38 protein-coding genes, 1 tRNA gene, 1 rRNA gene, 1 other RNA gene and 1 pseudogene (1 of these 42 cut by a window edge) are annotated in these 44,898 nt (G+C 33.8%); 16 read left to right on the top strand and 26 right to left on the bottom strand.

Annotated features, from left to right (window positions below; all coding sequences use genetic code 11):
- From I567_RS05890 to I567_RS05850, 9 genes and pseudogenes are all read right to left on the bottom strand, one after another.
- Positions 1-796, bottom strand: a 16S ribosomal RNA gene (locus I567_RS05890); the annotation flags it as partial.
- A 538-nt stretch (positions 797-1,334) separates the two neighbouring features.
- A complete protein-coding gene (locus I567_RS05885) occupies positions 1,335-2,846 on the bottom strand; it encodes a sensor histidine kinase (RefSeq protein WP_016251334.1) in 1,512 nt (503 codons plus the stop codon).
- Positions 2,843-3,528: pseudogene (locus I567_RS05880) on the bottom strand (response regulator transcription factor). The gene I567_RS05885 and the pseudogene I567_RS05880 overlap by 4 nt, the downstream one beginning before the upstream one ends.
- A 113-nt stretch (positions 3,529-3,641) precedes the next feature.
- On the bottom strand, positions 3,642-5,054 hold the full coding sequence (gndA, locus tag I567_RS05875) for an NADP-dependent phosphogluconate dehydrogenase (protein WP_016251331.1): 1,413 nt from the start codon (positions 5,052-5,054) through the stop codon (positions 3,642-3,644).
- A 167-nt stretch (positions 5,055-5,221) separates the two neighbouring features.
- Complete coding sequence (rpmF, locus tag I567_RS05870) at positions 5,222-5,395, bottom strand: 50S ribosomal protein L32 (protein ID WP_016251330.1); 174 nt, start codon at positions 5,393-5,395, stop codon at positions 5,222-5,224.
- A 51-nt stretch (positions 5,396-5,446) separates the two neighbouring features.
- Entirely contained in the window at positions 5,447-6,007 is a 561-nt protein-coding gene (locus I567_RS05865; protein ID WP_016251329.1) for a YceD family protein, read from the bottom strand.
- Between the two features lie 179 nt (positions 6,008-6,186).
- The gene (pyk, locus tag I567_RS05860) at positions 6,187-7,953 is read right to left on the bottom strand and encodes a pyruvate kinase (RefSeq protein ID WP_016251328.1); all 1,767 of its coding nucleotides are present in this window, start codon (positions 7,951-7,953) and stop codon (positions 6,187-6,189) included.
- A gap of 72 nt (positions 7,954-8,025) precedes the next feature.
- Positions 8,026-8,988, bottom strand: a complete 963-nt coding sequence (gene pfkA / locus I567_RS05855; RefSeq protein WP_016251327.1) for a 6-phosphofructokinase — start codon at positions 8,986-8,988, stop codon at positions 8,026-8,028.
- Between the two features lie 156 nt (positions 8,989-9,144).
- Positions 9,145-12,453, bottom strand: a complete 3,309-nt coding sequence (locus tag I567_RS05850; RefSeq protein WP_016251326.1) for a DNA polymerase III subunit alpha — start codon at positions 12,451-12,453, stop codon at positions 9,145-9,147.
- Positions 12,454-12,586: 133 nt separating this feature from the next.
- On the opposite strand from I567_RS05850, the gene I567_RS05845 reads away from it, so the two are divergent.
- Positions 12,587-12,769, top strand: coding sequence for a YjzD family protein (locus tag I567_RS05845; protein WP_016251325.1), 183 nt, complete (start codon positions 12,587-12,589; stop codon positions 12,767-12,769).
- 41 nt (positions 12,770-12,810) lie between these two features.
- On the opposite strand, the gene I567_RS05840 is transcribed toward I567_RS05845, so the two are convergent.
- Positions 12,811-14,013: a multidrug efflux MFS transporter gene (locus tag I567_RS05840; protein ID WP_016251324.1), complete on the bottom strand. Its 1,203-nt coding sequence runs from the start codon at positions 14,011-14,013 to the stop codon at positions 12,811-12,813.
- 153 nt (positions 14,014-14,166) lie between these two features.
- Positions 14,167-15,603, bottom strand: a complete 1,437-nt coding sequence (locus I567_RS05835; RefSeq protein WP_016251323.1) for an NCS2 family permease — start codon at positions 15,601-15,603, stop codon at positions 14,167-14,169.
- A 242-nt stretch (positions 15,604-15,845) separates the two neighbouring features.
- On the opposite strand from I567_RS05835, the gene I567_RS05830 reads away from it, so the two are divergent.
- Both I567_RS05830 and I567_RS05825 read left to right on the top strand, forming a co-directional pair.
- A tRNA-Ser gene (locus I567_RS05830) sits at positions 15,846-15,932 on the top strand.
- Between the two features lie 171 nt (positions 15,933-16,103).
- Positions 16,104-16,763, top strand: a complete 660-nt coding sequence (locus I567_RS05825; protein ID WP_016251322.1) for a deoxynucleoside kinase — start codon at positions 16,104-16,106, stop codon at positions 16,761-16,763.
- Positions 16,764-16,804: 41 nt separating this feature from the next.
- Here I567_RS05825 and I567_RS05820 read toward each other — a convergent pair whose 3' ends face one another.
- Positions 16,805-17,605, bottom strand: a complete 801-nt coding sequence (locus I567_RS05820; RefSeq protein ID WP_016251321.1) for a Cof-type HAD-IIB family hydrolase — start codon at positions 17,603-17,605, stop codon at positions 16,805-16,807.
- 99 nt (positions 17,606-17,704) lie between these two features.
- A complete protein-coding gene (locus I567_RS05815; RefSeq protein ID WP_016251320.1) occupies positions 17,705-18,274 on the bottom strand; it encodes a TetR/AcrR family transcriptional regulator in 570 nt (189 codons plus the stop codon).
- A gap of 228 nt (positions 18,275-18,502) precedes the next feature.
- On the opposite strand from I567_RS05815, the gene I567_RS05810 reads away from it, so the two are divergent.
- The 4 genes from I567_RS05810 (at position 18,503) to I567_RS12755 (ending at position 20,715) form a co-directional block, all read left to right on the top strand.
- Entirely contained in the window at positions 18,503-19,279 is a 777-nt protein-coding gene (locus I567_RS05810; protein WP_016251319.1) for a threonine/serine exporter family protein, read from the top strand.
- Positions 19,276-19,734, top strand: a complete 459-nt coding sequence (locus I567_RS05805) for a threonine/serine exporter family protein (RefSeq protein WP_016251318.1) — start codon at positions 19,276-19,278, stop codon at positions 19,732-19,734. Before I567_RS05810 ends, I567_RS05805 begins: the two co-directional genes overlap by 4 nt.
- Before the next feature lie 79 nt (positions 19,735-19,813).
- Positions 19,814-20,410 carry a TVP38/TMEM64 family protein gene (locus I567_RS05800; protein WP_016251317.1) on the top strand — a complete coding sequence of 199 codons (597 nt, stop codon included), beginning with the start codon at positions 19,814-19,816 and terminating at the stop codon, positions 20,408-20,410.
- Positions 20,411-20,565: 155 nt separating this feature from the next.
- The gene (locus tag I567_RS12755; RefSeq protein ID WP_016251316.1) at positions 20,566-20,715 is read left to right on the top strand and encodes a hypothetical protein; all 150 of its coding nucleotides are present in this window, start codon (positions 20,566-20,568) and stop codon (positions 20,713-20,715) included.
- A 145-nt stretch (positions 20,716-20,860) separates the two neighbouring features.
- On the opposite strand, the gene I567_RS05795 is transcribed toward I567_RS12755, so the two are convergent.
- On the bottom strand, positions 20,861-22,207 hold the full coding sequence (locus tag I567_RS05795; protein ID WP_016251315.1) for a glucose-6-phosphate isomerase: 1,347 nt from the start codon (positions 22,205-22,207) through the stop codon (positions 20,861-20,863).
- Between the two features lie 212 nt (positions 22,208-22,419).
- Positions 22,420-23,769, bottom strand: a complete 1,350-nt coding sequence (gene gdhA / locus I567_RS05790) for an NADP-specific glutamate dehydrogenase (protein WP_016251314.1) — start codon at positions 23,767-23,769, stop codon at positions 22,420-22,422.
- A gap of 251 nt (positions 23,770-24,020) precedes the next feature.
- Between gdhA and I567_RS05785 the strand changes: the two genes are divergently transcribed.
- Positions 24,021-25,283 carry a BaiN/RdsA family NAD(P)/FAD-dependent oxidoreductase gene (locus I567_RS05785; protein WP_016251313.1) on the top strand — a complete coding sequence of 421 codons (1,263 nt, stop codon included), beginning with the start codon at positions 24,021-24,023 and terminating at the stop codon, positions 25,281-25,283.
- Positions 25,284-25,322: 39 nt separating this feature from the next.
- Here I567_RS05785 and ybaK read toward each other — a convergent pair whose 3' ends face one another.
- From ybaK to I567_RS05770, 3 genes are read right to left on the bottom strand one after another with little or no spacing between them, the layout of a single operon-like run.
- On the bottom strand, positions 25,323-25,814 hold the full coding sequence (gene ybaK / locus I567_RS05780) for a Cys-tRNA(Pro) deacylase (protein ID WP_016251312.1): 492 nt from the start codon (positions 25,812-25,814) through the stop codon (positions 25,323-25,325).
- Positions 25,807-26,565, bottom strand: a complete 759-nt coding sequence (gene aroD / locus I567_RS05775) for a type I 3-dehydroquinate dehydratase (protein WP_016251311.1) — start codon at positions 26,563-26,565, stop codon at positions 25,807-25,809. The genes ybaK and aroD overlap by 8 nt, the downstream gene beginning before the upstream one ends.
- An 18-nt stretch (positions 26,566-26,583) precedes the next feature.
- Positions 26,584-27,750 carry a class I SAM-dependent rRNA methyltransferase gene (locus I567_RS05770; protein ID WP_016251310.1) on the bottom strand — a complete coding sequence of 389 codons (1,167 nt, stop codon included), beginning with the start codon at positions 27,748-27,750 and terminating at the stop codon, positions 26,584-26,586.
- A 213-nt stretch (positions 27,751-27,963) separates the two neighbouring features.
- Here I567_RS05770 and I567_RS05765 point away from each other — a divergent pair, with 213 nt between their 5' ends.
- From I567_RS05765 to I567_RS05755, 3 genes are all read left to right on the top strand, one after another.
- Positions 27,964-30,099: an LTA synthase family protein gene (locus I567_RS05765; protein WP_018345212.1), complete on the top strand. Its 2,136-nt coding sequence runs from the start codon at positions 27,964-27,966 to the stop codon at positions 30,097-30,099.
- A 132-nt stretch (positions 30,100-30,231) separates the two neighbouring features.
- A complete protein-coding gene (locus I567_RS05760) occupies positions 30,232-30,951 on the top strand; it encodes a hypothetical protein (protein WP_016251308.1) in 720 nt (239 codons plus the stop codon).
- Positions 30,941-31,345 carry a hypothetical protein gene (locus tag I567_RS05755; protein WP_016251307.1) on the top strand — a complete coding sequence of 135 codons (405 nt, stop codon included), beginning with the start codon at positions 30,941-30,943 and terminating at the stop codon, positions 31,343-31,345. The genes I567_RS05760 and I567_RS05755 overlap by 11 nt, the downstream gene beginning before the upstream one ends.
- Positions 31,346-31,383: 38 nt before the next feature.
- Here the strand turns inward: I567_RS05755 and I567_RS05750 are convergent, their stop codons facing one another.
- Both I567_RS05750 and I567_RS05745 read right to left on the bottom strand, forming a co-directional pair.
- Entirely contained in the window at positions 31,384-32,829 is a 1,446-nt protein-coding gene (locus tag I567_RS05750; RefSeq protein WP_016251306.1) for a sensor histidine kinase, read from the bottom strand.
- On the bottom strand, positions 32,826-33,545 hold the full coding sequence (locus tag I567_RS05745; protein WP_016251305.1) for a response regulator transcription factor: 720 nt from the start codon (positions 33,543-33,545) through the stop codon (positions 32,826-32,828). Before I567_RS05745 ends, I567_RS05750 begins: the two co-directional genes overlap by 4 nt.
- A gap of 221 nt (positions 33,546-33,766) precedes the next feature.
- Here I567_RS05745 and ssrA point away from each other — a divergent pair.
- Positions 33,767-34,130, top strand: a transfer-messenger RNA (tmRNA) gene (gene ssrA / locus I567_RS12400).
- Between the two features lie 97 nt (positions 34,131-34,227).
- On the opposite strand, the gene I567_RS05740 is transcribed toward ssrA, so the two are convergent.
- Both I567_RS05740 and I567_RS05735 read right to left on the bottom strand, forming a co-directional pair.
- Entirely contained in the window at positions 34,228-35,400 is a 1,173-nt protein-coding gene (locus I567_RS05740) for a site-specific integrase (protein ID WP_016251304.1), read from the bottom strand.
- A 12-nt stretch (positions 35,401-35,412) separates the two neighbouring features.
- Positions 35,413-35,781, bottom strand: coding sequence for a PH domain-containing protein (locus tag I567_RS05735; RefSeq protein WP_010785560.1), 369 nt, complete (start codon positions 35,779-35,781; stop codon positions 35,413-35,415).
- A gap of 757 nt (positions 35,782-36,538) precedes the next feature.
- Here I567_RS05735 and I567_RS05730 point away from each other — a divergent pair.
- From I567_RS05730 to I567_RS05715, 4 genes are all read left to right on the top strand, one after another.
- Complete coding sequence (locus tag I567_RS05730; protein WP_010785559.1) at positions 36,539-37,372, top strand: hypothetical protein; 834 nt, start codon at positions 36,539-36,541, stop codon at positions 37,370-37,372.
- A gap of 105 nt (positions 37,373-37,477) precedes the next feature.
- On the top strand, positions 37,478-37,882 hold the full coding sequence (locus tag I567_RS05725; protein WP_016251303.1) for a hypothetical protein: 405 nt from the start codon (positions 37,478-37,480) through the stop codon (positions 37,880-37,882).
- 88 nt (positions 37,883-37,970) lie between these two features.
- Complete coding sequence (locus tag I567_RS05720; protein WP_010785557.1) at positions 37,971-38,753, top strand: hypothetical protein; 783 nt, start codon at positions 37,971-37,973, stop codon at positions 38,751-38,753.
- Positions 38,754-38,770: 17 nt separating this feature from the next.
- The gene (locus tag I567_RS05715) at positions 38,771-39,676 is read left to right on the top strand and encodes a hypothetical protein (protein ID WP_010785556.1); all 906 of its coding nucleotides are present in this window, start codon (positions 38,771-38,773) and stop codon (positions 39,674-39,676) included.
- A 107-nt stretch (positions 39,677-39,783) separates the two neighbouring features.
- Here the strand turns inward: I567_RS05715 and I567_RS05710 are convergent, their stop codons facing one another.
- The 4 genes from I567_RS05710 to I567_RS12630 form a co-directional block, all read right to left on the bottom strand.
- Entirely contained in the window at positions 39,784-42,408 is a 2,625-nt protein-coding gene (locus tag I567_RS05710; RefSeq protein WP_016251302.1) for a DEAD/DEAH box helicase family protein, read from the bottom strand.
- Positions 42,409-42,410: 2 nt separating this feature from the next.
- Positions 42,411-44,288 carry a site-specific DNA-methyltransferase gene (locus tag I567_RS05705; RefSeq protein WP_016251301.1) on the bottom strand — a complete coding sequence of 626 codons (1,878 nt, stop codon included), beginning with the start codon at positions 44,286-44,288 and terminating at the stop codon, positions 42,411-42,413.
- 116 nt (positions 44,289-44,404) lie between these two features.
- Positions 44,405-44,731 carry a class A sortase gene (locus I567_RS05700; protein WP_016251300.1) on the bottom strand — a complete coding sequence of 109 codons (327 nt, stop codon included), beginning with the start codon at positions 44,729-44,731 and terminating at the stop codon, positions 44,405-44,407.
- Positions 44,732-44,741: 10 nt separating this feature from the next.
- Positions 44,742-44,898 carry the 3' portion of a hypothetical protein gene (locus I567_RS12630; RefSeq protein WP_018345211.1) on the bottom strand. 2 nt of this gene lie beyond the right edge of the window, so only the last 157 of its 159 coding nucleotides appear in the window; only part of the start codon is in view: it crosses the right edge, with 1 base visible at position 44,898; its stop codon occupies positions 44,742-44,744.

Below are 44,898 nucleotides of genomic sequence, written 5' to 3'. Positions count from 1 at the left end.
GCTCCCCACGCTTTCGAGCCTCAGCGTCAGTTACAGACCAGAAAGCCGCCTTCGCCACTGGTGTTCCTCCATATATCTACGCATTTCACCGCTACACATGGAATTCCGCTTTCCTCTTCTGCACTCAAGTCTCCCAGTTTCCAATGACCCTCCCCGGTTAAGCCGGGGGCTTTCACATCAGACTTAAAAGACCGCCTGCGCTCGCTTTACGCCCAATAAATCCGGACAACGCTTGCCACCTACGTATTACCGCGGCTGCTGGCACGTAGTTAGCCGTGGCTTTCTGGTTAGATACCGTCAAGGGATGAACTTTCCACTCTCATCCTTGTTCTTCTCTAACAACAGAGTTTTACGATCCGAAAACCTTCTTCACTCACGCGGCGTTGCTCGGTCAGACTTGCGTCCATTGCCGAAGATTCCCTACTGCTGCCTCCCGTAGGAGTCTGGGCCGTGTCTCAGTCCCAGTGTGGCCGATCACCCTCTCAGGTCGGCTATGCATCGCAGCCTTGGTAGGCCGTTACCCCACCAACTAGCTAATGCACCGCGGGTCCATCCATCAGTGACGCAAAAGCGCCTTTCATCCATCTACCATGCGGTAGATGGAATTATGCGGTATTAGCACCTGTTTCCAAGTGTTATTCCCCGCTGATGGGCAGGTTACCCACGTGTTACTCACCCGTTCGCCACTCATTTTCTTCCGGTGTAGCAAGCTACGGTGAAAGAAAATGCGTTCGACTTGCATGTATTAGGCACGCCGCCAGCGTTCGTCCTGAGCCAGGATCAAACTCTCATAAAAAGTATTGATAAGTCATAAATGACTTTAAGCTCAAAATTGATTTTGCTAGCTATTGCTTGCATGTATTTTTCTTTAGTTCACAACAAACCAAAGACCCTACACATTGGTTGTTTGCATTTATTTGTTCAGTTTTCAAAGGTCTACTTTGTCGTATTGACAACTTCTAAAGTTTATCATATTAAACTTTGTTTGTCAAATGTTTTTTTAAAACTTTTTTCAAATCCTTGATTAAAGATGTTTTCTTAAATCAAGGACTTTGTTATAGTATCATATAACTTTTTAGATGTCAATTACTTTTTTTATTATTTTTTAAGTCCTCATTTATCTCAAGGACAAGTAATAATATACCAAGTCTTTCTACAAAATGCAAGCATAAATTTTATATTTTTTTGATTATTTTTTGTCTCGAACATAAAGAGTATTTATTGTAATATAATTCGGAATTCATTTTAAAAGCACAAATATCATCGGCGATTTTTAGATTAATTATTCGTAAAAATGAAGCAGCCGCAAATAGCAACTGCTTCATTATAAAATCTTAATATGAATTTTGTTCACTTTTAATAATTGGAACATAAACTCTGAAAATCGTTCCTTGCCCTAGACTACTTTCAACGGTGATTCGTCCTTTATAGCTTTCTAACAACTGATAGGCAATTGAAAGACCTAAGCCATTCCCACCTTTTGTCCTTGCCCGTGCCTTATCCACACGATAGAAACGATTAAATACTTTTTGCAGATCTTCAACTGGAATCCCTTCACCAAAGTCTTGGATTGCAATTTCAAGTTCTTTCATGTTACTTGAAATACTTACGTGGATTTCTTTACGATCTAAAGAGTATTTTACCGCATTGTCTAGAATGATAATTAAGATTTGTTCGAAATGATTACGATAAATTTGTAGTGTTCGTTCTCTTGGTAAGTCATCATCCATCACGAACATAAAATCAGGGTATAACAATTTAAAGTTGTTAAATACTTGATTAACCACCTCTTTAGCCTGACAAGTTTCATTACCATAGTAGATGTCTACTTGTTTCGCGCGTGATAAATCAAGCATTTCTTGAACCAAATCTTTCATACGCTTAATTTCCTGCATACTTGCAGATAATGATTCTTCCAAAATTTCTGGATCATCTTTTCCCCAACGATTCAGCATGCTCAAATGACCTTCAATAATGGCTACAGGTGTTCTTAATTCATGTGAAACATCTTCCACAAATTGTTCTTGTTGCTCAATATAAGTACGCATACGATCAATCATTTCATTAAAGATTTCCGACAAATCAGATAATTCATCTCGTGTTTCAATGACCGGTGCATGAATATCAGATTGTGGGTCTTTGCGGATTGTTTCCATTGTATCGCGCAACATCTTTAACGGTTTCAAATAATATGAAGATAGCAAAAAGGCTAAAATCAGACTAAGTAAGAGTGAAATCAATTCAACTGCGATTAAAATCATTAATAGACTGCGCTTCATCTCATACATTGAACTCAATTCATAGAAAGTTTGCACATAGCCAATTTTTTCTCTCGTTTGCTTTGATATCACAGGTTGCACGCTCAACAAACCAGCTTGTTGATTAATCGTTGTGAGCTTATTTTCAATGGTCTCCACCGACTGTAGAGAAAGGCTTTCTTCTTTTGTTTTAAAAACCAGATGATAATCCGGATTATATACATAAAGGCGGAAATTATTTTGACCTAATTCAGCAATAAATGGATCGATACTCATCATATTGCCTTTTAATGTCGAAGTACGGTCATATAATCTAGCTTGACTTTCTGAACTATCTGTTAATTTGCGATACACATTAATCAAAGTCAGCGATTGATCGTTATCGGCCAATTTCGATACGATTTGATAAGTGGTTTCTTCACTTTGTTTGCGCTCTTTTTCTACCAAAAGACTAACAGCTGATTTATACGTTGTTACTGCAAAAACCGTAAAAATGACAAAGATGAAGAAAGAGCTTGCTAAGGCCCACTTAATGGTTAAAGAAGGCCCCTTTAGCTCCTTGTTTTTCTTCTTAATCATTTTCATCATGAACGCATCACATATCCAGTACCACGAACAGTTTGAATGTAACTATCTTCACCAGGTACATCAATTTTATTGCGTAGATAACGGATATATACATCCACTACATTAGTTTCGACTTCAGTTTCATATCCCCAAACTTTATTAAGCAATACATCTCGTGCTAATACCGCATTCACACTTTCCATTAGTGTGAGCAATAATTCATATTCGCGTTTAGTCAATCAATAATTTCATTACCACGACGAACGACACGATTTTCTTTTTCAATGGTTAAGTCACGATAAGTTAATGTCGTTTGTTTAGCCGCATTTTTATCCCCTTCAATGTCAATGCGACGTAATAAAGCACGGAGACGAGCAAGTAGTTCTTCAATAGCAAAAGGTTTAACAATATAATCATCTGCACCGTGATCAAGTCCGGATACACGATCAATCACTGAATCTCTAGCAGTCATCATAATAATTGGCGTATTTTTACTTTGACGAATGCGACGACAAACTTCTAAGCCATTTAATTCAGGTAACATTAAATCAAGTAAAATAGCATCCCAATCCTTATTTAAGGCAGCATCTAAACCAGTTCTACCATTATAATGAACTTCTGTACTATAACCTTCATGTTTTAATTCTAATTCAACAAAGCGAGCAAGATTTTTTTCATCTTCAATAATTAATACGTTACTCATCTATACATATATCTCCTTTAATCTTTTTAATCATGCTAGCCCAATTCTATCACGGATACGAAAGAAAAAAAAGGGGCAGACTCAAAAGAATTCTATGAGCCTGCCTAATCTAATTATTCATACCAATTGTAATGGAAGATACCTTCGCGATCTGTACGTTTGTAAGTATGTGCACCAAAATAATCACGTTGGGCTTGGATAATATTTGCTGGTAATTTTTCTGCACGATAAGAGTCAAAGTAGGCAATCGCTGATGAGAAGGTTGGTACTGGAACACCTGCTTGAACAGCTAATGCCACTACATCACGAACAGATTGTTGATATTTAACTGTAATATCAAAGAAGTAATCATCTAATAATAAGTTTTCAAGATCATCATTCTTTTCATACGCATCGGTAATCTTTTGTAAGAATTGCGCACGAATGATACAACCTGCACGCCAGATTTTTGCGATTTCGCCAAATGGTAATTGCCAATCATATTCTTTAGAAGCTTGGCGCAATTGAGCAAATCCTTGTGCATAACTCATGATTTTGCTAAAGTATAACGCTTGACGAATTTTTTCAACGAATTCAGCTTTATCCCCTTGGAACTCAAATTGTGTTTTAGGGAATTTTTGACTTGCATTGACGCGTTCTTCTTTATAAGTAGAAATAAAACGAGCAAATACAGATTCCGTAATTAATGGAAGTGGTACACCTAAGTCTAATGCACTTTGACTTGTCCATTTACCGGTACCTTTATTACCAGCTGCATCTAAAATGACATCAACAATGGGTTTACCTGTACCTAAATCATCTTTACGTGTTAAAATGTCAGCTGTAATTTCCATTAAGAAGCTATCTAGCTCACCTTTATTCCATGTAGCAAATGTTTCAGCTAATTCTTCATTGGATAAACCTAAAACATTTTTCAATAGGTCATAACTTTCAGCGATTAATTGCATATCACCGTATTCAATTCCGTTATGCACCATTTTAACATAATGACCAGCACCATTTGGACCAATGTATGTCACACAAGGTGCACCATCTTCAGCTTTAGCAGAAATTTGTTCTAAGACTGGTGCGATTAAATCATAGGCTTCTTTTTGACCACCAGGCATGATAGATGGACCTTTCAGCGCGCCTTCTTCACCACCAGAAACCCCTGTACCGATAAAGTTAATACCAGAGTTAGCTAATTCTTCATTACGACGCATTGTATCTTTGAAGAAGGTATTCCCACCATCTACTAAAATATCCCCTTTATCTAAGTGAGGCAACAATGCTTGAATGGTAGCATCTGTTCCTTTTCCTGCTTGAACCATCATAATGATTCGGCGAGGTTTTTCCAATGATTGTACAAATTCTTCAATGGTATATGTTGCTTTAAAGTTTTTTTCAGGATGTTCATTTACAACGGCCTCTGTTTTTGATCCTGTACGATTGTATAGCGCAACGGAGTAACCGCGACTTTCAATATTTAAGGCTAAGTTTTTACCCATTACAGCCATACCAACAACACCAATTTGCTGTTTCGTCATGTTCATTCCTCCTAATTTTACCTGGATATTTTCACAGGCTTTTCAATAGACTCTTTCATTATAGCCTAAAATGCTTATGATTAAAAGTAAAATCCTTTTGAGTAAAAAAATAAACCCTAGGCCCCATGGTTAGCCTAAGGGTTTAACTGCTTACTTGATTTTAAGCATTATTTAGCTGCCACATCTTTACCATCGTAGTAGCCACAGTTTGCACATACATGATGGCTTTTCTTTAATTCACCACAGTTTAGGCATTCGTTTAAGCCGTTGATTGATAATTTGTAGTGAGTACGGCGTTTTGCTTTTTTAGCTTTAGAAGTTCTTCTAGCTGGTACTGCCATTTGCTACACCTCCTTATTTCAAATTGCAGAAATTCTGCATTTATTCCAATCTTACTTATCTTCATCCTCTGAGTCGAGTAATGCCGATAATTTTGCAAGACGAGGATCAATTTGACTTTCACTCTCTGCTTGTTTCTGACTAAGATATTCATCTTCTGAAATCACTTGCCAATCATTGCCAGATGGTAAGTCCTCACTTTGTCTTTCCTCTTCAGACAATACTTGAAGCGGAATCGCAAGCAAAAGATTATCGATGATTGATGCTTCTAAATCCAAAGTTTGAGTATCTAAAATTAAAACTTCTTCATCAGGGATACTATCATCTCTCATTTTAAATTGCTCAGGTGTCATAAATAGTTCATCCACATCAACTGATAATGGAACAGCCACAGGTTCAAGAGACCGACTTGAAGGTAAAGTCATTACAGTAGTTAAATGATAGTGGGTAAAATACTCATTTGCCTTTACTTCTAAAAAGCCACTTACTTGAACAGGTGCTAGATCAATAACTTGTGAGTCACGTGCTAAGACAGCCTCTTTTAAATCAAGTGTTTCATTTAATTCAATGGTTTGTTCTTGATACTTTCTTAATTCTAATAAAGAATATTTCATCTTATCTCACCCCTAAGCAACAAAAGCTATTATACAGTTGGTTTTTAGCTTTGTCAATGAATTTTTCTTGACACCTTAAATTTATCTGTAATTTCTAATAAAAAGATTATTTAAAAAAAGGTGGATAAACCATCTTTCGACAATCTACCCACCCATGTTTATCTAAAGAATCGTTTCAATTAGATAGTAGTTGTTTCTCCACGGTATACAATACCACGACGAGAATCTACAGTTACAACTTCGCCATCTTTCACAGCAGAAGTTGCTCCTTTAGCACCAACGATTACTGGTAGATCTTTAGCAATACCTACAACAGCAGCGTGTGAAGTCAAACCACCATCTTCAACCACTAAGGCACTTGCTTTTTCGATAGCTGGCATAAATTCTTTATCAGTAGTAGGCACTACTAATACCATGCCATCTTTTGCGTTGGCAATTGCTTCTTCAGCAGTTTTAGCAACTACTGCATTGGCAACTACAGAACGGCTACCAACACCTTGGCCTTCAACTAATTTAGAACCAATTAATTGAATCTTCATTACGTTAGTTGTTCCGCGTTCACCAACTGGTACACCAGCAGTAATTAAGATTAAGTCTCCTTCTTTAGCAAAACCTAATTCTACAGCCTTCTTAGTAGCTAATTCAAACATTTCATCAGTTGTAGTTGGTTTTTCAGTAACTGTTGGATAGACACCCCAGTTTAACATTAAACCACGTTTTGTACGTTCGTCAAAAGTAACTGCTAAGATATCTGCATCTGGACGATATTTAGAAATCATTTTAGCAGTATGTCCTGATTCAGTAGCTGCAACGATTGTTTTCACACCTAAGTTTTTAGCTGCAGTTGCTACTGCCATACCGATTGTTTCAGTAACATCTGTCTTATCAAAGTTGTCAATTTTGTATGTGCCAATTTTAGCTAATTGTTTTTCAGCTTCCATGTCGATACGAGCCATAGTTGAAACAGCTTCAACTGGATATTGACCATTAGCAGATTCACCAGATAACATTGTAGCATCTGTACCATCAAATACAGCGTTAGCAACATCAGAAGCTTCCGCACGAGTTGGACGTGGGTTGTGTTGCATTGATTCTAACATTTGAGTTGCTGTAATTACGGCTTTACCAGCAGCATTACATTTCTTAATGATTGTTTTTTGAACCATTGGTACCATTTCAGCTGGAATTTCCACACCCATGTCACCACGAGCAACCATGATACCGTCAGATACTTTCAAGATTTCATCGATATTGTCGATACCTTCTTGAGATTCAATTTTTGAGAAGATTTGAACGTGAGTCATGTTCTTTTCTTCTAAGATTTCACGAATTTCTAAAACGTCTTGTGCTTTACGAACAAAACTTGCAGCAATAAAGTTAATATCATTATCAAGACCAAAACGGATATCAGCTGCGTCTTTTTCAGTAATACCAGGTAAGCTGATAGATACACCAGGAGCGTTAACACCTTTACGAGAACCTAAAATACCTGCGTTTTGTACTTCAGTAACTAATTCACGATTTGCTTCATCTTTTTCTAAAATCTTCATGTCGATTAAGCCATCATCAAATAATACATGACCACCTACATGAACATCGTCATATAATCCAGGATAAGTAACAGCAATCTTTTCTTTTGATCCTACATGTTCGCTATCCATTGAAATACGTACGATATCACCGATATTGAATTCGATTTTACCTGATTCAGTCCCTTGAACTGTTGTACGGATTTCAGCACCTTTAGTATCTAATAAAATAGCTACATCTTTGCCAGTTAATTTAATCGCTTCACGCACCATGTTCATACGAGATAATTGTTCTTCGTGATCACCATGTGAGAAGTTAAAGCGGAATGCGTTAGCCCCTGCTTCGATTAATTTTGCGATTGTTTCGACACTATTGCTTGCTGGTCCTAATGTACTAACAATTTTTGTTTTTTTCATTACTACTTTGCTCCTATTCGTTTATTTTAAAAATAAGTAAAATACTTATTATTTACTAGATTGACTTTTCAATTAAACTGATAGTTCACGGTTTAATTGATATAATGATAAATCTGGTTTATGTTTATAATTTTCTAACATATCAATGATGTCACGAGCAACGATTTGTTCGTTTTCGATACCGATACATAAACCACCTTTGTTTTCTTTTAGTAAATCTACGGCATAGCCACCAAATTTACTTGCCAAAACACGGTCACGAGCACTTGGAGAACCCCCACGTACAATATGTCCTAAGATAGATACGCGTGTATGGAAATCGCCATATTCAGCTAATTTGGCAGCGAATTCGTTACCACCCATCACACCTTCAGCTAATACGATTAAGCAGTGTTTTTTACCACGGTCACGACCTTGTTGAATACGTTCAGCAACTTCTTTCATATCAAAATCATGTTCAGGAATGATAATATCGTCAGCACCACCAGCAACACCAGCCCATAAAGCGATGTCACCCGCACCACGACCCATTACTTCGATAACGAAAGTACGCACGTGTGAAGTCGCTGTATCACGAATACGGTCTAAAGCATCTAATACAGTATTGATTGCTGTATCAAAACCAATTGTGTAATCAGTACCTGGAATATCATTATCAATTGTTCCTGGAATACCAACAGCTGGATAACCATGTTTTGTTAAAGCCATCGCACCATGATAAGAACCATCTCCACCGATGACAACTAAACCTTCAATACCGAATTTTTTCAATTGTTCGATACCTTTTAGTTGTCCTTCTTGAGTAGCAAATTCAGGATAACGAGCAGAATATAAGAAAGTACCACCACGTTGGATTTTATCACCAACATCAGCTAAATCTAAACGACGGATATCCCCTGCAACTAATCCTGCGAAACCATAGTTGATTCCATATACTTCCATTCCTTCATAGATGGCCTTACGAGTGACAGCACGAATCGCTGCGTTCATACCTGGCGCATCTCCACCACTGGTTAAAATTCCAATGCGTTTCATATAATTTCACCTCATTAAAATATTTTGACACATTAAAATAAATGTTCCCTGCTAATCTTAGCCACGAACAATATTTTACCATTAATTTATGAAAATGTCTTGTAGTATCTTGAAAAAATTAGAAAAATGTAAAGATAAATTGAAAATATGTGCATTTTATTTCATAACAACGTTTTCTTCACCTAATAATTGTCTAAGTTCAGCATACAAGTCGGCAGATTCTTTAATCCAAAATTTTTCATCTATCATTCGCTTCTGATGATTAAGCGCATCAAAAATAACAACTGGAACAGTTCCGTGATGTTTTTCTAACACGCTTTGTAACTGATACATCAAACTTTCATTTTCAAAACCATTTTCAAAACGAAGGTAGCAAGTCTTCTGTTGTAACTGATTTTGGATTTGTTCATTAAAATACATTTGTTCAGCTAAAAATTGAATTTGTCCACTATAATTACTGATTTGGCTTTTTCCTTTAATTAGTACACACTGATTAACTTGCAGATTTTGGCGAATTTGTCGGAAAAGTGTCGGAAAAATGGTCACTTCTATTTCTTGTGTCCCGTCATTTCCTGTAATAAAGGCCATTTTTTCCTGCTTTTTCGTAGTTATCTCTTTAATATTCGTCAGATAAAGCAAGATATTGGCACGCTGATTGGCTACCAAGTGCGCAACTTCTCGTACTTTTTCTTGTTGGAAGTAAGACTGATAGCGATCTAGCGGATGTCCAGATAGATACATCCCTAGATATTGATTTTCTAATGCTAATTTTTCTTCAAGGGCATATTCAGCAACTTGCTCATCTACGCTTAAAGTCATTGTTTCTAATAAGTCTAGACTCCCTGCGCTGATGACAAAATTTTGAATCTTACTGGACAATTGTTGCATCAGAAGTTTGCGATTTCCACCTAATTGATCAAAACAACCAACTGCAATCAAAGGTACTAAAAATTCTTCTTTGAGCCAATGACTATTCTGATGATAAACACGCATTAAAAAGTCATCAAAGTCTTTAAACGCTCCATTTTCGTAGCGTTCTTTAACCATCTGGCGCAAGAAATCTTTACGAGTACCCTTGATATTCGCTAAACCAATTCTGATGGTATGTAACTGAACCATCGATGTTTCTAATTGACTTTGATTAATATCTGGTCCAAGCAATTGTACCTGATATTTTTTTAGTTGATGGGCGTATTCTTTTAATTTTGTTACATCATTTTGAGCAGATTTCATTAATGCCGTAAAGAAGGCTGCTGGATAATGAACCTTTAAATAAGCCATTTGATAAGCTACTTTTGAATAAGCAAAGGCATGGGACCTATTAAACCCATAATCTCCAAAGCTTTCAATATAATCGTAAATCTGATTGGCACTTGCTTGTTGTACGCCATTACTAACAGCACCTTGAACGAAAATTTGGCGATATTTATCCATTTCTTGTTTATCCTTCTTACTTATCGCTCGACGTAAAATATCGGCTTGAGCAAGAGTAAAGCCAGCTATTTCTGAAGCAATTTGCATGACTTGCTCTTGATAGACAATGATGCCATAAGTGTTGGATAGAATTTTTTTCATCCGCGGATCGACATAGGTAACCTTTTGTTTTTTGAATCGTCTAGCCACAAATTCATCAATATGTTGCATTGGGCCTGGTCGGAACAGTGCATTTACCGCTGCTAAATCTTCTAAATTCTGCGGTACCACTCTTTTTAATACTTGGCGGATACCAGAAGATTCAAATTGAAATACCCCTGTAGTATCTGCTTTTTGAAAGATTTTCATCGTTTCTGCTTCATCAGTAGGGATTTCAGCTTGACTACGTATCGCATTTGGAAAATGACGCATCGCTTTTAACGCATCATCAATAATCGATAAATTTTTTAAACCCAAAAAGTCAAATTTCAACAATCCAGTAGCTTGCACATCATTCATCGTATATTGACTTAAAAGTAATTCATCTGAACCTAGTTGCAGCGGAATGAAACTTCTCAAATCTATATCACTAATAATGACCCCTGCTGCATGGGTTGAAACATGACGGGGCAATCCTTCTAAAATAGAAGCAACATGATAGATTAGTTGATTTTTCTTAGAGCGCTCAATTAGCTGGCGAAGGTCTTTGGATTGCTGATAGGCTTGTGCTAAAGTAATTTTTAAAGTATTAGGAACAGCTTTAGACCAATGACTGCTTTCACTTTGCGACAATCCAAATACTCTTGAGACATCTCTTAAGACCATTTTTGCTGCCATCGTACCAAATGTCGCAATCTGCACCACCTGATAATGACCGTATTTTTGGTGTACATAACGCAAGACTTCTTGACGGCGATTATCTGGAATATCTAAATCTATATCGGGCATTGTTTGACGATCAGGATTCAAGAAACGTTCAAAAAGCAATTGATACTTGATTGGGTCGACATCCGTAATGCGAAGTAAATAGGCAACTAAACTTCCCGCCGCCGAACCACGCCCAGCTCCCGTAACGATTTTTTGATCATGGGCATATTTCATTACATCATAGACAATTAAAAAGTAATCATCAAAGCCCATATTATGAATGACAGATAATTCATAGGCTAACCTTTCTTGGTACGTAGGATTAGTCTCTAAATGAAATGCTTGTAATTGCTGCTCACAGAGTGCTTTTAATACTTCATCAGCTTTTTGACCAGCCGCCAATGGAAACTGTGGTAAAAGGGCCTGATGCAAAGGAATCTCTAATTGTACCTGCTTGCATAATTGATTTAAATATTCAAGCGCACTAGGTACACTTTCTTGATAATAGCGCTGATAAGATTCTTCAGATAAGAGTGGATAGGCCTGGGTATGTTGTGGTGATTGGATTTCTTCTGATGTCAATACTTCACCACGCTGTACTTTTTGTAAGACCTTCAAGGCAAATGCTTCCTCGCTATGCAAGATATTTACTTTAGAGAGTGCTAATGGCATTAAATCAAATGTTTCTAAAAAGTCTTGATCCACTTTTTCATAAATCTGTATGCCATAATAGACTTTAGGAAGAGATGCTTTGATTTCATTTATCAAATCCAGTCGATAAGTATTTTCCATCTCAGGATTAGCCAATGGATGTTCAAAATTAACAACCCAGGCTAACTGCTGTACATGTTCGATTTCAGCTAAATGAACGACTTCTTCACATTTTCTTTTTGTAGAAATTTCCATTAAAGACTGAAATCCCTGATAATTTAAAGCAATGGCAATTAAAGGCAGATTTCGTTTCATACGTTGTGAGTAGTATGAAAATTTTAAGCCAATAATTGGTTGGATGTTTGCTTTTAAACAAGACTGATAAAATGTCAAAGCCCCACTTAACGTATCTTCATCAATCAACCCTAGTCTTTGATAACCCATCTTTTGGGCTAAATCAATATATTCGTTAACCTTAACAGTGCTATTCATCAAGGTATAGGCACTATTGGTATAGATTGGCACATAACTCATACGCTTGCTCCTTTCATTGATTCTTCATTTTTATTGTACTGAAGATTATCGCAACTGACAACAATCAAAGACTTTACAATCGCTGAAAATATGTTAAACTAAGAGACGATTAAACAGGAAAGAAGGAATTTCTGTGAAATATATTGTTACCATGTTTTGGGCAATGATTTTAGGTCAAGTTGTTGGCTATTTAGGTAGTGCATTAACTGGCGGTCAATATGATTTTACTGTTACCGCACAACTATCCTTTTTAGTAGGCATCATTGTAATCGTTGTTGCAAATGTCTGCGTTCCGAAAAAAGCGAAACATAATTAAAAAAACGTGATTGCTTACATTTAGCAATCACGTTTTTTACTTTATTCTGGTATATAATAGACAATCGGCTTACGAAAATTAAAGAGTGATAAGCACAAATTACAAAAGATGCAAATCGAAGTCACAATAAACACGCTACGATACCCAAATCCATGCGCAACAGTAGAACCAATCATCGGTCCAACAACTTGTCCAAAGTTAGAAAACATTTGATTATAGCTGTAAATCCGACTGACTCCTTCAGGTGGCGTAATCTTACTAATCAAAGTATTGACTGATGGCATTAAAGCACCGGTAGAAAAGCCGAGTAAAAACCGTAACCCCCCTAACTGTAAAGTGCTGTGAACAAATGTCATCGGTAAAATACACGCTAAGGAGAATATTAAGCCACCTAATAGAATCTTATGGTTACCAATCTTATCGTCAAGTTTTCCTAAAGCTGGCGAAGAAATCATCGCAGACACCCCTGAAATAGAGACAATCAAACCACTTACAAATAATACATTGCCTTGATTGCCATTTAATTGACGAATAAATAAAGTTAATATCGGACTAATTGAAGTGATTCCTACCTGAATAATTAGTGAGGTAACGAATAGACCAAATAACAATTGTACATTATGCATTTTCGCTAACAGCTCTTTTAACGAAAGCATTTCTTGTTTGTGAACAGGTTTGAAATCTTCTTTGACCATCGTAACCGTCAAAATTAACGTAATTAAGAGCACGGTTCCGGTAATTAGAAATACATTGCGAATCCCAAATATTTCCGCTAAAATCCCTCCTAATGAAGGACCAATCATCGTTCCGGCAATCGCACCAGTCGCCAATGTGCCAAGCGCCCAACCACTTTTCTCACGAGGAGCTTGTGAGGCGATTAAAGCCGTAGCATTAGGAATATATCCTGAAAGTACGCCTGTTAAAAAACGCATAAATAATAACCAATAAACATCAGGTACGAAAGCCAGTGCCCCCATCGAAAAAGTCATGCCTGCTGCTGCTCGAATCATCATTAATCGTCGGCCTTTACGATCAGCTAAATTTCCCCAAATTGGTGCAACAAGTGCTGCTGCCAAGGCGGTCACTGAAATCGCTAATCCCGCATATAGTTCAACTTGGCTTTTAGGTGTATGTAATTGCTCAATATAGATTGGAATAAAAGGCATCACTAAACTAAAACTAGCCCCAGTAAAGAAGCACCCAATCCATGATATATATAAATTTCGTTTCCAATCAATTTTCAAACTAATACCTTCCTTCTTTTTTCACCAAATAATACTATAGCGCAATCTTGTTCAGATTGACAACAGATTTACTGAAAATATTTATTCTCATAACAAAGTAAAAAAGGGCGACTACAAAGAATCGTCCTTTTTATATTCATTTGATAAAGATAACTAGATAATTGCAAGAATCACAAAGTTTAGAATGAACAATGCATTTACAGCCCAAATGACTGGTGAAACTTGGCTTGCTTTGCCTTTTAAGACTTTCGTTAAGGCATACATGATAAAACCTGCTGCGATACCATAAGAGATGCTGTAACACAAGCCCATAAAGATAGAAGCAAAGAAAGTTGGAATTGCTTCTTCTAATTCTGTCCAATTAATATCTTTAAAGGAAGCCATCATCATTACTCCAACTAAAATTAAGGCTGGTGCAGTGGCTTGACTAGGTACAATTGAAATTAATGGTGAGAAGAAACTACTAATTGCAAAAAGAATCGCTACAACAACAGAAGTTAAACCGGTACGTCCACCAGCACCAATTCCGGCAGCCGATTCAACATAAGTAGTCGTATTAGAAGTACCGAATATCGCACCTACACTTGTCGCAATCGCATCAGCAAATAACGCACGATCTAGGCGCGTATTTAATCCACGACCATTGTCTAATGAATCTTCATCTGCTTTAGAGAAGATACCCGTACGACGACCAGTACCGATAAATGTACCAATTGTATCAAAAGTATCAGATAAACTGAAAGCTAAAATTGTCATAATCACTTGCGGAATTTTATGAGATTCACTAAATAAAGATTGCATCCCTTCTGGACCAAAGGCAGCCCCAAAAGTTGTACCTAATTGTTTGAATGAGTTAGCCAATGAATTCGTGTGCCAATCAATCGCACCTAAATCAACAACACCCATTAAAATACCAATAATTGTAGTACCTAAAATCCCAATGATAATTGCGCCACGCACATTTAAGACCACTAAAATCGTCATTAAAAATAGACCTATTAAAGCTAAAAGTACAGGTGCATTATTGAAGTTTGCTAATGCAGGAACGATGCCACCATTCATTGAAACACTGGCCACTTTACCTTTTTCAACGATCGCATTAGTAATTGTTGCACCATCAGCACTAAAGCTTAATAAATTCGCATTTTTAATCCCAACATAAGCGACAAAAATACCAATCCCACCACTGATAGCGTGTTGCATACTTTCAGGAATTGCATGAATAATCATTTTGCGAATACGCGTCACAGTAATAAAGATATTGATTAAACCACAGATAAACACCATCGCTAAAGCTTGTTGCCATGAATACCCCAAGCCAAATACTACAGTAAAGGTAAAGAAAGCATTCAAGCCCATACCTGGCGCTTGAGCATAAGGAACATTTGCAAATAATCCCATGACTAAAGTACCGATGACTGAAGCAATAATTGTTGCTAAAAAGACCGCTTGAAACGGCATGCCGGATTGAGATAAAATATTTGGATTAACGAATAAAATATAGCTCATTGCAAAAAATGTTGTTAATCCGGCTAAAACTTCTGTAGAGACAGTTGTTTTATTTTCCTTCAATTTGAAAAATTTTTCCATTTTAATAAGTCCACTCCTCAGATATTCTGATATATTCCGAAAAAATCGATTTTAAATGTACGTTTTTTTCAGACTACACAAGGTAGTATAGTCGAGTAATTTTCGGATTTCAACAGAAAAAGAATAAAAAGCTTTAAAAAACTTTCGAATGTTCGTGTTTTACAACATTCACCTCTCAGCAACTAGAAATTATCTATTTCCTTATTGACTTTTTTATAAAAAACAGTCAAAATATAATTTACGGAGAGTTGGCAGAGTGGTAATGCACTGGACTCGAAATCCAGCGAGCCGAATTTTTCGGTGCACGGGTTCAAATCCCGTACTCTCCTTTTCGCAACTGCAGCTTTGTAGTTGCTTTTTTTTGTTTACTTTTCTTTTAATCAGGACAGATTTCTGACTTGTTTTACCCAACATCTTGTGATATGATTTTTCATGTTGTCAATATATTGTAGTTTAGTAGAAGAATGATAATTGCTGAACTTTAAGGAGTTTTGTTATAAATGAAAGGAGCTAACCAAGCTGTGATAGTACTTGCAGGTATGATTGGTGCCGGAAAAACCAAATACACCGAAATGATTGCGAATGAATTAGGCAGTTTACCTTTTTATGAAAGTGTCGATGATAATCGCATTTTAGAAATGTTTTATAAAGATCCGAAGCGTTGGGCTTTTGCATTACAAATCCACTTTTTAAATACCCGCTTTAAGAGCATTAAAGAAGCTTTGAAACATCAACACAATGTTTTAGACCGTTCGATTTATGAAGATGCTTTATTTACCCAAATCAATTTTGAAAATGGCAATATGTCTGAAGCTGAAATGGATACTTATCTTTCTCTTTTAGATAATATGATGGAAGAGTTAGACGGTATGCCTAAAAAAGCACCAGACTTATTAGTATATTTACAAGGACCACTTGATATTCATTTACAGCGTATCAAAAAACGTGGTCGCGAATATGAACAAGTAGATGAAAATGAAGAAAATGATGAGTTATTAGCCTACTATAAACATCTACATTCACGTTATGATGATTGGTATAACGCTTATGATAAGAGCAAAAAAATTGCGATTCCAATTACCAAATATGATATTGAAATCCCCGAGCATAAAGAAGCTGTAATGGCAATTATCAAAAATGCTTTAAATGAAATGAATTAACAAAAGAGCACAGAATCCTCCAAAATTCTGTGCTTCTTTTGTTATAAACTTAAATACTTTTCTAAGTAGCGTGCTAGACCATCTTCGTCATTCGTATATTCAGTCATATCGTTCGCGACTTTTTTCGCTTGCTCAGAACCATTCTTCATGACCACACCACTACCTGCGAATTCGAGCATTTCCACATCATTGTATTCATCGCCAAATGCCATAATATTTTTTGGCTTAAATCCTAAATCATCCGCAATTAGCGCAAGACCAGTTGCTTTGTGTACTCCCTTAGGGGTCATTTCCAGCATATTATGTGGTCCACCCCACGTTTTAGTCGCAACATCAGGATAAGAACGATTTAATACCTCAGCGACACTTTCTAAGGTTTCTGGGCGCGTTTTAATTAATAAAGAAGTAGGATTTTCTTTTAAGTTCTCTAGTAAATTATCATTCGTTACCTTGGTTGAACCGAAAAAGGTAGGATCAACACCGTCTAACTGGCTAACAAAAAAATGACGACGATCTTCTGCGGCTACAAATTCAATCCCTAGTGCTTCTTTTTTAGCCTTTAAGTCAAAAGCAATAGCACGATCGATAAAATATTCGGTTTCTTTTTCCCAATATTTAAAAGGTTTATGGGTCAATGAACCGTTGAAATTAACCATTGCAGAATCCAGTTTTAGTTGACGGTAAAATTGTTCACTCATTCTAAAGGGGCGACCTGTTGCAATCACTACTGTATGTCCTTTTTGCTGGGCCTTAATTAAGGTCTCTTGGGTTTTTGGAGTAATCAGTGATTGCGCATTTAATGTCGTGCCATCTAAATCTATCGCGATTAATTTCTTTTCCATATATTTCTCCTTCCTTGAAATCTTTCTCTATAGTCTAACATATTTCTGGAAGAAGAAACAAGTAAAACCTCAATAGTTGCTACTACTGAGGTTTTATCTTTATTGACGAATTAAATCTAATTTTTGACCCTTAGCGATATCATCAATCATTTTCTTACACATATTTACGAAATCATCGTGTGTTAAATGAATAATTCCGGCGTTTTGTAAGGAAATAATCCCACTTACTGCAATCAATGTCTCTAGGTGATAATTTCTAAATTCTTCATCACTCAAATGTTTGAAACGATCATCTTTAAAGACTTGTTCACGGTAATATTCTTCGGACTTGGCAAATAAGTAATCACCGCCACCATTATTATCTACCCAACAAGCTTTGTATAATGTAGGTTTCTTTAAGGCTAACTCAATAAAATGAACAGGTGAGTCTACAATAATATCTCCTGTTATTGGTTTGGTTAGACTAATTCGTTCAATATCATTCCAGACTTTGTCTAAAACTTGAGTCTTCAAATCTTTCATATTTTTGAACTGCAAATAAATAGGTTGTGTTGAAATTCCCAATTCTTGCGCGACATTTCGGGCTGTAAACTTATCAAATCCTTCACGTGCCACAATATTATACCCTGCTTTTACAATCTGTTCTTTTGTATAAATTTTATACCTCATTCAAATCTCCCCCAAATTCTATCTATCTCTATTTTACTCAAAATATGTAAATTAAGCAAAAAAATATCCATGAAAAATGTTATCATACTAGATAAAAAACGTTATCATAGCCAGGGGAAAGTATAAAAAATTTGAGAATAATAAAATAAGGAAGATATTTTTTGCCTTTTTTCATAAATCAGCTAAAATAAAAAGTACCCTAACTTTTGCTTTTGAGGTGATTTTCCCTTGTTGAACGATAGCCAATCAGAAAATATCAAAGCCAAAATACTAAAAACGGCCTTACTAGCTGGTAAAATTATGATGGAAAATGGTTCTGAAGTTTATCGCGTGGAAGATACGATGAAACGAATTGCACAAAACGCCGGGGAAATGGATGTTAGTTGTTACGTTACAGCTACAGGAATTTTCATCGGTCTTGAGAATCAGCAAAGAGTCATGATTGCCAGTGTCGAAGCGCGTACCATCAATTTAGAAAAAGTGGTTGCTGTAAACGAGATGTCTAGACAATTTGCAGATAAAAAAATCACTCTTCATGAACTGGCAGAAAAGCTCGAACAAATCAATCAAAAAGTACCCACCTTTCCACTCTGGCTAGAAATTTTAGCAGCCGGAATGATTAGTGCTGGAGCCATGTATCTCTTTGGTGGGGTAATGTCTGACTTTTTGATTACTTTTTTAATCGGATCACTGGGGTTTATTATTAGCGTTGTCTGCAAATCGCTGATAAAACTGAACTACTTTGATTTGTTCATCGCCAGTTTTTGTATTGGTATTATGAGCATCGTCGCTGTAAAATACCATTTCGCCAGTCAAATCGATCCAATTATTATTGGTTCAATTATGCCCTTTGTACCTGGCGTAGCAATTACCAATGCTGTTCGTGATATTTTAGCGGGACATTTAATTAGCGGTACAGCTCGGGCAACAGAAGCATTAATTGTCGCAGCTACAATATGTGCCGGTATTGCAACCGTTTTTAACTGGTTAGGAGGATGGCTATGAGCGAGTGGTTGATTCATATTATTTTTAGCTTTTTGAGTACGATTGGATTTGGCATTGTTACAAATATCCCTAGAAGAGCATTTGTCGCATCTGGTTTTACTGGCGTATGTGGCTGGTTAGTCTTTTGGCAGTTAAAAACGCATCATATGTCTTTAGGTGGGGCGAATTTTTGGGCAGCCTTACTGATTGGTATCTTAAGTATCTATTTTTCACGTAAACAAAAGATGCCTGTCATTATCTTTCATATTCCAAGCCTATTTTTGCTTGTACCTGGTGGCCCGGCTTACTTAGCCATTCGTCTGTTTATTAGTGGCAATACATCGGCAGCTTTTACCCAAATTAGCATCGTGACTATCACTGCGGCTAGTATTGCAGGTGCCTTTATGATGAGCAATTTAGTAGAAAGAATTGTTTTAAAGATATCAAATTTACAAAAAAAGCATAAAAATTGTTAAAATCAGTCTTAAGTGCTATTCTCAAATAAACCAAAAACTACTATAATAGTGATAGATAATTTGGAAAAGGAGATACTCTATGAACATTGAACTATCCCGTAAAATCGTTAGCTTCATCTCATTTTGTGGCTTAGTTGCAACGATTATTGTCACGATTTATTTTTATCGCTTAGGACTATTTAAAGATATTCATTCCTTGCGACTGTACATAGAGAATGCCGCAATCTTTGGTCCATTTATCTTTATCCTTTTACAAATCATTCAAGTAGTTGTGCCGATTATTCCTGGTGGGATATCTACTGCTGCTGGTGTAGTCATATTCGGTCCTTTTTTAGGATTCGTTTATAATTATGTTGGTATTTGTATTGGGTCTGTCATTGTTTTCCTACTTGCTAGAAAATATGGTAAATCATTCATTTTAAGTATGATTAGTGAAAAGACCTTTAACAAATATACGCATTGGCTAGATAATCAAAAGAGATTTGATCGCTTATTTTCTTTAGCCATTCTCTTACCGGTTGCTCCTGATGATGCCTTATGTATGATTGCTGGGCTCACAGAAATCAGCCTTAAGAAGTTCACTTGGATTATCTTATTATGCAAACCAGCGACGATTCTAGCTTACAGTATGGCCTTAATTTACGGGGCGAACTGGCTAACCAATTTATTAAGTTAAGAAAACACGACTACCCCATTTATTTTGTGGTAGTCGTTTTATTTTATGCTTAAATTTAGATAACGAATTCAAAATATTTGCCAAAATTCACCACTTGTGCTATAATGAACAATGTAAAGGGGTTACAATATTAAATAATTAAAGGAGGTGGTATTATGACATACAAAAACACAAATCTTGTTTATCGAATTGCTTTTGACACAACACAAAACGTCTTTATCGCAATTGATGCTAACAACAAAAACAACTGTGCCTATGGTGTAACAATTGAACAAGCAGTGGCAAACCTTGTTGCAAACAAATAAAGAAAGGAAAACATCATGCCCACAAATCCGAATAACCTACTTTAAGAATCATCTTTAGTTCTCACGCTAAGGATGATTTTTTTACTCTTAAACCAAAAAAAGACTTAACCCTCGATTAGAGAGCCAAGCCTTAAAAATTTGAGAATTATAGACGTTCATTTAATTCTTTCGCTAATTCTTCAAAACCAGGTTTACCTAATAAAGCAAACATGTTTTTCTTGTAAGCTTCAACACCTGGTTGGTCAAATGGGTTAACCCCGTTTAAGTAACCAGACATACCTACAGCAATTTCAAAGAAGTAAATGACATAACCTAATGTATAAGCATCCATTTCAGGTAATTTCACTAACATATTTGGTACATTACCATCTGTATGTGCTAATAAAGTACCTTCGAAGGCTTTTGTATTTACAAAGTCAACTTCTTTACCTTGTAAGTAACCTAAACCATCTAAGTCATCTTCTTGGGTAGGAATGACAACAGATTTACGAGGTTTTTCAACTTTCACAACTGTTTCAAAAATATTTCTTACACCGTCTTGGATTGTTTGACCAACAGAGTGTAAGTCAGTTGAGAAGTTAGCACTTGAAGGATAGATACCTTTTTGATCTTTACCTTCAGATTCACCATATAATTGTTTCCACCATTCAGAGAAGTATTGCATTCCTGGTTCGTAGTTAACTAAGATTTCGATTGCTTTACCTTTACGATATAAAATATTACGTAAAGCTGCATATTGATAAGCTTCATTTTCTTCTAAGCTATCAGATGAGTAAGCAACTTGAGCATCAGCCGCACCTTTCATTAATGCATCGATATCAGCACCACTTACAGCAATTGGTAATAAACCAACTGGCGTTAATACAGTGAAACGTCCACCAACATCATCTGGAATGACAAATGTTTGCCAACCTTCAGCATCTGCTTCAACTTTTACAGCACCGCGCGCACGGTCAGTTGTTGCGTAGATACGTTTGTTTGCTTCTTCACGTCCATATTTTTTAATTAATAATTCTTTGAACACACGGAAGGCAATTGCAGGTTCAGTCGTTGTACCTGATTTAGAGATAACATTCACTGAGAAATCACGGTCGCCAATTAATTCAATTAAATCAGCTAAGTAAGTTGAAGAAATTGAGTTACCGGCAAAGAAGATTTGTGGTGTTTTACGTCCATCTTTAGGTAAAACATTGTAGAATGAATGATTTAAAAATTCAATTGCTGCACGTGCCCCTAAATAAGAACCACCAATACCAATGACAACAAGCACTTCAGAATCTTCTTGGATTTTTTTCGCTGCTGCTTTAATACGTGCAAATTCTTCTTTATCATAGTTTGTTGGTAAATCTAACCAACCAACAAAGTCGTTACCAGGACCTGTTTTTTCTCTTAAAGCTTTGTCTGCTGCTGTCACTTGTGTTTGTATGTAAGCTAATTCATGTTCACTAACAAATGGAGCTAATTTTGAATAATCAAACTTAATGTGAGCCATTGTTTTCCTCCTAAAATAATTCGTCGTTTATACAGTTATTACTTTACGTGTTTTGTTTCAATTTTTCAAGTAAATTCCCTAAAATTAGTGAAAAAAATCGCGAAATTTAATGAAACCTTCAACGACTTCTAAAAAAGGAGCCTTCAACTAGCAAAATGACTAGATTGAAAGCTCCAGATGTCTATTTTTTCCAGATAAATTGCTTGTATTTCCTAGACTAATCCTTGAGCACTCATCGCTTTAGCCACACGTTCAAAGCCTGCAATATTCGCACCTAATAATAAGTTATGGCTTTGGTTAAAGTGAGTGGCTGTATCACGACAAGCGCGGTAAATATTGTGCATGATGTCGTCTAATTTAGCATCGACTTCTTCTTTTGTCCAAGCTAAGCGTTGTGAGTTTTGGCTCATTTCTAAAGCAGATACAGCAACTCCACCTGCATTAGCGGCTTTACCCGGGCAATATTGTACGCCATTTTCGATGAAGTAGTTGGCGGCTTCTAAAGTAGATGGCATGTTCGCACCTTCTGCAACGACTTTAACCCCATTTGCGACTAATTGTTTGGCTTGATCTAAATTAATTTCATTTTGAGTCGCACTTGGGAAGGCTAAGTCCGCTTTTAGATTTGCATTCCAAACTGAATCATTGGCTACATATTTTGCTGAAGGACGTTTGGCTTGATAGCTTGTTAATCTTTCACGCTTCACTTCTTTGATTTCTTTTAGTAAGTCTAAGTCGATTCCTTCTTCATCCACGATATATCCGCTTGAATCTGAACATGAAATGACTTTAGCTCCTAATTGTTGAAGTTTTTCAATAGTATAGATTGCTACATTTCCACTACCAGATACAATTGCAGCCTTACCATTAAAGTCTTCGTTTTGATCAGCTAGTAAATGTTTAACAAAGTAAACCGCACCATAACCAGTCGCTTCAGTACGTCCTAAGCTTCCCCAGAAAGATAGAGGTTTTCCAGTTAAGACACCAGCATCATATTGTTTTAAGCGTTTATATTGACCAAACAAGTAACCAATCTCGCGGCCACCTACACCGATATCACCTGCAGGAACGTCTGTATCTGGTCCAATATGTTTGGCTAATTCTGTCATGAAGCTTTGGCAAAAACGCATAATTTCCGCATCTGATTTGCCTTTAGGGTCAAAGTCACTACCACCTTTACCCCCACCAATTGGTAAACCAGTCAAACTATTTTTAAAAATTTGCTCAAAAGCTAAGAATTTCAAAATACTTAAGTTTACACTAGGATGGAAACGCAAACCACCTTTATATGGTCCTAAAGCAGAATTAAATTGGATACGGTAGCCACGGTTCACTTGCCAATTACCATTATCGTCTTGCCAAGGCACACGGAATTGGACTAAGCGTTCTGGCTCAGTAATAATTGCCAATAAATTTTGATCCACATATTCTGGATGTTCTTCTAAAAATGGGACAACGGTTTCCATAAATTCATCAATCGCTTGTAAAAATTCTGCTTGATGACTGTCTTTTGCATGTAACTCTGCTTGAATTTTCTCAACATATTCCGTTACTTTACTCATAAACCACAACTTCCTTCCTGTTTTTCATCATAAAATTCCATCACGTCAATATAACATGAGAATGAATAGTACATCTATACAATTTTCTTCACCTATCAGTAGTGATATCCGAATAATTTTCAAAAAAACAAGCGAAAGGCTCGGAAAAATCATATAGGTATGATATATTGTAACTGAAAATTGAAAATATTTCATCTATTTTGCTGAAAAAATAGTAAAATAATTCATTAAAATTAGGATGTGAGAAAAATTTGCAAAAATATGATGTTATTGTCATCGGTGGCGGTACGAGTGGTATGATGGCAGCAATTAGCGCTAGTGAAAACGGGGCAAAAGTACTGCTTATTGAAAAAAACCGTAAATTCGGTAAAAAATTATTGATGACTGGAGGCGGACGTTGTAATGTTACCAATAGTCAATCAGTCGAACATTTAATCGAACACATTCCAGGAAATGGTCGCTTTTTATATAGTACTTTTAATCAATGGAATAACCAAGATATTATCCAATTTTTTACCCAATCAGGTGTGCAATTAAAAGAAGAAGATCACGGGCGAATGTTTCCCACTACTGATTCATCCAAAACAATTGTTGATTGTCTTATTACTAAACTAAAAGAAAACCATGTTGAATTATGCATGAAAACGACGGTTGAAAAACTCATCCATGATGGTCGTACCATTCAAGGAGTGAGATGTGATAAAGGAGATTTTTTTGCACCGAGTGTCATTATCGCCACAGGTGGCAAAACATACCCATCCACTGGGGCAACTGGCGATGGTTATCAATTAGCAAAACAAGTAAAACATCAAATCACGCCACTATACCCGACAGAATCGCCGCTAATCAGTGAAGCAGATTTTATCCAGGAGCGTACCTTACAAGGATTATCTTTACGCGATGTGCAATTAACGGTTTTAAATCAAAAAGGGAAAACCGTGACAAGTCACACCATGGATTTACTATTTACTCATTTTGGAATTTCAGGTCCAGCTGCTTTAAGATGTTCTTCTTTTGTCAATCAACTGCTGAAAAAACAAACACCTGTGATTGTCGAATTGGACTGTGTACCAGAGCTAACAGCAAATCAGTTGAACCAAAAAATTGTTCAAACGCTTCAAAAAAACGGAAAAAAACAAGTGAACAATGCTTTGAAGGGACTTTTACCTGATCGGTTGCTTACTTTTTATCTTGAACGATTACACCTAGCAGATTTAATGAGTAAACAAGTCACTTTAAAACAAATTGATTCCTTAGTCAATCTGATTAAATCTTTTCAAATACCGATTATCCGCACCTTTGCTTTAGAAAAATCATTTGTTACTGGTGGCGGCATCTCTTTAAAAGAAATCAATCCCAAAACCTTAGAAAGTAAAAAAATAATGGGATTATATGCTTGCGGTGAAGTCTTAGATATCAATGGTTATACAGGCGGCTACAATATTACAGCAGCTTTTTCTACTGGTCATGTAGCAGGCAGGCACGCAGCTCAAACAGCACTATGGCAAAGTTAAAAGCAGGCAAAAAAGAGGGGACTCTCCCCTCTTTTTTGATTACTTTTCTAAAGTTAAATCAACAAATTTACCACGAACTAAGCCAGCTAAATCATTTGGTGCCAGCTCCATTTGTACCCCGCGTTTTCCTGCTGATACCATAATAGTAGCAAAATTTAAGGCTGACTGATCAAAATACGTTGGAAAAAGTTTTTTCATCCCAACTGGCGAACAACCACCACGAATATAGCCCGTTAAATTCTCTAAGTCTTTTAGATGAAGCATTTCTACCTTTTTATTGCCACTTTCCTTGGCGATTTTTTTCAAATCTAATTCTTGATTGCTAGGAATAACTGCTACAACTGGACCAGTCTTATTGCCCACAGCTACCAACGTCTTGAAAATTTGCGCTTCATTTTGGTTGAGTTCTTCAGCCACATGTTTCGCACCTAAATCATTCTCAGAAAAAGTATAAGTATGCTCTTGATAAGGAATCTTTTTTTGCTCTACGATACGAATTGCGTTTGTTTTTATTTGTTTTTTCTTAGCCATTTGTTTCTTCCTTTACTGAATCTTTCATACTCAATGTGGACAGTATTTGCTCGAGCATTTCTACTTGAATCTGACCAGGAGCAGAATTTTCACCAAAATAGCCAAATGTAAAGCGCGATCCCATAAGTTCACCAGCGACTCGGGTTACCTTACCTAATTCACCCATCGCCATTACTGCTAAAGGTAAATCATAAAAAGTATGTGCTTTTTCAATTAAACTCATCGTACGTAAAACATCATTTAACTGTTGCGGCATCAAAGCAAGTTTGCCTATATCGGCCCCCATTTGATGCATCAAGCCAATTTTAAAAATTAATTCAGCGTCTTTAGGGGTACGCTTGAAATCATGATAGCTCATCAAACAAATGGTCTGCGTATCTTTTAATTGTTTGATAAAATTTCTGCCCAAAAACTCTGCTTGAGCCAATTCAATATCTATCATATCCACCAATTGTAACTTACAGACGCTCAGACATAATTCTTTATAATCTTCTAAACGAATTTGCGCCTGACCACCTTCTTCTGTGGTGCGGAAGGTAAAAAGTAACTCCTTATTTGATAAATTATTACGCAAAGTACGAAGTGTAACCAAAACATGCTCTAAATCCTGAATTTCTGTAAAATAATCTGCGCGCCATTCGACCATTTCGACTGAACTATTGCGAATTTTTTCCGCTTGTGCCATTAATTCTTCGGTTGTTCTTCCTGTTAATGGGACACAAATTTTTGGACGCTGATAACTCGTTGACATACAATCCTTCCTCTCCCTTTATAATTTCTGATAAATAAATACTTTTAAATAATTGCTCTCTTCGTATTTCTCATTTGCGACAAAATCAGCTGGTAATTGATAACGCTCGACTAGTCGGTATTGCACGTGAGCAGCTTGGAAACTTTTCTCAATCATTTTTTTAAACTTAGCCACTGTAACATTACTTGCATTAGTCGAAGCGACAATCATCCCTTTATCTGCTAAAATCGGTAAACTGTCCGTAATCAAATCACCATAATTTTTAGCGACAGTAAAGACCTTCTTGCCATTTCGTGCAAAACTCGGCGGATCCAATACAATCACATCATACTGCAGCCCTTTTTTCTTAGCGTAACGGAAATAATCAAAGGTATCCATCACATGAATTTTATGATTTTCTAAGGTAATGCCATTGACTGCAAACTGCTCCTTGGTTTTTTCAAGGCTGCGTTTAGCTAAATCCACACTAGTCGTACTGCTCGCTCCTCCAAAAGCCGCAGCAACTGAAAAAGCTCCTGTATAGCTAAACATATTTAAGATACGTTTTCCCATAGCTAATCCATCCACTAAACGGCCACGAACTTCATGTTGATCTAAAAAAATCCCGGTCATCCAACCTTCATTTAAATAGGTAGCATATTGGACATTATTTTCTTTCACTATTAATGGTTCTGGTGCTACTTTGCCAACATAATGGTTTGATTCAGGCAAGTCACTCTTAAAACGATTTTTCTCATAAATACCTAAAATTTCAGGATATACTTTGAGAAAATTCTCCATAATCAATTGACGATGATGATAAATGGTCGTGTTGTACCAAGAAACAACTGCATAACCAGCATAATAATCAATCGTCAAACCACCAATACCATCGCCTTCTCCATTAAAAATTCGAAAAGCATTGGTATCCTCAGCATGAAAATAAGCCTTACGTTTTTGTTTCGCTTCTTTAAATTTTTGCGCAAATAACTGACCATCAATTGGCTCATTCTTTAAAGACAAAATCCAACCAATTCCTTTGTTTTGCTCCCCTAGATATCCTTTAGCAATAAAACGCTTCTTTTCATCGACAAAATCTATCCACTCAAGCGTTGGTTGCAAATCTAAAACGTCTTCTTTTCGTACCAAAGGATGGCCCTGTAAAAACTTCTTCTTGGCTTGATTGATAACTATAACTTTTGGCATTTTATTCTCCGTTTCTTTCTCTTTGTTAAGAAATTATAACACAAAATGAGAAAAAAGACGAAAAAGCTCAAATCCAATTATAAAGAAAGATTAAATTCTAATGATGGTCTTTGAAGTTCAATTGACAGTCGATTTTAAGATGGGTAAAATGGAAAAGAATAGTATGTAAACTTCTGAAAATATTTAAATAAAAGAAAAGAGGGGAATTTTCCTTTGAAAAAAAAGAATTATTTTAGCTGGGTTAACAAACGGTTAGGCTTCTTTGGCTTGTTACTTGTGTTAATGTGGATAAAAAATATGTTGGCTTATACCTTAGATTTCCATCTATCTTTGGAAAATGCACTCCAACATTTTATTTTGATAATAAATCCAATTGCTACAACCTTACTTTTATTATCAGTCGGTTTATACGTTCGTCGCAAAAAGCCAGCCTATATTACAATGATGGTCATTTATTTTATCATGACTGCCCTATTGTTTTCGAATGCTGTTTATTATCGAGAATTCACTGACTTCATCACAATCAATACGATGTTAGGTGCGGGTAAGGTTGCGAGTGGTTTAGGTGAAAGTGCCATTAAACTATTTAGACCTTATGATATTTTGTATTGGTTAGACTTCATTTTGCTCGTCTTTGCTTTAGCTACCAAACGTATCAAAATGGATGAAACTCCAGTACGCGCACGCATGGCCTTTGCTTTTTCTACGTTAGCTGTGATGATTTTTTCAGGTAACTTATTCTTAGCTGAAAGTGATCGTCCAGAATTATTAACACGTACCTTCTCTCGTGATTACTTAGTGAAATACTTAGGAATCAATGCATTTACTGCTTATGATGGAGTTCAAACTTACAAAACAACTCAAGTGCGTGCTCAGGCAAGTGCTACCGATATGGATGAAGTAGCAGAATATGTCAAAGGCCATTATGCCAAACCCAATGACCAGTACTTTGGTTTAGCAAAAGGTCGCAATGTCATTTATATTCACCTAGAAAGTACACAACAATTTTTAATTGATTATAAGTTAAAAGATGAAAATGGTGTTGAACATGAAGTGATGCCTTTCATTAATAGTTTATATCATAGCAATTCGACTTTTAGCTTTTCTAACTTTTTCCATCAAGTCAAAGCTGGAAAAACGAGTGATTCTGAAACTTTATTTGAAAACTCACTCTTTGGATTAAATCAAGGCGCGCTCTTCACACAATTAGGTGGGAAAAATACCTTTGAAGCAGCACCAAATATTTTAAAACAAACACAAGGATACACTTCTGCTGTTTTCCATGGAAACTCCGGTACGTTTTGGAATCGAAATGAAACCTATAAACGTCTAGGCTATGATTATTTCTTTGATGCTTCTTATTATAACGTGACGGAAGATAATTCATTCCAATATGGCTTAAATGATAAACCTTTCTTCCAACAATCTGTGAAGTATCTTGAACATTTGCAACAACCATTCTATACCAAGTTTATTGCCGTATCGAACCACTATCCATACTCACAATTAAGTGGGGATGAAACAGGTTTCCCATTGGCACAAACAAAAGACGAAACGATTAACAGTTACTTCTCAACAGCCAATTATATGGATACTGCCGTTCATGAATTCTTTGATTACCTTAAACAAAGTGGACTTTATGATAATTCCATCATTATCCTTTACGGCGATCATTATGGAATATCAAATGCGCGTAATAAAGAATTAGCTCAATTACTAGGAAAAGACCGTGAAACTTGGTCAAACTTTGATAATGCTCAAGTCCAACGTGTCCCTTACATGATTCATATCCCAGGAATGAATAAAGGAAAAATTATTGATACTTACGGTGGTCAAGTCGATGCGCTTCCTACTTTATTACATTTACTTGGTGTTGATACGCAAAACTATATTCAACTAGGTCAAGATTTATTCTCACCTGATCATAAACAACTTGTCGCTTTCCGTGATGGAGATTTTGTAACGCCAAACTATACTTATTATGGTGGCGTACTTTATGATAATAAAACTGGAGAAGAAATTACCGAACCTAGTGAAGAACTCAAAAAGCAAATCGATGCGGATAAAGAAGCTGTATCGGATCAGCTGGCTACCTCTGATAAAATAAATAATGGTGATTTGTTACGGTTCTATACGAAGAGTGGATTGAAAGCCATCAACCCAGATGATTATAATTATCTGAAAAACACAGATCGTATTGAAAAAATTGAAAAAGAACTTGGCGATAAGTCAACAAGCGTTTATAGTAAACATAATCATACAAGTACTACTGATAAGTATCAAACAAAATCTTATCAAGAACTACATCCTAAAGAAACAAGTTCAAGTACTTCAAGTGAAAACGAATAGCTAACAGTAAAAAAGAGACTGAAAAAAATAATTCAGTCTCTTTTTTTCGTACCTTATTCACAAAATGTTCATAAAAAAAGACTATAGTAATACTTAAAGAAACTCTAGACATTTTTGAAGGTAGGTGAAAGATTGTTTTGGTTAAGCGTCATTAAGCGTAGTATCTATTATCATAAAAAAGCTTTTTTAGGCATTGCGCTCTTTTTTAGCTTACTTATTTTAATGCAATGGTTCTACGCTATTTTTCAACAATATGTTCTGGCAATCTTGCAAACCATACAGCAATTTTTTGATATCTCAACTAAAGTAGAGCAGCCAATCAACCAGTGGCAAACTCCATGTAAAGTGTTATATTTAATCGTCTTAAGTATCCTGTTTTTCATGCTCGGTTACTTCTTATTTCGCTTCCAAAGAAAACGTCAAAGGGAAAAAATTTCGTGGATGAATAACGGTGGAACTGTTAGCAATTATTTTGTCTTAATGAGTGGTGAATTACTCGTGATTTGTATTTCTGTCACACTCATGATGAGCATGATACTATTTTTATTACAAACGCTGATTTTTCCGGTGATTTTTGCCTTATGTCGCTTTTACTTAACGGATATCCAACACTTTTCCATTAAAGAATGGATTCAAGCACCTGTACCTGCTAAAAATATTTTTCAAATAAAAGTTCCTGAATCCGAGAATGGGTTATGGCAATTCATCCAAAATCAAATTCATTTGGAAAAAATCAGTTTGCAAATGTTGTTTAGAACTTGCTGCGTCAATAGCTTGGGACTTATCACAGTAAACAGTCTGATTTATTTCATTCAAAATCTTAAGAAAGGAAGGATGTATTTTGCCAAATAATCAACTAAACTTTCCAAATATACAAATGAGTTATGAAACAGAGAATCAACTATTTTCTAATTTCGTCCCTTTTTTATCTTTAAAGGCCCATTTAGCCATTCAACGTAAGAATCAGCAAAATGCCATTGAATGGTTGGCAAAAGAATTTCAGATAGCAGAAACCAATCTTGATGTCCTACCTACACAAGCAGATTACCAAACCCTGATTGCCGTTCAAGTCTATCAACAACTGTTTATCCAACAGAAAGACTGTATCTATATTCGTGGCATCGATTATTGTACGACCTGGCAAATTCGACAACTATTGCTAAAATTGAAACAAATCAGCCGCCATTATCATAAACAAATTATTATCCTTACACACAACCTAACTTTGCTTAATTATCATGAGTAAAAAAACAGACAAGCTATCCAAATAGCCTGTCTGTTTTTTTATTGCTCCATATCGACATCCGGTAAAGAGATGATAAAAGTTGTTCCTTTTCCTAACTCAGATTCAACCTGAATTTGTCCTTTATGCAACTTCACTAACTGTTCAACAATAGAAAGACCTAACCCAGATTCACCAAACTTCTTATTCTTTCTAGATGGATCGGCCTTGTAGTAGCGATCCCAGATATTTTTCAGCTGTTCTTCAGACATGCCGATTCCAGTATCGCTTATCTTAATGATTGTTTCTAGATAGCCTTTTTCTAAGCTAACCGTGATTGTCCCATTTTCCGTAAATTGAATGGAATTTTGTAATATATTTACCATTATTTGAACAAAACGGTCATAATCAGCATAAACTTCCACAGGTTGTTTAGTTTCTAAAATCAGCTGGTTATTCACTTGTTCTGCTTTACTTTCCAATTGCGTAAATAGATTTTCAAATACTTCTGTTGCGTTAAATTTCCTAATCACCATAGAAATCTGATTGGTTCGAATCTTTTCATAGTCAAGATTTTCAGTAACTAACCGAATTAAACGCTCGGTCTCATTTTTCATTAAGGCAATGGCTTTCTCTTTTTGGCTTTCCGGAATTGCCCCATATGCAAAACCTTCTAACAGTCCATTAATGGTCGTCAAAGGAGTACGCATTTCATGAGAAGCATCTGCCATAAATTGTTTGCGTCGTTCTTCTTGTCGTTCAATTTCTTCTTGGGATTGTTTCAATGAATCAGTCATCTTATTAAAATCAGCAGCTAATTCATCAAACTCATCCCGATTATGAACCGGTAAGACAATATCAAAATGTCCACTCGCAACTTCTTTCGTGGCTTTTTTCATGCGATTAATCCGCCGCACTTGAAAACTTGCATAGAAATAGCTAATGATAAATGCCACGATTCCTGAAACAATGAAGCCTTTGATTAAATTCCCGGTAAATTTATTGATCGTCTCTTCCACATCTTTCGCCGGTTGACTGACAATCAAAACTCCAAACTCATCATTTAATAAAAAAGGCACCATTTCATAGGAAGTCATATTCTTTTGACCAAAAATATCTCTTTCCAAAGTTGCTTGTTGCACTTGTCCTTGGGTGAGTTGCTGCCATTGTTTTTTGGTAATCGGTGGTTTTACGGAAGCATTGCTATCTGGATAGAGCACTTCTTGTTGGGAATTCACAAAGACGAAATTGACACTTTGCTGATTTAATACTGCTTCAGATAAATTCAAGGCATTCTGAACAATGCGATATTGACTCTGATCACCGGCAAAGACATTATTAAAACTTTTGGAAATTTTCTCTACCGCCTTGGCATAACCGTATAATTGTTGATAATTATTTTGCTCGATGGTGTGTCTCGTTAATCGAATAAACGCAAATCCTGTCAAAATAAAAGTAATCGCAATGACGGTCCAAAAGGCAATTAATTGTTGATATAAATATTTCATGCTTCTAACCCTGAATCATCAAATTTATAACCGACTCCCCAAACTGTTTGAATAACTTGGGGGCCAACTTTTTCAATTTTTTGACGCAATTTCTTGATATGAGCATCCACTGTTCGTTCATCGCCAAAATACTCATAATTCCAAACTAATTCAAGAAGTTGTTCACGTGTAAAGACTTGACGTGGTTTTTTGGCCATCGTATAAAGCAAATCAAATTCTTTAGGCGTTAATCCATCAATCGGCTCATTATTCAAATAAGCTTCACGTGTTTTCGTATTCATTTTGAAATGTTTAGTAGCAATTTCAAAATCATCCGTCTCATCACTTTTTTCACTCACTTTTTCAACTAGCTCACTACGACGATGTAAAGCCTTGATTCTAGCAATTAAAGTAAGTGGACTAAATGGTTTCGTCACATAATCATCTGCCCCAATCTCTAGTCCAATCACTTGATCACTTTCAGAATCACGCGCTGTAAGCATAATAATTGGCACCGTATTTGAAACTTTACGTATTTCTTTTGCTACAAGCATGCCATCCATACTAGGTAAGTTTAAGTCCAATGTGATAATATCATATTTATCAGGCTCCGCTAAAAAAGCATCAAGTCCTTCTTTACCATCGTATTTAAACGTTGCTTCCCAGCCTTCATTGATAAAGAACATTTGCATCATTTCTGCAACAGATTCATTATCTTCAATCATTAATATTTGCATGATTTTCACCTCTAGTATTTGTTTATTCTCTGAATTCATTATAACCCAATTCATATAAATTCGATAGTTTTCCTCACAATAATCATCCTTTATTTACCTTAAATCATGCTTAAATGGCAATCTCTTAAAATAATATTAAACTTTTCAAGGCTTTTTCTTTGATATTACAAAGAAGTTATGCTATACTTTTTATGTAAGTGGCACCCTCTTATTTTTATTGAGGGGGCGTTACGGATTCGACAGGCATAGTTCGGGCCTGAATTGCGCTTCGTAGGTTACGTCTACGTTAAAACGTTACAGTTAAATATAACTGCAAAAACAAACAATTCTTACGCTTTAGCTGCCTAAAAAACAGCGGGCGTGATCCGCTAAGCATCGCCCATGTGCTTTTCCCGGGTCTTATTCTAAGTGGGATACGTAATCAAATTCCGTCTGTTTTTGATTAAAGAGATTGTCAGACTAGTTTGTTAAGGGGCCTGTCACTCGGCATCTTCTCAAATGAACTTTAAATAGAACTGACTATGAGCGTAGATTTTTGGGTGGCGATATGTTTGGACGTGGGTTCGACTCCCACCGCCTCCATACTTTAAAAAAAAGGTGTCTTAAAAGCTTGATGCGACAGCATTTATAAGTTTTTAAGCATCTTTTTTTGTAAAATGACACAATAATGACACAAAATTTTTTATTTTTTTAAAACATAATCTGCAAATTTGTTTGCTGTTTCTGCTTTAATTTGTTTAGAAACATGAGCATAAATATCAAGTGTTGTATGCACATCAGAGTGACCTAACCTCTCCTGCACCTCTTTTATGCTTGCACCAGCTTCAAACAATAAACTGCAGTGTGTGTGTCTGAATCCATGAGTTGTGATATATTTTAACTCTTTATTTTTATTTAATACTTGTAAAATAAATTTTCTTGTAACTTGCGGATTCATCAATGTATTGTTACTATTACTAAATATTAATTGATTATTTTTTACAATAAATCCATCAGATTCAAGTTCTATTTTTTGATTTATTTTCCACTCTTTAAGAACTTTAATTGTTGTGTTATCTAAACTAATCGTTCTAAAACTTTGTTTATTTTTAGGGGTATCGATATATAATTTAGAGTCTAAACCTCTTGTCAGTGCCTTTTTTATAGTTAAATTTTTATTTTTAAAATCTATATCTTGCCAGTTCAAAGCCAATGCTTCGCCTTTTCTCATCCCCGAAAATGCTAGTAAATAAAATAAAGTATAAGCTTTTTGATTCTCTAAACTCCTCAATGTTTCTAAAAATATCAGTAATTCTTCTTTTGAGTAAAATTTTTTCTTTTCTTCATTTTCAATTTGTTCCCTCTTTCTTGGTATAATCAGTTTTTTTAAAACATTTGTATTTGTATCAACTAATTCTAAATGTATTGCATAATCAATTATTTTTACAGCATAATTATAATACTCTTTATATTTAGATTGACTATGATTGTACCATTCATTTAAAACTGATTGTGCATAGTCTATTTTTATATCATTAATATCTAAATGTCCAAAATCTTTTAAAACATGATTTTTAAAAATTTGTTGTGTTTTAGCTAATGTTGATTGTTTAACTGTATTTTTGTACTGCTCAAACCATTTTAGATAAATATCTTTAAAATTAGCTTTTCTTTTTTTTCTTTCAATTTTTTCTTTTTCTAATTTTTCTAAAAAATCAATTTGTAATTGTAGTTCTGCTTTTTTAGCATCTGTTATTGTATTAAATCCTCTTTTTGTTGTTTGTACTGTTTTACCATTTAAATCTTTGCCCAGATAAGTTTTAAAAAGCCACTTTTTTTCACCATTTTTAAGTTTATAATCTTTAAAGGTTGCCATTTTAAAATCACCTCAAATCATACTAATTAAGCTATTTAGCTGTGCTTTTTGAGATATTTTATAAAACACTCTATCTTTTCTGATATTTGATACAATCAATGATTGTTTAAATAATCCTTTTTTTAGCTTAATGTCAGTGATGTTGTTTAAGCTAATCATACTAATTTTAGCTGATTTAAAAAATTGATTAGTTGCAATTATCATTTTAGATTTAGTAACAACTACTAAACATAAATTATTATCATTATCACAACAATCAAATGCACTAATTATAATATCTGATGATTTGACTTTAGTTGCGATTGCTTTTAAAAGCTTATTATCATAGATTTCTGCATTACATTCTCTTCTAATTTTAGTTTTTAGGTCTTTAAAATCCATATTTATCAACTCTTTCTATATGTTTTGTATTTTTGATAACTGGACCATAACATAAATATTATATCTAATCAAGTACAATATTTAATGTTTTGCTTTTCTAAAAATTTATGACAAAACACACTTAAAAAATGACCTTTTAAAAGCCTTGATTTTATAGGGGTTTTTATCATGTTGACAAAAAAGAAAGATTATTGTTATATCAAGGTTTTAAGCATCTATTTTTGAAAAAACACCTCACAGATTCAATTAAAAATTTTTTATGGGTAATTCTACACTAACTATTCGATTTAAGGTGTTTTTTATCTCAAATAATGTAAATATCTAATGATAAACAATTAATAAGTATTGATATATCAGTCTTTTTTAAAGTTTTAAATAGAGAGCAAATTTTACACATTTGACTAAATTTAAACATCTATATAAGTAAGCAAGCAGAGCTTGCTAATACTCAATCATTAATTTTAGAAAAATAAGTGCTTTAAAGCTTGATATATCAATGATAACCTTTTATACCCCCCCTAAAGTAATATTTATATTATATATAGGGGGGGGTAAGAAGCAATTAAAGTAAAGATATTGTTGATATATCAGTATTTAGCTTACATTGATAATGATTAATTTATGTAGTACATTGCTAACTCTTAGATACTAATTTATAGAAAGATACTTAAAATTGACTATAGACTTGTTAGATGCTAATAATTAAGTATAGATAATTATTGTATCTAATTAAATATAAAAAAGGAGTGGATATATCATGAAAATTGATGGTAGATTAAAGAAAAGTAATGAAGAAATAGTTAAGACATATGTTTATTATCTCGATATGATATTTAAGCAAGCAACAAAAGTACCCTTCAGAATTAAACAAAGTAGCAATGTTACAGAATTAATAGTTACTTATGATAAGTTAGACTATGAATTTAAGGATTATTCAAAAGCCGATGTAGTTAGAATCTGCAAACAAAGAGCTACTCAAAATAATCAGTATTTAGATAATTTAATAAAAGAACTTGCTAAAGCAAAAGCAATGCAGATATTTAAAGACTATCAAAGCTTTTTAAATACTAATATTACTAACAGTACTACAACAACTAGTAATAGTACTACATTAGATAAAGATTTATTCATCAAAAATTTATCTGAAGCTATTACTATAAACACAAAATATTTAAAAACTAAATACAACATAGATATTGATTTTGAAATCATTTATTTAACTAATAATAAATATATACACTTTGAATGTAAATTATTAGAAGCATTAGATAATATAATCCCAGATTTTAAGCTTTCTGATGAACAAACAGAACTTATGTATAAAGAAAATAATAGTAATGCAGTCGAAACTGTATCCAGTGCAGTATATAGTTGGATTATGAATCATTTAGAAACAACAACTAAATTAGTTTTAACTAATCAAGATGATTTAAAAACAATGCTTGCAACATTTGCTCAAATCAGCAATGCAAAAGAGGTAAAATTGGTTAGAAATGAAGGATATCTGTGTATCAAATATGACAATAAGTTAAGCGATACTTTCTTATTAATTAGCTCTGACCCTCAATATTTAAAATCATTAATCATTTAAAGACTGTTTTTACAGTCTTTTTTTGTATTTTATTAGATATAAAAATTGATTATTTGCATTAGATGGTGTATATTAGAAGTAATTAAAATTATAGGAGCTACATTAATGAAAATGTTAGATTTATTAAATGATGATAATATAAAAAAAGCTATAACTTATTTGCTAAATTCAGATTTAAAAGAATCTGAATCTTATAAACAAAAGCAAAGATTTACAAAATTATATAATGAAGAAATACCCAAAATTGACTATATATCACAAAAAGAACATGCAATTGACTGGATTTTTAGCAAAACATTGTGGCACAAAGCAAAAGATAATGGTTCTATAGATTTAACTAAATTAATAAACGATATACAATGTACTCCCCTTTTGCTGTATTTAGCGATAGTTGTTGACTTGATAACTGAAGATGATGCAGAAAATTATATAAATGAGATTACTGATAAATTAGAAAAATGTAGTGATATCACTTCTAAAAATGTTAGATTTAAAGAAAAAAAGCATTGATAAATATAATAGGTGAAAATTGGTCAAAAGCAATAGCTAATAAACTTATTCAGTAAGTATTATCAAAAAAATAGAAAGGACTTCAAATATGACTAAAGCAACAGAACAATTTGAATATAAATCAATTTTTATCAACAAGATTGAATACAAGTTTAAAAGAAAAATCGGTAATACTAGCGATAAATGGGTCTTAATAGACAATTCTTCAGATGAAAAAGATTTGGAATCTATCAATAAAAAAACAAAAGAATTTATTGACAAGGCTGAACAAAGAGCAACAGAAACAAATAAAAAAAGGGAAAAAGTGCAAAGCGGAATACATTTAGAAGCAAGAGTTAATCTTGTCTTTAAACTATATTTAGCGAATCTGAATGAATATTTAAAAGCAAATAAAGACAAAAAAGAATTTAAAAATGTATTAAAGACTGATTTAGTTGATAATATTATTTTCGACTACTTTAAAAGCAGTGATTTATTAAATATGACACATCAAGAATTAATCGCTAATAAAGAGCATTTAGCAGAGTTAAGTGATAATCTACTAAATTATAATTGCAAAGATTTATCTTATCGAGATATGCTTGCTTTTGAAAAAGAAAACACTGGATTATACACTGATTTAGAAATATTTAATAAGATAACTGAATTAGCTCCATTTTTCTTCACAACTGCTGAAGGCGGAAGAGGAATGTTTGTAAACAGTATTTTTAAACACTATTTTATTAAGTATTGTGATGTAAATCGAAGATGTTTTGTGTCAAGCAAAAGCGAAACTTTAGCACTTATATTAAATACTAAATTTACTGAAAAACATTTTCAAAATTACTTTAAAATCAATAAATTGACAAATGACAATTTCAAAAATATTTAATGAATAGGAGTAATCTTATGAATAAGGATAGGTTTTACTATATATCAAATTTAGATATAAACTTACCTGAGATATCTGATGACGAACAGAAATTATTTGAATCTTATGTTGAAATGACTAGATTTTTCATTGAGCTTTCCGAACTATATAAAATCTTTAAAGCAAATTATAGTCTACTTTTAGAAAATTTTACAATAAATATCAATGATACTGTAATATATAAACTAAAAACTTTAAAAGAAGATGAACTTTTTACTTTAATTAATACTTTTACTATAAATCTTATTTCATCGGGTAAATCTTTGTCTGATTCTGTGGATATATATCTAAAAACTATTTTAGGAAAGGAATTATTTGACACTTTTAGGTCAAGAGTCTCTAGTCCAATATACGATAAAAATTTTTCATATAAATTTTTATTACAACTTAGAAACTATTCACAGCATGGACACATACCCATTGAAATTAATGAAATAAATAAAGCAGGTTTTAACTTAGATGACATTCTAAATAAGCCACATTTCAAAAAAAACGGTTCTGTTGAAAAGGAGATGATTGAGATTCGAGAAAAAATTCTATCTAATTTTGGTCATACACCCCATATTTCCTATGTTTATACAATTGCTGATTTTATTTACTGCACAATTAAAATTTACTATGAATTTTTATTATTTATCAAAGATGATTTGAAAATTAATTATAATGAAATCAAAGAAAAGTTATTAAAGCGACCAGAACTTACTAATCAAGAAGGTATAGTTTATTATAATTTTGATGGGAACTTTTTTCATGCCTTTAATGCAACTGATAATGTTTTAAGTTTGTTTACAGAAATAAAAAAAATAGTTAGAGCAGATTTAACTAAAGAAGAAACAGAACTTAAAGAAATAAAAAAGTATCTCATAAAACAAGATATACAATAATTATAAAAAAAAGAGCTGAATCAACAGCTCTTTTTTACTTATTATCTGATAATACTGCTCTAATAACTACCAATTTTCAAGTGGTTTAGTAATATCATTATGGCTATCTATTCACCATTGAATAATTCTAACTTACCATCTAAAATAACCCCATCATTGATTTTTTCTGATAAATCACTGATAAATCCTCGTTTATTCTTGTTGTTGTAAAACTTAACACCAACTAGTTTAACATTATCATTTTCTCCTATGATTTCAATGTCTGAACCATTCAGAGCATATAACATTTCTTGCTTCCAAGCATCTTCTTTTTCCCTATCCTCGCCCTTTGGCTCGACAAATACTTGGTAGACAAACTCTTCATTTTCTAAATAAAGAATAAAATCAGGCATAAATCCTCTAGGACCACCAAATTCAGTTAGTTTGTATCTAGTTGCTTTTTCATCATTCCTAATTAGATAAACTTGTTTATATTTAGCTTCTAATTCATGAATAAAACTTCCCATCAACTCTACCATCGCATATTCTAAACGGTTCATAATAGCATCTGTATAAACAAACCAATCTTTGCCTTTCATTTGATGGAGTTCAATTCTTTGAGTAACATGCCCTGTTTCATACAAAGGAACTACTATTTCATAATCTCTCAATGTATCCTTAATAGCTAATGGTTTGAACACTTTCAATCCAACTTCTTTTTGATAATTTTTGCGAATTTTTTCTTCACAATAAGCTAAGAACTTATCAATAATTTCTAGCTTTTCAAAAGCTGTTAAATCTGTTATATGTTGTCCTTTAGGTAAGGAAACTTTGATTGAAACACCATTAAAATATTGTTCACTATCAATTAATTCATCTTTAGATTTCAGCAAAGGTAGATACTTTTTAAGGTTCACAAAACGAAAAAATGGATTTCTTTGCAAAGCTTTTTTAAAGAATCTCTTATCAACTGTTAAATATTCAAATTCTCTTTGAATAACAGTGTCATCATTAATATTTCCTTTGTAATCAGTTTCTACAGTTGAACCTATAAATTCAGTTTCCCATTCTTTAGTAATAGTGAATTTTTCTAAAGAGCTATAATCTTCAGGAGTTGTTTCTCTACTTTCATTCACAAATAAATTCCCTTGTTTATAGACACTTGAATTTTTGAAAGAATGTTTTAATTTTGTAGATAAAATTTTGACCGTTTCATCACTTGAAGTAATTAAATTAACAGCATTCATTGATTTTTCAAGGTTAGCCAAATAGCCTTTTTCATTAATTGTGTGATAATGCAATGTTTCTAATATTCTTAAATCATTGTTTTCATTATCAAATCTTCTTTTAAAGCTTTTCTTATTCTCATATTCAAAAGGAAAATATCTTGCTCCCCTACCAATCAATTGTGCTTCACTGTCTGTTGCATTTCGAGTAATCCCTGCTCCTTCAGAAATTCTGACAATATCATAAAGATTTAGAACATCCCAACCTTCATTTAATTTTGCAACAGCAAAAATAACTCGAATAGGATTATTGATATTTTCCAAACTATTCAGTAACACTGCATTATCTACACTCAACATATTCTTTTCATTAGCATTTAAGATATTTCTAGCTTCAAAATCCTCTTGTATTTCTCGAATAATACTATCTAAGTCTTGCTCTAAATAGTAAGAAAAAACTTTATATAGAGTGGAATTCGATGATACAGTTGTTTTTCTTTGATTGATATACTTAGATAAACTTTCAACAGATAAATTCTCAATGATAGCATTAAAATCTTGTTGTTTTTGTTCAGATATTTTGATTTTACTTGATTTAAACATGATGATTGGCTTGAAATAAGAAATCCCATTTTCTCTAGAAATCAATTTTCGATATTGACTTAGAAGTATCGCATCTTTCATTTTCTCATCATCATTTTCTGATGATTGTAATCTCAATACATTCTTGGAATAGCCATCACTCATAAATTCGCCTAAATCATACTTATAAATAATTTTATCGCTATATTTTTGAGAGATATTTTTGTCATCCATATTAATAGTCGCTGAAAATTCTAAAAGTTTATTATTCGTTCTCAGATATAGCATTTTGTTAATAGTAGTTTCCCAAGATTGTTCTTCTTCTTTTTCCTTCTTTGTAGAAGCATTAAAATGATGAGCTTCATCGCCTAAAATGACAATATCTTCCTCTTCCAAACTCTCTAAAGAAATACCATTCTCTCTAGGTTTATTCAACTCACCATGTATTTTTTGAATAGTTGTAAGCTTTAGATAGATTGTATTTTTATTTTTAACTGTAGGAAAGCTTTCAATTGCTTGAATGATAATTTGTTCGCCATCAATAAAAATACCACTAGGATTAAAAAGATACTTATTAGAACTACTATTTAACATATTTTCATGTGTTTTCTTGACAATCGCATCAGTATTTACAAGAAAAATAAAGTTCTGATAATTGAATTCTTTATATAAATACAACATCAAACTCGCCATAACCATTGTTTTCCCTGAACCTGTCGCCATATTAAACAATAATTGTTTCCTTTGAAAACCTGCATCACTTATGCCTGCAAGTAAACTATCATCTTGCATAAATTGAAATCGTCTAATCGCTTCTTCTTGGTAATGACGAAGTTCATCTTTTAGATTAGTTTTTATATATTCGGGAACTTCATGGGCATTCATTGCATAAGCAATGGTTATCATCTCTCTATTTAACCATTCATATAGTCTTTTTTTCGCCATAATTATCCCCTCTCATTGCTGTAAAAACTATGATTAAAGGCTTTGTCATCATCAGATATGATAATATTCTTATCTTCAATTTCAGAATAAGGCACATATAATTGATTCTTATCTAATGCTTTCTTGAAAATTTCTTTTTGTTCTTTAAAAGTTAAGTCATTAAAAGTGATAGAACCCTCTTCTTCATCATGTTCTTTTAACAATTCATTAGTTAATTTTTCTTTATCTAATTGGAAATTTAAATCAGCATTGTTATCTAATTCATCCCATAATTCAGCTAATTCTTCTTTAGTTGATGCTTGGTCAATTTTGTTCATATATAATTGATTTAATTCCATCAATTCAGCATAAACAAATGAACCTCCACCTTGCCAATTTACATCTTTAGAAATTCCGCCTTGTTCGCCCTCAATCACTTTTTGCAATCTTGGAACAGAAACTGTATTGATGTAATCCATTTGTTCAATACCAATAAACCTTCTATTCATTTTCATAGCAACAGCTTGAGTAGTTGCTGAACCCATAAAAAAGTCTAAAACTATATCATTTTCACTTGAACCTAACGAAATAAGATTTTTTATCAATAGTTCCGGTTTAGGAAAATCGAATTTTCTCCCATTAAATAATTGCATCATTTCTTCAGAGCCTCTTTGATTACTTCCAAAACTAGTATCCCAAAAATCATTTGCTATTTGCCCTTTCGAGTCATGCAAGTATATTTTACCATAAGGTTGTTCATCACCGCCTTTTGTCCAATAAATCTCACCTCTTTTATCAGCATCCAATATATCCGCTTTTGACTTCATCCAAGGTCCCTTTAATATTTTTCCACTGGGAGTTTCTAAATCATAAATATGTCTCCCTCTTGTTTTATGGAGTAAAATTGCTCTTCTAAATTTTCCCTTATCATCAGAATACCGATATTCTTTTTTGGCTTTTTCTGTTAAAGGTAATTTTGATAGCGTTCCATTTCCTTTTTTATATATTAGAATGTAATCAGTTACTTTTGCAAATTCTCCAATATTTGCTTGATTATCTGATTTTCTCCATGAAATTGTACCTACATATTTGTTTAGTCCAAATATTTCATCACAAATTATTTTTAAGTACGCATATCCTTCTTCACCAGTAATAATAAATGCCATTCCATCGTCACTCATTAGTGTTGAAGCTATTCCTAACCTATTTTTCATAAATGTTAACCAAGTAGATAACTTGAAATTGGAATTGTAATTAAATGAATCACTCCCCTTTTCTTTAGAAAAATAATATGGTGGGTCAATAATAATTTGCTTCACTTTTCCTGCATATCGTTCTTTTAATGAATGTAAAGCTAGTAGATTATTACCTTTAATAATTAAATTATCTTCATTACTAAAAGAATCAACCTTATGTTCTCCATCAGCATCATATTTTTTTGCATTTACCAGTGCTTTTGGTGTTAAAAGAGTATCTATTTCATCTCTTGCAATGACCTCATTGTAAAAAACTTCTTCTTTCCCAGTATCTTCTTTAGTCATGCCACCCTCTAGAACACAATCTTTGTAAGGAAAATCTAAAACAACATCAGTATTGTATTGAAGATACTTACCTTCACTTGACAATCCAATGGTATTCGAATACTTTGTATAACTATCTTCCCAATAATCTTTATATCTCAAAATATCAATAAATTCTTGCACTTTAAAAATAATTACATCTCCAGCTTTCACCGAATAATTCTCTCTAATTTTCTGATTTTTCAATAATGCTGAAATTAACAAAGCATCATAATTTTTCAAATCATCAATAACAACTGGTCTTTGTAGCTCTTCACCGTTCCAATACTGCGGGAACTCTTTTAAAATATCTTTAATCTGTTTCATTAATCTAGTATCCATTTGCCATCTCCTAATCAAAGTCTAGTCTTTCTTATTATATCAATCACAATACAAAAAGTCATGAGAAAATAAAAAGCCCTAATTAAGGACTTTATTTCTACAAAATTACCAATTATTTAATTAATATCTGTAAGCACTGCTCTAATAACTACTCGATTTTCAGGTAATTTGGTGCTGTCATCATAGCAAGTGTATAATGTCAAAACACTATAATCTTTTATATCATTCAAAATCCAAGTTTCATCATTAGAAACTATGAAATTATTGTAAACAGTGTATTTGTAAGTATAATCACTGTCTTTTAAAACTATGACATCTCCTTTTTCTAGTCGATTAATATTTGTAAAAAGCAAATCGCTATTGCTAATAATATGACTTGCCAATATATAATTTCCTTTCCCCATTACTTGATTTTGCTTATTGGTAACAGCACCATATAACATTGTATCTGTTTTATTCTTTGTATTTACCAAAAATAGCTAAATTTAAATCAATAATAGGTATCTCAATTGTTCCTAATTTGTTAAGTTTATCAGGTGTTTCTAGAGATTGATAACTATTTTCTATAATTTCTTCTTTTATGTCTAATTTGATATTTTCTTCTGTTGTC

Origin of the sequence: Enterococcus cecorum DSM 20682 = ATCC 43198 (genome assembly GCF_000407565.1) — a bacterium.
In the GTDB taxonomy this organism is placed as follows: domain Bacteria; phylum Bacillota; class Bacilli; order Lactobacillales; family Enterococcaceae; genus Enterococcus_E; species Enterococcus_E cecorum.
The sequence above is the reverse complement of the archived record's forward strand: the minus strand, read 5'-3'. Positions and strand labels throughout refer to the sequence as shown.

Coding starts and splice junctions, on each gene's coding strand:
- I567_RS05885 (WP_016251334.1), bottom strand. CDS start 2,846: ATGATGAAAATGATTAAGAAGAAAAACAAGGAGCTAAAGGGGCCTTCT.
- gndA (WP_016251331.1), bottom strand. CDS start 5,054: ATGACGAAACAGCAAATTGGTGTTGTTGGTATGGCTGTAATGGGTAAA.
- rpmF (WP_016251330.1), bottom strand. CDS start 5,395: ATGGCAGTACCAGCTAGAAGAACTTCTAAAGCTAAAAAAGCAAAACGC.
- I567_RS05865 (WP_016251329.1), bottom strand. CDS start 6,007: ATGAAATATTCTTTATTAGAATTAAGAAAGTATCAAGAACAAACCATT.
- pyk (WP_016251328.1), bottom strand. CDS start 7,953: ATGAAAAAAACAAAAATTGTTAGTACATTAGGACCAGCAAGCAATAGT.
- pfkA (WP_016251327.1), bottom strand. CDS start 8,988: ATGAAACGCATTGGAATTTTAACCAGTGGTGGAGATGCGCCAGGTATG.
- I567_RS05850 (WP_016251326.1), bottom strand. CDS start 12,453: ATGAGTTATGTGCCAATCTATACCAATAGTGCCTATACCTTGATGAAT.
- I567_RS05835 (WP_016251323.1), bottom strand. CDS start 15,603: ATGGAAAAATTTTTCAAATTGAAGGAAAATAAAACAACTGTCTCTACA.
- I567_RS05825 (WP_016251322.1), top strand. CDS start 16,104: ATGAAAGGAGCTAACCAAGCTGTGATAGTACTTGCAGGTATGATTGGT.
- I567_RS05820 (WP_016251321.1), bottom strand. CDS start 17,605: ATGGAAAAGAAATTAATCGCGATAGATTTAGATGGCACGACATTAAAT.
- I567_RS05815 (WP_016251320.1), bottom strand. CDS start 18,274: ATGAGGTATAAAATTTATACAAAAGAACAGATTGTAAAAGCAGGGTAT.
- I567_RS05805 (WP_016251318.1), top strand. CDS start 19,276: ATGAGCGAGTGGTTGATTCATATTATTTTTAGCTTTTTGAGTACGATT.
- I567_RS05800 (WP_016251317.1), top strand. CDS start 19,814: ATGAACATTGAACTATCCCGTAAAATCGTTAGCTTCATCTCATTTTGT.
- I567_RS12755 (WP_016251316.1), top strand. CDS start 20,566: ATGACATACAAAAACACAAATCTTGTTTATCGAATTGCTTTTGACACA.
- I567_RS05795 (WP_016251315.1), bottom strand. CDS start 22,207: ATGGCTCACATTAAGTTTGATTATTCAAAATTAGCTCCATTTGTTAGT.
- gdhA (WP_016251314.1), bottom strand. CDS start 23,769: ATGAGTAAAGTAACGGAATATGTTGAGAAAATTCAAGCAGAGTTACAT.
- ybaK (WP_016251312.1), bottom strand. CDS start 25,814: ATGGCTAAGAAAAAACAAATAAAAACAAACGCAATTCGTATCGTAGAG.
- aroD (WP_016251311.1), bottom strand. CDS start 26,565: ATGTCAACGAGTTATCAGCGTCCAAAAATTTGTGTCCCATTAACAGGA.
- I567_RS05770 (WP_016251310.1), bottom strand. CDS start 27,750: ATGCCAAAAGTTATAGTTATCAATCAAGCCAAGAAGAAGTTTTTACAG.
- I567_RS05750 (WP_016251306.1), bottom strand. CDS start 32,829: ATGAAATATTTATATCAACAATTAATTGCCTTTTGGACCGTCATTGCG.
- I567_RS05745 (WP_016251305.1), bottom strand. CDS start 33,545: ATGCAAATATTAATGATTGAAGATAATGAATCTGTTGCAGAAATGATG.
- I567_RS05740 (WP_016251304.1), bottom strand. CDS start 35,400: ATGGCAACCTTTAAAGATTATAAACTTAAAAATGGTGAAAAAAAGTGG.
- I567_RS05735 (WP_010785560.1), bottom strand. CDS start 35,781: ATGGATTTTAAAGACCTAAAAACTAAAATTAGAAGAGAATGTAATGCA.
- I567_RS05730 (WP_010785559.1), top strand. CDS start 36,539: ATGAAAATTGATGGTAGATTAAAGAAAAGTAATGAAGAAATAGTTAAG.
- I567_RS05725 (WP_016251303.1), top strand. CDS start 37,478: ATGAAAATGTTAGATTTATTAAATGATGATAATATAAAAAAAGCTATA.
- I567_RS05720 (WP_010785557.1), top strand. CDS start 37,971: ATGACTAAAGCAACAGAACAATTTGAATATAAATCAATTTTTATCAAC.
- I567_RS05715 (WP_010785556.1), top strand. CDS start 38,771: ATGAATAAGGATAGGTTTTACTATATATCAAATTTAGATATAAACTTA.
- I567_RS05710 (WP_016251302.1), bottom strand. CDS start 42,408: ATGGCGAAAAAAAGACTATATGAATGGTTAAATAGAGAGATGATAACC.
- I567_RS05705 (WP_016251301.1), bottom strand. CDS start 44,288: ATGGATACTAGATTAATGAAACAGATTAAAGATATTTTAAAAGAGTTC.
- I567_RS05700 (WP_016251300.1), bottom strand. CDS start 44,731: ATGTTATATGGTGCTGTTACCAATAAGCAAAATCAAGTAATGGGGAAA.